58 protein-coding genes and 1 rRNA gene (1 of these 59 only partly in view) are annotated in these 54,693 nt (G+C 67.9%); 29 read left to right on the plus strand and 30 right to left on the minus strand.

Annotated features, from left to right (window positions below; translation table 11 throughout):
- Positions 1 to 332, minus strand: a 16S ribosomal RNA gene (locus ACFX59_RS10655); the annotation flags it as partial.
- Between the two features lie 537 nt (positions 333 to 869).
- On the opposite strand from ACFX59_RS10655, the gene ACFX59_RS10660 reads away from it, so the two are divergent.
- Genes ACFX59_RS10660 through ACFX59_RS10670 form a run of 3 tightly spaced genes read left to right on the plus strand, consistent with a single transcriptional unit; the run spans position 870 to position 3,694 of the window.
- Positions 870 to 1,886 (plus strand): glycosyltransferase family 2 protein, encoded by a 1,017-nt coding sequence (locus tag ACFX59_RS10660; protein WP_387432218.1) that lies wholly within the window; start codon positions 870 to 872, stop codon positions 1,884 to 1,886.
- The gene (locus ACFX59_RS10665; RefSeq protein ID WP_387432220.1) at positions 1,883 to 3,361 is read left to right on the plus strand and encodes an oligosaccharide flippase family protein; all 1,479 of its coding nucleotides are present in this window, start codon (positions 1,883 to 1,885) and stop codon (positions 3,359 to 3,361) included. The genes ACFX59_RS10660 and ACFX59_RS10665 overlap by 4 nt, the downstream gene beginning before the upstream one ends.
- Before the next feature lie 54 nt (positions 3,362 to 3,415).
- Positions 3,416 to 3,694, plus strand: a complete 279-nt coding sequence (locus tag ACFX59_RS10670; protein ID WP_309690837.1) for a hypothetical protein — start codon at positions 3,416 to 3,418, stop codon at positions 3,692 to 3,694.
- A gap of 83 nt (positions 3,695 to 3,777) precedes the next feature.
- On the opposite strand, the gene ACFX59_RS10675 is transcribed toward ACFX59_RS10670, so the two are convergent.
- The 5 genes from ACFX59_RS10675 to ACFX59_RS10695 form a co-directional block, all read right to left on the minus strand.
- Positions 3,778 to 4,599, minus strand: coding sequence for a DUF4167 domain-containing protein (locus tag ACFX59_RS10675; RefSeq protein ID WP_387432221.1), 822 nt, complete (start codon positions 4,597 to 4,599; stop codon positions 3,778 to 3,780).
- Between the two features lie 284 nt (positions 4,600 to 4,883).
- On the minus strand, positions 4,884 to 5,696 hold the full coding sequence (gene prmC / locus ACFX59_RS10680) for a peptide chain release factor N(5)-glutamine methyltransferase (RefSeq protein ID WP_387432222.1): 813 nt from the start codon (positions 5,694 to 5,696) through the stop codon (positions 4,884 to 4,886).
- Between the two features lie 201 nt (positions 5,697 to 5,897).
- Positions 5,898 to 6,971, minus strand: a complete 1,074-nt coding sequence (prfA, locus tag ACFX59_RS10685; protein ID WP_307101423.1) for a peptide chain release factor 1 — start codon at positions 6,969 to 6,971, stop codon at positions 5,898 to 5,900.
- Positions 6,968 to 8,290: a histidine--tRNA ligase gene (gene hisS / locus ACFX59_RS10690; protein WP_387432223.1), complete on the minus strand. Its 1,323-nt coding sequence runs from the start codon at positions 8,288 to 8,290 to the stop codon at positions 6,968 to 6,970. The genes prfA and hisS overlap by 4 nt, the downstream gene beginning before the upstream one ends.
- Positions 8,291 to 8,338: 48 nt before the next feature.
- The gene (locus ACFX59_RS10695; RefSeq protein ID WP_387432225.1) at positions 8,339 to 8,947 is read right to left on the minus strand and encodes a cysteine hydrolase family protein; all 609 of its coding nucleotides are present in this window, start codon (positions 8,945 to 8,947) and stop codon (positions 8,339 to 8,341) included.
- A 215-nt stretch (positions 8,948 to 9,162) separates the two neighbouring features.
- Here ACFX59_RS10695 and ACFX59_RS10700 point away from each other — a divergent pair, with 215 nt between their 5' ends.
- The 4 genes from ACFX59_RS10700 (at position 9,163) to ppa (ending at position 13,818) form a co-directional block, all read left to right on the plus strand.
- Positions 9,163 to 10,359: a GGDEF domain-containing protein gene (locus tag ACFX59_RS10700; RefSeq protein WP_387432227.1), complete on the plus strand. Its 1,197-nt coding sequence runs from the start codon at positions 9,163 to 9,165 to the stop codon at positions 10,357 to 10,359.
- A 101-nt stretch (positions 10,360 to 10,460) separates the two neighbouring features.
- Positions 10,461 to 11,120: a DUF1345 domain-containing protein gene (locus ACFX59_RS10705; protein WP_387432229.1), complete on the plus strand. Its 660-nt coding sequence runs from the start codon at positions 10,461 to 10,463 to the stop codon at positions 11,118 to 11,120.
- 79 nt (positions 11,121 to 11,199) lie between these two features.
- Positions 11,200 to 13,140: a M61 family metallopeptidase gene (locus ACFX59_RS10710; protein WP_387432230.1), complete on the plus strand. Its 1,941-nt coding sequence runs from the start codon at positions 11,200 to 11,202 to the stop codon at positions 13,138 to 13,140.
- Positions 13,141 to 13,239: 99 nt separating this feature from the next.
- The gene (gene ppa / locus ACFX59_RS10715) at positions 13,240 to 13,818 is read left to right on the plus strand and encodes an inorganic diphosphatase (protein WP_307101436.1); all 579 of its coding nucleotides are present in this window, start codon (positions 13,240 to 13,242) and stop codon (positions 13,816 to 13,818) included.
- A gap of 356 nt (positions 13,819 to 14,174) precedes the next feature.
- Here ppa and ACFX59_RS10720 read toward each other — a convergent pair whose 3' ends face one another.
- Positions 14,175 to 14,654, minus strand: coding sequence for a GNAT family N-acetyltransferase (locus ACFX59_RS10720; RefSeq protein WP_387432232.1), 480 nt, complete (start codon positions 14,652 to 14,654; stop codon positions 14,175 to 14,177).
- Positions 14,651 to 15,544 (minus strand): DMT family transporter, encoded by an 894-nt coding sequence (locus ACFX59_RS10725; protein ID WP_387432234.1) that lies wholly within the window; start codon positions 15,542 to 15,544, stop codon positions 14,651 to 14,653. The genes ACFX59_RS10720 and ACFX59_RS10725 overlap by 4 nt, the downstream gene beginning before the upstream one ends.
- Positions 15,545 to 15,697: 153 nt before the next feature.
- Here ACFX59_RS10725 and ACFX59_RS10730 point away from each other — a divergent pair, with 153 nt between their 5' ends.
- Positions 15,698 to 16,468, plus strand: a complete 771-nt coding sequence (locus tag ACFX59_RS10730; protein WP_354296831.1) for a transporter — start codon at positions 15,698 to 15,700, stop codon at positions 16,466 to 16,468.
- A 4-nt stretch (positions 16,469 to 16,472) separates the two neighbouring features.
- Here the strand turns inward: ACFX59_RS10730 and ACFX59_RS10735 are convergent, their stop codons facing one another.
- From ACFX59_RS10735 to ispG, 3 genes are read right to left on the minus strand one after another with little or no spacing between them, the layout of a single operon-like run.
- Entirely contained in the window at positions 16,473 to 16,778 is a 306-nt protein-coding gene (locus tag ACFX59_RS10735; protein ID WP_387432236.1) for a hypothetical protein, read from the minus strand.
- Between the two features lies 1 nt (position 16,779).
- Complete coding sequence (locus ACFX59_RS10740; protein ID WP_387432238.1) at positions 16,780 to 17,190, minus strand: NUDIX domain-containing protein; 411 nt, start codon at positions 17,188 to 17,190, stop codon at positions 16,780 to 16,782.
- 55 nt (positions 17,191 to 17,245) lie between these two features.
- Entirely contained in the window at positions 17,246 to 18,373 is a 1,128-nt protein-coding gene (ispG, locus tag ACFX59_RS10745) for a flavodoxin-dependent (E)-4-hydroxy-3-methylbut-2-enyl-diphosphate synthase (protein ID WP_387432239.1), read from the minus strand.
- 64 nt (positions 18,374 to 18,437) lie between these two features.
- On the opposite strand from ispG, the gene ACFX59_RS10750 reads away from it, so the two are divergent.
- The 3 genes from ACFX59_RS10750 to ACFX59_RS10760 are packed head-to-tail and all read left to right on the plus strand — an operon-like array spanning position 18,438 to position 21,451.
- Positions 18,438 to 19,604 (plus strand): acyltransferase, encoded by a 1,167-nt coding sequence (locus tag ACFX59_RS10750; protein WP_387432240.1) that lies wholly within the window; start codon positions 18,438 to 18,440, stop codon positions 19,602 to 19,604.
- 49 nt (positions 19,605 to 19,653) lie between these two features.
- Positions 19,654 to 20,580 carry an isoaspartyl peptidase/L-asparaginase family protein gene (locus ACFX59_RS10755; RefSeq protein ID WP_387432241.1) on the plus strand — a complete coding sequence of 309 codons (927 nt, stop codon included), beginning with the start codon at positions 19,654 to 19,656 and terminating at the stop codon, positions 20,578 to 20,580.
- Between the two features lie 10 nt (positions 20,581 to 20,590).
- A complete protein-coding gene (locus tag ACFX59_RS10760) occupies positions 20,591 to 21,451 on the plus strand; it encodes a S1/P1 nuclease (RefSeq protein ID WP_387432242.1) in 861 nt (286 codons plus the stop codon).
- Positions 21,452 to 21,611: 160 nt separating this feature from the next.
- Here ACFX59_RS10760 and pal read toward each other — a convergent pair whose 3' ends face one another.
- From pal to ACFX59_RS10790, 6 genes are all read right to left on the minus strand, one after another.
- Positions 21,612 to 22,136, minus strand: a complete 525-nt coding sequence (gene pal / locus ACFX59_RS10765) for a peptidoglycan-associated lipoprotein Pal (protein WP_307101455.1) — start codon at positions 22,134 to 22,136, stop codon at positions 21,612 to 21,614.
- 58 nt (positions 22,137 to 22,194) lie between these two features.
- Complete coding sequence (gene tolB, locus ACFX59_RS10770) at positions 22,195 to 23,610, minus strand: Tol-Pal system beta propeller repeat protein TolB (protein WP_387432244.1); 1,416 nt, start codon at positions 23,608 to 23,610, stop codon at positions 22,195 to 22,197.
- Between the two features lie 197 nt (positions 23,611 to 23,807).
- Entirely contained in the window at positions 23,808 to 24,845 is a 1,038-nt protein-coding gene (locus tag ACFX59_RS10775) for a cell envelope integrity protein TolA (RefSeq protein WP_387432245.1), read from the minus strand.
- Positions 24,845 to 25,303, minus strand: a complete 459-nt coding sequence (gene tolR / locus ACFX59_RS10780) for a protein TolR (protein ID WP_309690900.1) — start codon at positions 25,301 to 25,303, stop codon at positions 24,845 to 24,847. The genes ACFX59_RS10775 and tolR overlap by 1 nt, the downstream gene beginning before the upstream one ends.
- A gap of 13 nt (positions 25,304 to 25,316) precedes the next feature.
- Complete coding sequence (tolQ, locus tag ACFX59_RS10785; protein WP_307101463.1) at positions 25,317 to 26,009, minus strand: protein TolQ; 693 nt, start codon at positions 26,007 to 26,009, stop codon at positions 25,317 to 25,319.
- Complete coding sequence (locus ACFX59_RS10790) at positions 26,006 to 26,476, minus strand: YbgC/FadM family acyl-CoA thioesterase (protein ID WP_307101465.1); 471 nt, start codon at positions 26,474 to 26,476, stop codon at positions 26,006 to 26,008. Before ACFX59_RS10790 ends, tolQ begins: the two co-directional genes overlap by 4 nt.
- Positions 26,477 to 26,574: 98 nt before the next feature.
- Here ACFX59_RS10790 and ACFX59_RS10795 point away from each other — a divergent pair, with 98 nt between their 5' ends.
- Positions 26,575 to 26,997 (plus strand): hypothetical protein, encoded by a 423-nt coding sequence (locus ACFX59_RS10795; protein WP_387432247.1) that lies wholly within the window; start codon positions 26,575 to 26,577, stop codon positions 26,995 to 26,997.
- Positions 26,994 to 27,200, plus strand: a complete 207-nt coding sequence (locus ACFX59_RS10800; protein WP_387432248.1) for a helix-turn-helix transcriptional regulator — start codon at positions 26,994 to 26,996, stop codon at positions 27,198 to 27,200. Before ACFX59_RS10795 ends, ACFX59_RS10800 begins: the two co-directional genes overlap by 4 nt.
- 7 nt (positions 27,201 to 27,207) lie before the next feature.
- On the opposite strand, the gene ACFX59_RS10805 is transcribed toward ACFX59_RS10800, so the two are convergent.
- From ACFX59_RS10805 to ACFX59_RS10815, 3 genes are all read right to left on the minus strand, one after another.
- The gene (locus ACFX59_RS10805) at positions 27,208 to 28,002 is read right to left on the minus strand and encodes a hypothetical protein (protein ID WP_387432250.1); all 795 of its coding nucleotides are present in this window, start codon (positions 28,000 to 28,002) and stop codon (positions 27,208 to 27,210) included.
- 134 nt (positions 28,003 to 28,136) lie between these two features.
- A complete protein-coding gene (locus ACFX59_RS10810) occupies positions 28,137 to 29,174 on the minus strand; it encodes an NAD(P)H-dependent flavin oxidoreductase (protein ID WP_387432251.1) in 1,038 nt (345 codons plus the stop codon).
- A gap of 370 nt (positions 29,175 to 29,544) precedes the next feature.
- Positions 29,545 to 30,795: an aspartate kinase gene (locus ACFX59_RS10815; RefSeq protein WP_294233037.1), complete on the minus strand. Its 1,251-nt coding sequence runs from the start codon at positions 30,793 to 30,795 to the stop codon at positions 29,545 to 29,547.
- Positions 30,796 to 30,849: 54 nt separating this feature from the next.
- On the opposite strand from ACFX59_RS10815, the gene ubiG reads away from it, so the two are divergent.
- The 3 genes from ubiG (at position 30,850) to ACFX59_RS10830 (ending at position 33,923) form a co-directional block, all read left to right on the plus strand.
- Positions 30,850 to 31,587, plus strand: coding sequence for a bifunctional 2-polyprenyl-6-hydroxyphenol methylase/3-demethylubiquinol 3-O-methyltransferase UbiG (gene ubiG, locus ACFX59_RS10820; protein ID WP_387432253.1), 738 nt, complete (start codon positions 30,850 to 30,852; stop codon positions 31,585 to 31,587).
- A gap of 165 nt (positions 31,588 to 31,752) precedes the next feature.
- Positions 31,753 to 33,189 carry a hypothetical protein gene (locus tag ACFX59_RS10825; RefSeq protein WP_387432255.1) on the plus strand — a complete coding sequence of 479 codons (1,437 nt, stop codon included), beginning with the start codon at positions 31,753 to 31,755 and terminating at the stop codon, positions 33,187 to 33,189.
- Positions 33,186 to 33,923 carry a DUF2334 domain-containing protein gene (locus tag ACFX59_RS10830; protein WP_387432256.1) on the plus strand — a complete coding sequence of 246 codons (738 nt, stop codon included), beginning with the start codon at positions 33,186 to 33,188 and terminating at the stop codon, positions 33,921 to 33,923. The genes ACFX59_RS10825 and ACFX59_RS10830 overlap by 4 nt, the downstream gene beginning before the upstream one ends.
- On the opposite strand, the gene ACFX59_RS10835 is transcribed toward ACFX59_RS10830, so the two are convergent.
- From ACFX59_RS10835 to ACFX59_RS10855, 5 genes are all read right to left on the minus strand, one after another.
- Entirely contained in the window at positions 33,924 to 34,379 is a 456-nt protein-coding gene (locus tag ACFX59_RS10835) for a hypothetical protein (protein ID WP_387432258.1), read from the minus strand.
- Entirely contained in the window at positions 34,376 to 34,846 is a 471-nt protein-coding gene (locus tag ACFX59_RS10840; RefSeq protein ID WP_387432259.1) for a hypothetical protein, read from the minus strand. The genes ACFX59_RS10835 and ACFX59_RS10840 overlap by 4 nt, the downstream gene beginning before the upstream one ends.
- Positions 34,847 to 34,914: 68 nt before the next feature.
- Positions 34,915 to 36,099: a glycosyltransferase gene (locus ACFX59_RS10845; protein WP_387432260.1), complete on the minus strand. Its 1,185-nt coding sequence runs from the start codon at positions 36,097 to 36,099 to the stop codon at positions 34,915 to 34,917.
- Between the two features lie 10 nt (positions 36,100 to 36,109).
- Positions 36,110 to 36,637 (minus strand): DUF2141 domain-containing protein, encoded by a 528-nt coding sequence (locus ACFX59_RS10850; RefSeq protein WP_387432262.1) that lies wholly within the window; start codon positions 36,635 to 36,637, stop codon positions 36,110 to 36,112.
- Positions 36,634 to 37,569, minus strand: a complete 936-nt coding sequence (locus ACFX59_RS10855) for a hypothetical protein (protein ID WP_309690927.1) — start codon at positions 37,567 to 37,569, stop codon at positions 36,634 to 36,636. Before ACFX59_RS10855 ends, ACFX59_RS10850 begins: the two co-directional genes overlap by 4 nt.
- Positions 37,570 to 37,782: 213 nt before the next feature.
- Between ACFX59_RS10855 and ACFX59_RS10860 the strand changes: the two genes are divergently transcribed.
- Positions 37,783 to 38,931, plus strand: a complete 1,149-nt coding sequence (locus tag ACFX59_RS10860; RefSeq protein WP_387432263.1) for a glycosyltransferase — start codon at positions 37,783 to 37,785, stop codon at positions 38,929 to 38,931.
- Here ACFX59_RS10860 and ACFX59_RS10865 read toward each other — a convergent pair.
- From ACFX59_RS10865 to pyrE, 5 genes are all read right to left on the minus strand, one after another.
- Complete coding sequence (locus ACFX59_RS10865) at positions 38,860 to 39,945, minus strand: AI-2E family transporter (RefSeq protein WP_387432265.1); 1,086 nt, start codon at positions 39,943 to 39,945, stop codon at positions 38,860 to 38,862. The two genes, ACFX59_RS10860 and ACFX59_RS10865, sit on opposite strands and share 72 nt — an antisense overlap.
- A gap of 5 nt (positions 39,946 to 39,950) precedes the next feature.
- Positions 39,951 to 40,907 (minus strand): signal peptidase I, encoded by a 957-nt coding sequence (gene lepB / locus ACFX59_RS10870; RefSeq protein WP_309690930.1) that lies wholly within the window; start codon positions 40,905 to 40,907, stop codon positions 39,951 to 39,953.
- A complete protein-coding gene (acpS, locus tag ACFX59_RS10875; protein WP_387432267.1) occupies positions 40,904 to 41,314 on the minus strand; it encodes a holo-ACP synthase in 411 nt (136 codons plus the stop codon). Before acpS ends, lepB begins: the two co-directional genes overlap by 4 nt.
- Before the next feature lie 133 nt (positions 41,315 to 41,447).
- The gene (locus ACFX59_RS10880) at positions 41,448 to 42,176 is read right to left on the minus strand and encodes a pyridoxine 5'-phosphate synthase (protein WP_387432269.1); all 729 of its coding nucleotides are present in this window, start codon (positions 42,174 to 42,176) and stop codon (positions 41,448 to 41,450) included.
- Entirely contained in the window at positions 42,173 to 42,757 is a 585-nt protein-coding gene (gene pyrE / locus ACFX59_RS10885) for an orotate phosphoribosyltransferase (RefSeq protein ID WP_387432270.1), read from the minus strand. The genes ACFX59_RS10880 and pyrE overlap by 4 nt, the downstream gene beginning before the upstream one ends.
- 245 nt (positions 42,758 to 43,002) lie before the next feature.
- Here pyrE and coxB point away from each other — a divergent pair, with 245 nt between their 5' ends.
- From coxB to thrC, 12 genes are all read left to right on the plus strand, one after another.
- The gene (gene coxB, locus ACFX59_RS10890) at positions 43,003 to 44,175 is read left to right on the plus strand and encodes a cytochrome c oxidase subunit II (RefSeq protein WP_387432271.1); all 1,173 of its coding nucleotides are present in this window, start codon (positions 43,003 to 43,005) and stop codon (positions 44,173 to 44,175) included.
- 3 nt (positions 44,176 to 44,178) lie between these two features.
- Positions 44,179 to 45,852, plus strand: a complete 1,674-nt coding sequence (ctaD, locus tag ACFX59_RS10895) for a cytochrome c oxidase subunit I (protein ID WP_309690941.1) — start codon at positions 44,179 to 44,181, stop codon at positions 45,850 to 45,852.
- Between the two features lie 207 nt (positions 45,853 to 46,059).
- Positions 46,060 to 47,817, plus strand: a complete 1,758-nt coding sequence (locus tag ACFX59_RS10900; RefSeq protein WP_387432272.1) for a DUF1800 family protein — start codon at positions 46,060 to 46,062, stop codon at positions 47,815 to 47,817.
- Positions 47,818 to 47,822: 5 nt separating this feature from the next.
- Positions 47,823 to 49,205, plus strand: coding sequence for a DUF1501 domain-containing protein (locus tag ACFX59_RS10905; RefSeq protein WP_387432273.1), 1,383 nt, complete (start codon positions 47,823 to 47,825; stop codon positions 49,203 to 49,205).
- A 227-nt stretch (positions 49,206 to 49,432) separates the two neighbouring features.
- Positions 49,433 to 50,494, plus strand: a complete 1,062-nt coding sequence (locus ACFX59_RS10910; RefSeq protein ID WP_387432275.1) for an NAD(P)-dependent alcohol dehydrogenase — start codon at positions 49,433 to 49,435, stop codon at positions 50,492 to 50,494.
- Positions 50,495 to 50,772: 278 nt separating this feature from the next.
- Positions 50,773 to 51,672: a heme o synthase gene (locus ACFX59_RS10915; protein WP_307101514.1), complete on the plus strand. Its 900-nt coding sequence runs from the start codon at positions 50,773 to 50,775 to the stop codon at positions 51,670 to 51,672.
- Complete coding sequence (locus ACFX59_RS10920; protein WP_307101516.1) at positions 51,669 to 51,803, plus strand: hypothetical protein; 135 nt, start codon at positions 51,669 to 51,671, stop codon at positions 51,801 to 51,803. The genes ACFX59_RS10915 and ACFX59_RS10920 overlap by 4 nt, the downstream gene beginning before the upstream one ends.
- Positions 51,803 to 52,342, plus strand: a complete 540-nt coding sequence (locus ACFX59_RS10925) for a cytochrome c oxidase assembly protein (protein ID WP_307101518.1) — start codon at positions 51,803 to 51,805, stop codon at positions 52,340 to 52,342. Before ACFX59_RS10920 ends, ACFX59_RS10925 begins: the two co-directional genes overlap by 1 nt.
- 34 nt (positions 52,343 to 52,376) lie before the next feature.
- Entirely contained in the window at positions 52,377 to 53,288 is a 912-nt protein-coding gene (locus ACFX59_RS10930) for a cytochrome c oxidase subunit 3 (RefSeq protein WP_307101520.1), read from the plus strand.
- A complete protein-coding gene (locus ACFX59_RS10935; RefSeq protein ID WP_387432278.1) occupies positions 53,248 to 53,688 on the plus strand; it encodes a DUF983 domain-containing protein in 441 nt (146 codons plus the stop codon). The genes ACFX59_RS10930 and ACFX59_RS10935 overlap by 41 nt, the downstream gene beginning before the upstream one ends.
- Positions 53,685 to 54,305 carry an SURF1 family cytochrome oxidase biogenesis protein gene (locus ACFX59_RS10940; RefSeq protein WP_387432280.1) on the plus strand — a complete coding sequence of 207 codons (621 nt, stop codon included), beginning with the start codon at positions 53,685 to 53,687 and terminating at the stop codon, positions 54,303 to 54,305. Before ACFX59_RS10935 ends, ACFX59_RS10940 begins: the two co-directional genes overlap by 4 nt.
- Before the next feature lie 13 nt (positions 54,306 to 54,318).
- Positions 54,319 to 54,693, plus strand: partial view of a threonine synthase gene (thrC, locus tag ACFX59_RS10945; RefSeq protein ID WP_387432282.1) — the 5' end (the start) only. Its footprint extends 1,014 nt past the window's final position; the window shows 375 of its 1,389 coding nt (coding positions 1-375); it begins with the start codon at positions 54,319 to 54,321; its stop codon lies off the right edge, out of view.

The raw sequence follows: 54,693 nt of genomic DNA on the forward strand, positions 1-54,693 counted from the left end.
CCCCACTGCTGCCTCCCGTAGGAGTCTGGGCCGTGTCTCAGTCCCAGTGTGGCTGATCATCCTCTCAGACCAGCTATGGATCGTCGGCTTGGTAGGCCTTTACCCCACCAACTACCTAATCCAACGCGGGCTCATCCTCTGGCGATAAATCTTTGGACTTTCGTCATCATCCGGTATTAGCAGCCGTTTCCAGCTGTTATTCCGAACCAAAGGGCAGATTCCCACGCGTTACGCACCCGTGCGCCACTAAACCCCGAAGGGCCTCGTTCGACTTGCATGTGTTAGGCATGCCGCCAGCGTTCGTTCTGAGCCAGGATCAAACTCTCAAGTTTGATGCTCGATCCTCAACCAGGTGGAATAACCCAGCCAAGAACCGCTCACTTCAAGGAGCCAATTCCTGCACATCACATATTCAAGTGGATATGTAACGAGACATACGAACTGGCTTAAGCTTTTCACGATCCCCAACACACCTTGAATGTGTGAGTGACCGCCAAGCCGCCGCCCGCATGTCCCTTCATCTAACCTACAATGTCAAAGAGCCGACAACAAATACCGGCACCCCTTCCGCCCCTAAACCTTTCGGCCTAGAAACTTCCGTGCGCCAGCATCTCAATGCCAGTACCGCTGACCCCGAAGCCGCCGCAGCGGCCCGCTCCGTCGCGGTGAAACCCCTCTAGGCGGGGGCCGGGATTCGGTCAACACAAAAAGTGACACTTTTCTGCAAAATTTGCCGAAAGGCCGCTTTTCCAGTCCGTTAACGCCGCTAAAACAGCGTCACGCGGCGGAACCCCCGGTCGTGGCCCGATTTCACGAGGCTCTGAAGCCATTCTTTAGCCATCGTGCCCCTACAGACCGAGTCAACGATCATGACGCCGCCCCGTATCACCGTCGCTCTTAGCGTGCATAACAACGCCGCCTATCTGGCCGAGGCGCTGGACAGCATCCTCGCGCAGAGTTTCGGCGATTTCGAGCTGGTGATCGTGAATGACGGATCGAGCGACGCCTCCCCGGCGATCATCGACGCCTATGCCGCACGGGATGCGCGGATCCGGGCGGTGCACCGGCCCAATTCCGGGTTGATCGCCAGCCTCAATCACATTCTGGATTTGGCGCGGGGCGAGTATGTCGCGCGCATGGACGGCGACGACGTCGCGCTGCCCGAGCGTTTTGCCCGGCAGGTCGCCTTTCTCGATGCGCATCCCGATCATGGCGTCGTCGGCACCCGCGTCCTGCGGATCACCGAGACCGGCGAGCCCAAGCGCGGCGCGGCGATCGATCACCCCCTTTCCGCCGAATCGGTAACGGCGGCACTGGAATCGGGGCCGCTTCTTTGCCACCCCTCGGTCATGATGCGTCGCGACCTGTTGCGAGCCGTGGGCGGATATCGCCCGGCCTATCGCCATTGCGAGGATTACGACCTCTGGCTGCGCCTTGCCGAGCGGACGCGCATGGCCAACCTGCCCGATCGCCTGCTCCTCTATCGCTATTCGGGGACCCAGGTGTCCAATCGCCATGTCCTGGTGCAGCATTATGGCGCCGCCGTCGCGCGGCAGGTGCGGATCGAGCGGCTGGCCGGGCGGGCCGATCCCTCCGACGGCTGGCAGGAATTGCCGCCGATCGAGGCGCTGGATGCCGCCTTTGGTCGTGACGGCGTGGCGCGGGCGGTGCGCAGCGAGGTAGTCACCGGCATCCTGTTCGACCCCCCTTCGCTGGCGGGCGCCGGACTGCCGGTGATCGTCGCGCATCTGGCGGATACGCACGGGCATCCGGCCGGGCGGGTGCCGGGCCTGTGGCGCGCGGTGGCGCGGCTGGCGCGGACCGGGCGGCCGCTGGCGGCGGTGCGGCTGGCCCGCGCGCTGGCCCGCGACAGGATCCGCCGATGAGCGGGTCGTCGATCCGGGGCGCCGCGCTCTGGTCGATCGGGGCGCAATATATCGCCTTTGCGATTCAGTTCGTCGTCAGCGTCCTGATCTCGCGCTTCTTCCTGTCGCCGCCCGAAATGGGGCTCTATTCGATCGCGCTGTCCGCCGCGATGATGGTGTCGGTGGTGCAGGATTTCGGCATCAGCCGGTTCGTCGCAGGCGAACGCAACCTGACCGACGCCCAGGTGGAGACGTGCTTTTCGGTCTCGCTGATCTTCGCGCTGGGGATCGGGCTGCTGATCCTGATGCTCGCCTGGCCGCTCGCGCAATTCTACGACAATGCGCGGCTGACCCCGTTGCTGGCGATCATCGCGGGTTCCTATCTGGTCGTCCCCTTCGGCATCGTGCCCAGCGCCATGTTGCAGCGGCGCATGGACTATCACTCGCTGTTCCTGGTCAATGTCGGTGCCGCGATCGTCAATGCGGGCTTTTCGCTGGGGCTGGCCTGGGCGGGCTATTCGGCCTTTTCGCTCGCCTGGGCCGCCGTCGCGCAGCAAGCCACGCGCGCGCTGATCGGCCAGTGGCGCTCGGGCCTTCGTCCGCCCTTTCCACCCCGGCTGAAGGGCGTCGGGCCGATCCTGCGCTTCGGGTCGAACAGCTCGCTGCTGCATATCAGCGGGGGGATCGGGATGCGCAGCCCCGATCTGGTGATCGGCCGTGTCCTGACCCTGACCGCGGTCGGCCTGTTCGGTCGCGCCTCCAGCCTGGCCGCGCAGTTGCAGATGCTGGTCAGCGGCGCGGTCGACGGCGTCTTCTATCCCGCCTTTGCCCGCCTGCGCGATTCGGGCGCCGATCTGGCCGCGCCCTATCAGCGGGTGGTCGCCGCCTATAGCGCGGTGACCTGGCCCGCCATGGCGTTCCTGGCCGCCGCCGCGACGCCGATCGTGCTCATGCTCTATGGCCCGCGCTGGGCGGGGGTGGCGCCGCTCCTCGTTTGGATCGCGATCGGGCAGATCTTCATGGCGGCGCTGCCGCTGCATATCGAGCTGCCGATCGTGCTCGGGCGGATTCGCAAGCTGGTGGTGTTCAACATGCTCGATACCGCCGCGTCGATCGGGCTGCTGCTCCTGGGCGCGATGGCGGGGCTGGAGGCGGCGGCGGCCTCGCGCGTCGGCTATGGCATCGCCTGGTTCCTGATCTATGTCGGGCTGATGCGGCGGCTGACCGGCTTTGCCTGGCGCGCGATGCTGGTCATCTATGCGCAGAGCCTGGTCGGCGCGCTGGCCACCATCGTCCCGCTGCTGGCGCTGTACCATTGGGTCGCGGCGCCCGAGGCGATGGGGCTGGGCCTGCTGGGGCTGGCGGCGGCGGCGGGGGTGCTGGCATGGCTGGCGGTGGTCTATGCGCTGCGGCATCCGATCCGGCTGGAGATCAACGCCATTGCCGGCGGTGTCCTGGCGCGGTTGCCGGTGCGGCGGTCCGGGCTGGGCGTCTGACCGACGCGGCCGGAGCGGCTTGTCCGGGCGCGGCGCTGCACCCATAGTCGGGCCATGGCCCCTCCCCCATCCGGTCTGGACGATCCCGAACAGGCGGCCTTCGCCTGGGCGCGGTTCCGCGCGATCATGGCATGGATGACGCTGGCTGCCGCCGTGGCGGTCTGCTTCGCGCTGGTCGTGCTGGCAGAGGTCTATGGCCCGCTCAACCCCGTCACCATGCTGGGGGTGATCGGCGGGATCGGCGGCATGGTGATGCTGACCGGCGCGCTGATGGGGCTGGTCTTCCTCAGCTCGGGCACCGGGCATGACGAGGAGGTCGACCGGCGCGATTGAGCGCCCCGCGCCCGCCATTCCATGAAAAAGGCCGGCCGTCGCGGGGTGCGACGACCGGCCTTTTTCATTCCGTCCGGGCGGTATCAGCCCGCCGCGGCTTCCGGCTCGACCGGAGCGGCGGCGCGGACACGGCGACGGCGGGGCTTTTCCTCGACGGGAGCCTCGCTGTCGGCCACCGGGCTCAGCGCGGGCGGCAGGCGATCGGCGTCGAAGCCGGTCGCTTCCGCGCCGTCCTGCGCCTGCGCCTCGACCGGGCGTTCGCGACGCGGGCGACCGCGACGGCGGGGCGCTTCGGCCTCGGCGGTCGGCTCGGCGACCTCGACGCTCGCGGCGACGACGGGCTGCGCCTCTTCGGCCATCACCGGCTGTTCGGTGCGGGCCGGGCGGCGGTCGTCCCGACGCGGGCGATCCTCACGGTCGCGCCCCTCACGGTCACGGCTCTCACGATCGCGGCGGGGGCGATCGTCGCGGCTGCGCTCTTCGCGCGGCTGGCGTTCGCGACGCGGCTCCGCCTCGCCCTGCATCTCGCCGGGGCGGATGGGATCGCCCTCGTCGCCATAATCCTCGTCGCCGCCATCGAAGCCGTCGTCAAAGCCGTCGTCGCGCGATTCCTCGCGCTGGCGACGCTGATTCTGCTCCTCGAAGCGCGAGCGGCTTTCGCTCAACACCCGGAAATAGTGATCGGCGAACTGCCAATAATATTCGGTGTTGACCCGATCGCCCTGACGCTGCGCCTCGGCCGCCAGATTCTTGTACTTCTCGTACAGCTGGTTGGCGTTGCCGCGCGCGCGGTTGTCGATGCGATTGCCATTGTCGGGACGACCGGGATTGCCACCCGGGCGCTGCCCACCATTATTGCCGCCACCACGACCGCGACGGCGGCCGGCCTGCCGATTATTGATCAAGCTGTTCGTCCTTAGTCGTCAAACCAACAAGGTCCACTTTTCCCGGCACCGCGCGCGTCCCGCACGATGCGAAGCTCTGGCGCCCAACGGGCGCTTGCCACGGCCGCCGGACAGCAGCGACTGCATGACGAAGGGTACGGGCATCGGCCCGACATCGACGATGCCCAACCACGTCGTGTCCCGAAAACACGGTGCAAGCCGTCGATGTTCGCGTGCCCCTGTGCGCGCTGTAGCGGGTCGGGGGCCGGTCCTACAAGTGAAATATGGGGCATCGTCGGGAATGTTCAATGCGCCAGCAGCGCGCGCGGGCGGCCGCCCAGATCGCGGTGCAGCGCCACCCGGAATCCCTGCGCTTCCAGAAGCATGGTCACGGCGGGCGCCTGTTCGTGCCCGATCTCGACCACCGCCGCTCCGCCGGGGGCGAGCAGGCGGCGCAGTTCGGGGGCGAGCAGGCGATAGTCGTCCAGCCCCTCGGGCCCCGCGAACAGCGCCGAGCCGGGCTCGTAATCGCGCACCTCGGGCGAGAGGATCTCGTCGGTGCCGATATAGGGCGGATTGGTGACGATGCAGTCGAACGCGCCGGTCAGCGCCGCCGCCCAGTCGCCCCGCACGAACCGCGCGCGATCGGCCAGCCCGCAGGCGGCGGCATTGGCGAGCGCATAGTCCAGCGCCTGCGCGGAGCGATCCACGCCCAGCCCGACCGCGTCCCGCCACTCGTCGAGCAGCGCCAGCAGCAAAGTCCCCGGCCCGGTGCCCAGGTCCAGCACCGTGGCGGGCGGGTGCCCTTTGAAATGAGTCAGCGCCGCGTCGATCAGCGTTTCGCTGTCCACACGCGGCACCAGCGCGCCGGGGCCAACCGCCAGGTCCAGCGTCCAGAAGCCGCGCGTGCCGGTGATATAGGCGATGGGCTCCTGCGCGGCGCGGCGCTCGACCAGTGGCCAGAAGCTGTCGGGGACGGCGCGGCTCAGATCGAGCAGCAACGCGGTGCGCTCGATCCCCAGGGCATGGGCGAGCAGCAGTTCCGCATCCAGCCGCGCGGTGGGGGAGAAGGCGAAACGCTCGGCGGCCTGGGCGAGCGCGGTGCGGGCGTCCGTCACGCCGCCACCTCGCCCCGACGAATGCCGGGCCCCCGAAGAAATGGGTTCGCGCGGAGGCGCGGAGGCGCGGAGATGTCAGGTACGGGGCAAAGGTGCGGCGCTATCCACCGGCGAAGGTGGAGGGCCTGCGGCGCGGCAGGCTGGACCGCTCCGCGTCTCCGCGTCTCCGCGCGAACATCGTCTGTGGCCGCGCTTGCCCCCTCACCCATCGAGCGCGGCGAGCCGTTCGGCCTCATCCTCCGCCAGCAGCGCGCCGACCAGTTCGTCCAGCTCGCCCTCCAGGATTTCGGGCAGGCGGTGGAGGGTCAGGTTGATCCGGTGATCGGTCACGCGCCCTTGCGGGAAATTATAGGTGCGGATCCGCTCCGACCGGTCGCCCGATCCGACCATCGAGCGCCGCGTGCCCGCCCGCTCCGCCGCCAGCCGCTCGCGCTCCGCCTCGTAGAGTCGGGTCCGCAGCACCTTCATCGCCTTGGCGCGGTTCTTGTGCTGCGAGCGTTCGTCCTGCTGGATCACCACCAGCCCGCTCGGGATATGGGTGATGCGGATCGCCGAATCGGTCGTGTTGACGTGCTGCCCGCCCGCGCCCGACGAGCGGTAGATGTCGATGCGCAGATCCTTGTCGTCGATCTGGAGGTCGACCTCCTCCGCTTCCGGAAGCACCGCCACGGTCGCCGCCGAGGTGTGGATGCGCCCGCCCGATTCGGTGACCGGCACGCGCTGGACCCGGTGGACGCCCGATTCGAACTTCAGCTTGGCAAAGACGCCCGCGCCCGCGACCGAGGCGACGACTTCCTTGTAACCGCCCGTATCGGGGACCGAGGCGGAGATGACCTCGACCCGCCAGCCCTGCCGTTCGGCATAGCGCTGGTACATGCGGAACAGGTCGCCCGCGAACAGCGCAGCCTCGTCGCCGCCGGTCCCGGCGCGGATTTCCAGCATCGCCGCACGCTCGTCGGCGGCGTCGCGGGGCAGCAGCGCCAGCGCCAGGTGGCGATCCGCCTCGGCCAGCGCGGTGCGGTTGGCGTGGAGTTCCTCCGCCGCCAGCTCGCGCAATTCGTCGTCGCCGTCCTGCGTCATGAAGGTCAGGCTGTCGGCCTCCTGCCGCAACCGCCGCACTTCGGCGGCGGCGTTGGCGACCGGCTCCAGCTCGGCATATTCCTTCGACACCGCGACGAAACGGTCCGAGGGCAGGTCGCCGGTCGCCATCATCGCCTGCAATTCGTCGCGCCGCGCCTCGATCTGCGCGATGCGTTCGGCGGAGATGGTCTTCATGCGATGGTCAGACGCTGCGCCAATGGAGGGAGCGTCTCGCCATGAGCCTCGGCGATCTCGTCCTCGAACAACAGGTCGGACAGGCCCTGCACCGCTCCGTCGAGCGAGACGGTCGCCTGCTCGCCGGTCTTCAGCGCCTTCACCTGCACCTGGCCGTTCGCCAGCTCGTCATCGCCCAGGATCAGCGCATAGCGCGCGCCCTGGTCGTTCGCCTTGGCCATGCGGCGCTTCATATTGCCGCGAAACGCCATGTCGGTGGCGACGCCCGCGCGACGCAGTTCCGCGACCAGCCCCGTCGCGCGCAGCTCCGCCGCCGCGCCCATCGGCACAACGACCGCGTCGATGGTCGGCTTGGCGGGCTCGTCGAGCAGCATCGCCAGCCGCTCGACCCCCGCCGCCCAGCCCACGCCCGCCGTCGCGGGGCCGCCCAGCGACTCGATCAGCCCGTCATAGCGGCCACCCGCCAGCACGGTGCCCTGCGAGCCCAGCCGGTCGGTCACGAACTCGAAGGCGGTGTGGCGATAATAATCAAGCCCGCGCACCAGCCGCGCATTGCGCGTCCAGGCGACGCCCGCCGCGTCCAGCCCCGCCGTCACCGCCTCAAAGAAGGCGCGCGCCTCGGGCGTCAGATAGGCGTCGATGTCGGGCGCGGCATCGGCGATCGGCCGGTCGCGCGGGTCCTTCGAATCGAGGATGCGCAGCGGATTCTTCTCCAGCCGCACCAGGCTGTCCTCGGACAGCTGGTCGCGGTGCGCCTCGAAATGCGCGACCAGCGCGTCGCGCCAGGCATCGCGGGTCTCGGCATCGCCCAGCGTGTTGAGCTGGAGCGTCACGCCCTCGGCGATGCCCAGGTCGCGCAGCAGCTGGTCGGCCATCACCAGCAGCTCGACATCCGCCGCCGGTTCGGCCGCGCCGAGGATTTCGGCGTCGATCTGGTGGAACTGGCGATACCGCCCCTTTTGCGGGCGCTCATAGCGGAACACCGGGCCCGAGGTGACGAGCTTCAGCGGCGCATATTGCTGCCACCCCTCGGTCAGATAGGCGCGCGCGATCCCCGCGGTGAATTCGGGCCGCAGCGTCAGCAGGTCGCCGCCGCGATCGGGGAAGGTGTACATCTCCTTCGACACGACATCGGTCGTCTCGCCGATCGAGCGGGCAAAGACCTGCGTATCCTCGAACACCGGCAGGTCGAGTCGCTGGAAGGCGTAGAGGGTGTGGACCTGCTCGAACGTCTGCAGCACCTCCGCGAAGCGGCGCTGCTCGTCGCCGAAGATGTCCTGCGTGCCGCGCACGCGCTTGGGGGTTTCGATCCGTGCCATAGAGGTGGCGCTATCTAAGGTAGCGAAGCCCGGCGCGCTAGAGTGCGATCACGCCCCTTGGGATAGCCAGTCGCCCAGCGCCAGTTCGTCGGTCGGCCGGGTCTCCGCGCACATGCTGTGCCGCATGATCTCCAGCGCCCAGCGGCGATGCGCGTCGCTCTCGCTCGCCACCGTGTCGCCCGGCACCCACAGGTCGTACTCGCGCATATGCGCATCGGCGGCGGTGAACAGCACGCAGATGTCGGCGGCCACCCCGGTCAGGATGACGCGCGTGACGCCCAGTTGCGGCAGCAGGACGGGCAGGTTGGTCGCATAGAAGCCCGAAAATTGCGGCTTCACCACGAAATAGTCGCGGTCGCGCGGCCGGAGCGCGGCGATCAGCGCGCGGCCCGGACTGTCCTCTCGGTCGCAATGCGCGATGATCGAGGAGCGTTCGGAATGCCAATGGCCGAAATTGTCGTTGACGTAGATCACCGGCACCCCGGCCTCGTCCGCCGCATCGCGCAGCGCCACGATCCGCTGCGCCGCCGCCTCGGCCGGTTCGCGCAAATCCTCGCCGCCCTCGAAATCGAGATCGTTGATCATGTCGATGACGATCAGCGCGGCGGCATGGGGGGCGGACGTGCCGCTCGGCGAGGGGGTAGCGGGTTCGGACATGCCCCCTGCATGTCATACCGCCAGAGGCAAGGCGTTGATCTGGCCCAAGTTCCGACCCGAAAGCGCCGTGACCGGAAGCCGCCTCGAACAGAATGGCGGGTCGCCCGTTCGCCGCGGCCGGACAGGACGGGATTCACCGCCGCGAAAGCCAAATCTGTGTCTATAACCTATGGTTTACCGTCGTCCCCCTAGGACGCGGTCAGCCGGAGTGCCTGATGCCCGATCGACCCGCTTTGGAGGATGCGCTTTCCAGGCTGACGTCCTCGATCCGCCTGACCCCGCGCCTCGAGCGGGACTTCGACCGCTATCGCGCCGATAGCGTGCGCAGCCAGGTCGTCTATGTCCTCGCCACGCTTCTGGTCCTGACGCTGTTCGGTGTGATCGTGGACATGCGCGTGGGGGTGCTGGCGCTATCCCTCTACTGGAAGCTCAGCGTACAACTGCCGTCCATCGTGCTGGCGCTGATCCTTGTCGGGCAGCGGCGGATTCCGCCCCATCTGATATGGCTTGCCGGTGCCATCCCGTTCGTCATCACGGTCGGCCTCGTCACCCGGCTCTCGCTGGCGGTCCCGTCGCCCATGGCCGAGCAGCTGAGCACGACGGCACTGGCGACAGCCTTCACCGCCAATCTGATCCTGCCGATCAAGGTGCGTCCCGCGATCCTCGTCGCGCTCGCCAACATGGTCGTCTATCTCGGACTGCCCCTCGCCATCGCGCCACGGACGCTGCTTTTCCAGTCGGTCGACATCCTGGCCTTCCACGGCGCCATAATGCTGGCGACGCCGATCGGCGCCTATTTCAACGAGCGGGTGCAGAAGCAGAGTTTCCTGCTGACCCTGATCCAGCAGCGCCAGAGCAGCGAGCTGGAGGCGGCGGTCGAGGAACTGACCCGCATGTCGCATCGCGATCCGCTGACCGGCGCGGGCAACCGGCGCAGCATGGACATACGCTATGCCCGACTGCGGCAGACCGCCCGGATGCGCGGGGACGCGATCCGCCTGATCCTGATCGATGTCGATCATTTCAAGCTGTTCAACGACGCCGCCGGCCACGCCGCCGGCGACCGGTGCCTGCAGGCCGTGACCAAGGCCATTGCCCGCGGCGCGAGCTGTCCGATCGAGATGGTGACGCGGTTCGGCGGCGAGGAATTCGCGCTGCTGCTGCCATGGGAAGAGATCGATATCGCGGAGGGCATCCGCCGCCAGGTCGAGGCCATGGCCCTGCCGCATCCGGGCCTGCCCCCCGGCCGGGTCGTCACGGTCAGCATCGGGCAGGCCTGTCTCGACCCGGGGCGCAGCGACGCCACGCAGGACGACCTCTTCCGCCGGGCGGACGAAGCGCTCTATCGGGCCAAGCGCGACGGACGCAATCGGGTGGCGATCGCGGATGAGGGCGCGCGCGCGGCGGGTTGACGCCTGCCGCGCATCCGGGCTGTGCCGGGATTTCGGACGGCCGCGATAGGCGTCGCCATTGTCACTGGCCGACCCCGCCCGCGTCCGGGTAGATCGGTCCCATGACCATCACACGCTGGCAACGGCTGCAACGTCGTATCGGGGACCGGATCGCACCGCCGCGATTCGTGCTGTTCGGGTTCGTCCTGATCGTGGCGGCGGCGCTGCTGATTCCGCGGCTGGGTCTGACGCGGGGCATTCTTGCCGGGTTCGATGCCGCCGCGCTCCTGTTCATCGGTTCGCTGGTCCCGCTGCTGAAACAGGGACAGGCGGCCACGATGCGCCGCCGCGCCGCACGCAACGACGCCAATCGCGCGGTGCTGCTGGTGTTTTGCGGGATCGTGCTGTTCGTCGTCCTGGTCGCGGTCGGCGGCGAGTTGCGCGGGCGGAGCAGCCTCGTCACCATCGCGCTGGTCGTGGCCACGCTGATCCTGGCCTGGCTGTTCTCCAACATCGTCTATGCGCTGCATTATGCGCATCTCTTCTACAGCGCGGGCGACAAGGGCGATGCGGGCGGCCTGCAATTCCCCGACACCACCGAGCCGGATTACTGGGATTTCCTGTATTTCTCGGTGACGCTGGGCATGACCTTCCAGACCAGCGACGTGTCGATCGCCTCGCGCCGGATGCGCCGCGTGGTGACGGGACAGTGCCTGGCGGCGTTCGTCTTCAACCTCGGCGTCATCGCCTTCACGGTCAACGTGCTGGGCGGCGGGAGCTGAGCCGGGCAAAAGGGTCTGGACGACTGGCCTATCGGGTGCCTAACCTGCCGGTGTCTCTCTTCGCCGCAAAAGGCTCTCCATGATCCGTACCGCGTTTCGTTCGATTGTCGTCGCCTCGCTGCTCGCCTCGGCCGCTGCCGCCCCACTCTACGTGGCGAACGCCCAGGTGCCGCCGGGCAATTCCGCGCCCGCCGCGCAGGCCCCGTTCGTCAACACCATCCCCGACGCGGTCGACACCCCCTATCCGGGCACGATCAAGCTGGTGGTCGACGCCACCGATACCGAGCGCGGCATCTTCCGCGTGAAGGAGACGATCCCGGTCGCCAAGGCCGGGCCGATGGCGCTGCTCTTCCCGAAATGGCTGCCCGGCGCGCATTCCCCGCGCGGCGAGATCGAGAAGCTGGCGGGCCTGGTCATCCGCGCCAACGGGCAGATCCTGCCCTGGACCCGCGACCCGGTCGACGTCTTCGCCTTCCATATCGACGTGCCCGCGGGCGCGGCGCAGCTCGACCTGGAGTTCCAGTTCCTGTCGGCGACCAAGCCCGACCAGGGCCGCGTCGCGGTCACCCCGACGATGATCTCGCTGCAACCCAATTCGGTCAGCCTCTATCCGGCGGGCTATTATACCCGCCAGATCCCGATCCAGATGACCGCCACCTTCCCGACCGGCTGGACCGCCGCGGGCGCGGTGCCGTCCAAGGCGTCGGGTTCGACCTACACCTATGACACGACCAATTACGAGATCCTGGTCGATTCGCCGGTGCTGGCGGGCAAATATGGCAAGGTCTTCCCGCTGACCCCGCGCGTCAACCTGGACGTCTTCGCCGACAACCCCGCCGAACTGGCCGCCAAGCCCGATCAGATCGAGGCGCACCGGCGGCTGGTCGAACAGGCGGTCAAGACCTTCGGCGCGGAGCATTACGACCATTATGAATTCCTGCTGTCGATCAGCGACCAGCTGGGCGGCATCGGGCTGGAGCATCACCGCTCGTCCGAAAATGGCGTGACGCCGGGCTATTTCACCGAGTGGAATGCCGGGCCGGGCCGCCGCAACCTGCTGCCGCACGAATTCACCCATAGCTGGGACGGCAAGTTCCGGCGCGGCGCGGACCTGTGGACCCCCGATTATCGCGCGCCGATGCGCGACTCGCTGCTGTGGGTCTATGAGGGGCAGACCCAGTTCTGGGGCTATGTCCTCCAGGCGCGGTCGGGCATGGTGTCGAAGCAGGATACGCTGGACCAATATGCCTCGATCCTCGCCATCTACGACACCGCGCCCGCGCGTCAGTGGCGCAACCTGGTCGACACCACCAACGACCCGATCATCTCGGCGCGCAAGCCCAAGGGCTGGACCAGCTGGCAGCGGTCGGAGGATTATTACAACGAAGGGCTGATGGTCTGGATGGAGGTCGATGCGATGCTCCGCCAGAAGTCGAACGGCACCAAGTCGATCGACGATTTCGCCAAGGCCTTTTTCGGCATCCGCAACGGCGACTGGGGCGAGGTGACCTACACCTTCGACGATGTGGCGGCCACGCTGAACAAGATCGTCCCCTATGACTGGGCCGATTTCCTGCGCCGCCGCATCACCGAGACGGGCCAGCCCGCCCCGATCCAGGGCTTTGCGATGAACGGCTACAAGCTGGTCTATACGCCCGAGCCCACCGCGACCTTCAAGCAGGGCGAGAAGAACAGCACCAATGTCAGCTATTCGCTGGGCATGATCGTGTCGAACAGCGGCGAAGTGACCAGCTCGATTTGGGACAGCCCGGCGTTCAAGGCGGGAATCGATGTCGGCACGCAAATCCAGGCGGTCAACGGCGAGAGCTATTCGGGCGATCGACTGAAGGCCGCGATCCTGGCCGCCAAGGACCCGGCCAAGCCGGTCAAGTTGGTGATAAAGAACCAGGATGTCTTCCGCGACGTCACGCTCGCCTATACCGGCGGTCCGCGTTATCCGCGTCTGGAAAAGGTCGGCACCGGCGAAACCGGGCTCGATCGTCTTCTGAAGGCGCGCTGAGGACATCTATCGACAGGGCATGGCGGGTTGCGCTATCGCGCCCGCCATTGTTTTTGCACCGGAACTTGTATCCGGCCCCCTGGCAGAGAAAGACTGACCATGCGTATCGACCTCATTCCCGTCGGCAAGAGCCCGCCCGATGACCTCAATGTCGTGATCGAGGTGCCCACCGGCGGCGAGCCCGTGAAGTACGAGTTCGACAAGGCGAGCGGCGCCCTGTTCGTCGACCGCATCCTGCACACGCCGATGCGCTATCCGGCCAATTACGGCTTCGTACCGCACACCCTGTCGCCCGACGGCGATCCGCTCGACGCGCTGGTCGTGTCGCGCTCGCCCTTCATCCCGGGCTGCGTCGTGCGCGCGCGTCCGATCGCGGTGCTGAACCTGGAAGACGAAGCCGGCGGCGACGAGAAGCTGGTCTGCGTGCCGGTCGACTCGACCTTCCCCTATTACTCGAATGTCGGCGGTCGCGACGACCTGCCCGAGATCGTGTTCCAGCAGATCGAGCACTTCTTCACCCATTACAAGGACCTGGAGAAGAAGAAGTGGGTGCGCATCGGCACCTGGGGCGACCGCGACGAAGCGCGCCGCATCACCCTGGAAGCAATCGAGCGTTACGAGGCCGCCAAGGCCAAGGGCGAAGAGCCGCACGACCACGACGTGCCCGGCCGCGAATAATCCTTTTCGGATTTCGGTTTGAAGAACGCCCCGGTGCCACCCGCACCGGGGCTTTTTTTATCGTCGGCGGGTGAGGTCGGGACCTGGGACCGGCGTTCCGATTCTCCTCCTCCGTTCACGCTGAGCGAAGTCGAAGCGCACGCACCATGCGCGCGGCTTGGCGACGGCAATCCCTTGGCCTTGGCCTTGGCCTTCGACTTCGCTCAGGCTGAACGGAGCGGAGAGGGTGCGGCGGGCAGGAAGAATGGTTCGCGCGGAGGCGCGGAGAACGCGGAGGTGTCTTGCCTGCCGCACCTCCTATTTCCGAACAATCAGCCCGAGACGACATAGCGAGGCGCGCCTCCGCGGGAACCCGATCACCGCCCCGCCAGTTTCTCCAGCGCCTCGCCCGACACGCGCTGCACCGTCCATTCCGCCATCGGCTGCGCGCCCATCGCGCGGTAGAATTCGACCGCCGGCGTGTTCCAGTCGAGCACCGACCATTCGAACCGCGCCCAGCCCCGATCGCGCGCAATCCCTGCCAGATGGACCAGCAGCGCCTTGCCCACCCCGCCCCCGCGCGCGGTGGGCGTGACGTAGAGGTCCTCCAGATACAGGCCGCGCCGTCCGGTCCAGGTCGAGAAATTGGCGAAGAACAGCGCAAAGCCGATCGCTATGCCGTCACGCTCGGCGATCACCGCCTCGGCGGCGGGGCGTTCGCCGAACAGCGCCGCCGCCAGCATCGGCTCGGTGGCGTGGACGGCATCGGGCTCGCGCTCGAACGCCGCCAGTTCGCGCACGAAGCCCAGGATGGTCGCGGTATCGCTGGGCCGGGCGGCCCGGATGGTCGTCGTCATAGTCCCGCCTCGCTGTGCGGCCCCGGCCCGGGCCGCCGCACCGCGACGACGCAGCCCCCGATGATCGCCGCCGCCCCGACCAGCGTGAACGGCGACACGCGCTCGCCGAACACCGCATAGCCGAGCAGCGCGGCCCAGACGAAGGCGGTATATTCGACCGGCGCAAGGATCTGGGCCTCCGCCCGCGCATAGGCCCAGGCGAGCAGCAGCGCCGACAGGCTGCCCAGCGCCGCCGCGACGACGATGGCGGGCCATTGCGCCGTGGCGGGCCAGCCCGAGACGAAGGGCGCGGCGGGCAGCATCAGCACCGCGATCACCAGCATGGTGAACAGCGCGACCTCGACCGGCCCCGCCACCTGCGCCTGCCGCCGCAGCAGCACCAGGCTGACCGCATAGAGGATCGAGGCAGCGAGGATCGCCAGCGAGCCCAGCACCGTCTCGGTCGAGGCCTGCGCCTGCACCTCGCCCGCCGCGATCACCAGCACCCCGACGCCCGCGATCAGCGAACCCAGGATCGCCGCGCGCCGGATTCGCTCGCCCAGCGTGAAGGCCGCCAGGAACAGCGCGATCAGCGGCGCGAGAAAGGTCAGCGCGATGCTCTGCGCCATCGGCACCCGCGCCAGCCCCCAGAAGAACAGCAACACCGACGCCCCCCCGGTCGCACCGCGCGCGACATGCAGGGCCAGCGCCTGCCGCCCCGGCCAGCGCCCGCCCCGCGCCAGAAACAGCGCGCCGGTCAACACCACCCCGACCCAGGACCGCCACAGCACCGCGCTATAGGCGCCGCTGTCGATCGACAGCCGCTTCATCAGCGTGTCCATCACCGAATAGATGGCGATGCCCAGCGCCGCGGCGCCGAAGGCGATGACGGGGGACGTGCGCGCGCTCATGCCCGTGGCGATAACGGGGACGGCCCCGAAAGGCGAGAGGAGCCGATTGCCGCCTTCTCCCGACGGAAGGGTGAGGCTGCGCCGATGATCGGATGAAATCCCACCCCGCATCCGTTGCCCCCGCAAACACCGATGCAAAAAGGGATGACGGGCATGAAGACGGCATGGATGGCGACGGGTCTGGCCATGATGCTGGCGGCACCGGCGGGGGCGCAGGTCACCGCGACGGTCGGGGCGGACTATGCCTCGGGCCGCTATGGCACCGGACAGCGTGTGGATACCGCCAGCACGTCGCTGGGCCTGCGGGCCAAGCGCAAGCGGGTGACGGTGTTCGCCGCGCTGCCGGTTGTGCAGGTGGACGCGCCGGGCAATGTCGTCGCGCCCGGCGGGCCGCTGGGCCTGCCCATCTTCGTCGACCCCACCCGCCCGGCCACGCGCGTCCGGCGCAGCGGGCTGGGCGATGCGGTGGTGGGGGCGTCGGTCCAGCTGGTCGAGCCGCGCCCGCACCATCTGGCGCTGGCCCTGACCGGCAGCGCCAAGCTGCCCACCGCCTCGGCCTCGCGCGGCCTGGGGACGGGCAAGACCGATTATTCGATCGGGGCGGAAGCCGCGGTGCCCGGCAAGGTCACGCCCTTTGCCGCGATCGGCCACAGCTTTGTCGGGCAGCCCGACGGCTATGCCCTGCGCGACGTGACCAGCGCGCGGGGCGGCGTGGCGGTCCGCATGGGCAAGGCGAGCGAGGTCAGCGTCTCGTACAACTATGCCTCGCGCGCCAGCGACCAGAGCGCCGACCGGCAGGAGATCGGCGCGGGGCTGGACACCGCACTGTCGCAGCGCCTGTCGCTGGGCATCCAGGGCAGCGCCGGGGTCAGCCGGGGTGCCCCCGATGCCGGGGCGGGGGTTCGGCTGGGCCTGCGGCTATAGGCCCTCAATCCTCCGGCTCGGGCGGATCGGCAACGATTCCATAATGATCGTAACGATAGCGCTTCAGACCCCGGTCCATGCATTCGATACTGGGCGCGGCATGATCCTCGGTCGCTGCCGCCGCGTCATGATAGACCAGATCGACATAAGGCATACCGTTGCGCAATTTGCCGAAATGGGTCGGCGTCACACCGCAGGCTTTCGATAGGCGATAAAAGACCTTTTTGGTCAGCAACGGCTTCTCGGTCGTGGTCGTGACGCAACCCGACAGGATCAACGCGCTCGCCATCATCGCCACGCCCCGCCGCATGTCATTCCCCCCTGCCCGTGCCGCCCCGCCACCATGGCAGGATATGGTCACGAAGCAACGGTGCCAGCGGCAGGGTTTCGACCGAGCGGCCATCGACCCAGATCGCCTCCTCGATCTCGGCGGCGGGCACCGGGTCATGGTCGACGGTCAGGTGAAAGACCGTGGCGTCGACGCGGTGCCCCGGCTCATTGGCCGCCGCCGCCGAGAATCGCCCGATCGGGCGCAGCGCCGATTGGGCGACCGTCAGCCCGATCTCCTCGTCCAGTTCGCGGATCAGCGCGGCGGCGGCGTCCTCGCCGGGTTCGATCTTGCCGCCCGCCTGCATGAACCAGCGGGTGCCCGCCTTGCGCACCAGCAGGATGCGCCCGCCTCCGTCTTCGATCAGGGCGGCGGCGATACGGAGGACGGTCATGCCCGCATCGTAACGAAACCCATTCCCACCCCGCAAGGAGAGGAATGGGCCCGGATCATTCCGCCGCGATCGCCGTCTTGGCGACGTCCGCCGCTTCGAGTTCGGCGGCCTTCGCCTCGACCAGCTTGACGATATGATCGACCATGTCGGCGTCCTCGACCGTATGATCGGTCAGCCCCGACAGATAGACCATGTGCTTGCCATTGCCGCCGCCGGTCACGCCGATATCGGTCTCGCGCGCTTCGCCAGGACCGTTGACCACGCAGCCCAGCACCGACAGCGACATGGGCGTGCGGATGTGCTGGAGCCGTTCCTCCAGCACCTGCACGGTGCGGATCACGTCGAAGCCCTGGCGCGCGCAGGACGGGCAGGACACGACGCGCACGCCGCGATTGCGGATGCCCAGCGCCTTCAGGATCTCGAAGCCGACGCGCACCTCTTCCTCGGGCTCGGCCGAGAGCGAGACGCGGATCGTGTCGCCAATCCCGAACCAGAGGAGCGAACCGATGCCGATCGAGGACTTGACCGTCCCGCCGATCAGCCCGCCCGCCTCGGTGATGCCCAGATGCAGCGGGCAGTCGGTCGCCTCGGCCAGCCCCTGATAGGCCGCCACCGCCAGGAAGACGTCGGACGCCTTCACCGCGACCTTATATTCGTGGAAATCATGGTCCTGGAGCAGCTTGATATGGTCGAGCGCCGATTCGACCAGCGCCTCGGGACAGGGCTCGCCATATTTTTCGAGCAGGTCCTTCTCGAGGCTACCGGCATTCACGCCGATGCGGATGGCGCAGCCATTGGCCTTGGCCGCGCGGACGACCTCGGCGACGCGCTCGGACGATCCGATATTGCCCGGATTGATGCGCAGGCAGGCCGCGCCCGCATCGGCGGCTTCCAGCGCGCGCTTATAGTGGAAATGGATGTCGGCGACGATCGGCACGCGCGCCGCCTTGGTGATCTTGGCCAGCGCGGCGGTCGAATCGGTGTCGGGGCAGGAGACGCGGATGATGTCCGCCCCCGCCTCTTCGCAGCGCCGGATCTGGTTGATCGTGGCGACCGGATCGCTGGTCGGCGTGTTGGTCATGGTCTGCACGGTGACGGGGGCGTCGCCGCCCACGGGCACTTGGCCCACCATGATCTGACGGCTTTGGCGGCGGACGATGTCTCGCCAGGGACGAATGGACATGGGCCCTATATACGCGCAAGCGCGTTGCGGTTCAAAGTCAGTGCTGTACCAGACCGGGCAAAGAATGACCGTCGCCGCCCCCATCCCCCGCCATTACGGACTCGACTGGCTGCGCATCGGCGCCTTCGCCATCCTGATCCTCTATCATATCGGCATGGTCTTCGTGCCGTGGGGCTTCCATGTGCAGCTCGCCCGGCTGCCCTGGGTCGCGATCCCGATGCTGGCGAGCAATCCGTGGCGGCTGATGCTGCTGTTCGTCGTATCGGGCTATGCGACCCGCGCACTGGCGGTCCGGCATCCCTCGATCGCCAGCTTCGCGCGGGGGCGGAGCATCCGGCTGCTCGTCCCGCTGGCGTTCGGGATCGCGGTGCTGGTGCCGCCGCAGATCTGGGCCGAGCTGGTCAGCAAATATGGCTATCCGGGCTCCTATGCGACCTTCTGGCTGCACGACTGGCTGGGCTTCCGGCTGATCGGCGGGGTGGTGCCGACGCCCGCCTGGAACCATCTGTGGTTCGTCGCCTATCTGTGGGTCTATACCATGGCGGTGGCGATGCTGCTGGCGGTGGGCGGCCGGTTCGGCGGCAGGGCGCAGGCGCTGTTCGACCGGGTGTTCGGCGGATGGGGCGGCGCGGTGCTGCCGGTGCTGTGGCTGTTGCTGGTCGATATTCGCCTGTTCCCCGGCGGGCTGGAGACGCATGGCCTGATCGACGACTGGCTGGCGCATGCCATCTATTTCCCCGCGCTGCTCTTCGGCTTCGGCATGGCGGGATCGGAGCGAGTGCTGGACAGTTTCCGGCGCGGCTGGATCGTCGCGGCGGCCATCGCGCTGGCCAGCTATGCGGTTGCCGCCGCGCTGGAGTGGCGCTGGCCGGGGCTGGCGGGCGCACCCGCGGGGCTGGGCACCGTCTTTGCGGGCGCACGCGCGGTGCAGGGCTGGATGGCGGTCGTCGCGCTGATCGGGCTGGCCGAGCGTTTCTGGAACCGCGACCATCCGTGGCGCCGCACGCTGACCGAGGCGGTCTTCCCCTTCTATCTGATCCACCAGACGATCATCATCCTCGTCGCGCTGGGCCTGCGCAGGCTGGGCTGGCCGCTGGCGGTCGATGCCGCGATCCTGGTGGCGGCGACGGTGGCGGGCTGCTGGGCCTTTTATCTGGTCGGCCGCAAGCTGCGCTGGCTCCGCCCGCTGATCGGGCTGCGTCCGGGGGATGGCGGGAAAGCGACGATCTGATAGGGGCTCGGGCGCAAAGCCTGTCCCCTTCAAGTATCGGAGTTTCCCCATGTCCGCATCCTGGTCGCTGGTCATCCATGGCGGCGCGGGCCGGATCACCCGCGACGTCCTGACCCCCGAACAGGATGCCGGAGCACGCGCCGGGCTCGACGCCGCGCTGAGGGCCGGCTCGGCGGTGCTGGCGGAGGGCGGCAGCGCGCTGGACGCGGTCGAGGCGGCCGTGCGCGTCCTGGAGGACGATCCCCATTTCAACGCCGGGCGCGGTGCCTGCTTCACGCAGCACGGCACCAACGAACTCGACGCCGCGATCATGGACGGGCGCGACCGGCAGGCGGGCTCGGTCGCGGGGGTGACGCGGACCCGCAACCCGGTGACGCTGGCGCGCAAGATCATGGAGGCCAGCCCGCATGTCCTGCTGGCCGGGCAGGGCGCGGACCGATTCGCGGTCGACCAGGGGCTGGAGCAGGTCGACCCCGCCTGGTTCCACACCGACGAGCGTCGCCGCCAGCTCGACGAGCTGCTGTCGCGCGGCGCCGATGCGTTCGACAGCGACATGAAGTACGGCACGGTCGGCGCGGTCGCCTGCGACGCGCGGGGCCATGTCGCCGCCGCCACCTCGACCGGCGGGGTGACGGGCAAGCGCTGGGGCCGGATCGGCGATTCGCCGCTGATCGGCGCGGGCACCTATGCCGACGACCGCGCCTGTGCGGTGTCGTGCACCGGCTCGGGCGAGGTCTTCATCCGCGTCGGCGTGGGGCATGAGATCGCCGCGCGCCGCCGCTTCACCGGCGACAGCCTCCAGGCCGCCGCCGACACGGTGCTGGCCGAGGTGAAGGCACTGGGCGGCACCGGCGGCACCATCCTGGCCGGGCCCGATGGCGCGATCGCCTGGAGCATGACGACCGCGGGCATGTATCGCGGCCGTGCGACGAGTGGCGGCGAACACAGGGTGGCGATCTACGCCGACGAGGGATAAAACCCGCGTCATGAAGCACTTGCGCCTGTTCGTCGCGATGATCGCGGCGTCGTTCCTCGCCTCCCCCGCCGCCGCCTATTGGGACTATGGACATCAGACGGTGGCGGCCATCGCCTGGGCCAACATCACCCCGCATGCCCGCGCCGAAATCCGCCGGATCCTGCGCGCGCAAGGCGAGCTCGACACGCCGAGCTGCCCGGTCCGGACGATCGAGGAGGCCAGCGTCTGGCCCGATTGCGTCAAGCCGCTGAAGGACGAAAACGGCAAGTCGCGCTTCGGCTATGCCTATAGCTGGCATTATCAGAATGTGGACATCTGCCAGCCCTTTCGCCTGCCCCCCGCCTGCGACAGCGGGGACTGCGTATCGGCGCAGATCCCGCGCCAGCTCGCGATCCTGAAGGACAAGCGCGCCAGCGATAAGGACCGGGTGATGGCGCTGGCCTTCCTCGTCCACTTCGTCGGCGACCTGCACCAGCCGCTCCATGCCGGGGACAAGGGCGACAAGGGCGGCAACGACACCCATGTCGATTATGGCGACTATGCGACCGCGCGGCTGAACCTGCATTCGATCTGGGACGGGCTGCTCGCCGAGCGGGCGATCTCGACGCCCCCCAAATTGGTCCGCGCCTATCCGGCGGCCGAGCGGCGGCGCGAGGCGGCGGGCGGCGTGATGGCCTGGAGCCGCGAGAACTGGGCGGTCGCCAAGCGCGCCTATGCCGCCGCGATGGGCGGCAATCCCTGCCAGCCGACGCCGGCGCATATGACGATGGATGACGCCGCGATCCGGGCGATGGCCCCGGTCGAGCGCGAGCAGGTGAAGCGGGGCGGGTTGCGGCTGGCGAAGCTGCTGAACAGCGCGTTTCGCGGATAATCCCGCCAGCCGTTCGCACTGAGCGAAGTCGAAGTGCACGCCCGGACCATGCCGAGTCCCGTGGCCTTCGACTTCGCTCAGGCTGAACGGAGGTTTTGGGGTACGGCGCCGACCGCACCCCATTCCTCCCCAAGCTATGCTTGGGGAGGAATGACGATCGTCAGCTCAGGACCACGGTCACCGCGCGGCGGTTCTGCGCATAGCTCGCCTCGTCCGAGCCGAGCGCGATCGGGCGTTCCTTGCCATAGCTGATGACGTTCATCCGGTCGGGCGAGATGCCGCGCGCCGCCAGATAATTCTTGGCCGCGTTCGCACGACGATCGCCCAGCGCGAGATTATATTCGCGCGTGCCGCGCTCGTCGCAATGCCCCTCGATGGTGATGCGGACATTGGGATAGCGCTGAAGCCAGGCCGCCTGGCTGTCCAGGATCGCGCGCGACTCGGGGTCGATATCATATTGATCGAGCCCGAAATGGATGGTGTTCGACGTCACCGAACGCTTGAAGTCGGCGTCCGAGCCGGGGACGATCGCGCCGTCGGTCGGGGTGGTCTGGCCCGCATTGGGGTCGGTGGCCGCATTCTGGTCGACCGGCGCGGGCGGCAGGACGGCGGGCCGCTTCTTGGCGCAACCGGCGATGGCCAGCGCCATCGTGGCGACGAGCAGGGTGGTCTTGATCTTGGTCACTGGACTGTCACTCCCTTTTGGTTCGTTTCGCCCCCGAAACTGAAACCCCTATACCCCATTACGGCCGCAACGGCCCCCAGGCCGGGTCCGAGCCGTCGAGCGGCGTCGGAATGCGACGTTCGTTCACCCCGGTCAGGTCGACCATCCACACATCCGCCTTGCCCGACGCCCCCTGTGTCGAGCGCTGGAAGGTGATGACGCGGCCATTGGGGGACCAGCTCGGCCCCTCGTCCTGCCAACTGTTGGTCAGCAGCTTTTCGCCGCCGCCCGAGGGATTCATGATGCCGATGCGGAACGCGCCGCCCAGCTTGGTGAAGGCGATCAGGTCGCCGCGCGGGCTCCAGACCGGGGTCGCATAGCGGCCGCCGCCGAAGCTGATCCGCTGCTGGTTGGAACCGTCCGCGTTCATGACATAGATTTGCTGCCCGCCCGAACGATCGCTTTCGAACACGATCTTGGAGCCGTCGGGCGAATAGCTGCCGCCGGTATCGATGCCGGGCGCGTTGGTCAGCCGCTGCGGCGTGCCCCCTTGCGCCGAGACGCGGTAGATGTCGGTATTGCCGCCCTGCGCCATCGAGAACAGGATCCAGCGGCCATCGGGCGAGAAGCGCGGCGCGAAGGTCGTCGCGGCATTCTGCACCACCAGCCGCTGACGGCCCGAACCGATGTCATAGACATAGATGGCGGGCCGCTTGTCGACATAGGACATATAGACGATCGACTGCTGGTTCGGCGCGAAGCGCGGGGTCAGCACGATCGACTGGCCGTTGGTCAGGAAACGGTGATTGGCGCCGTCCTGGTCCATGATCGCCAGCCGCTTGATCCGCCGCGCCTTGGACCCCGTCTCGGAGACATAGACGATCCGGCTGTCGAAATAGGGGCCTTCGCCGGTCAGCTTGGTATAGATGGTGTCGGCGCATTTGTGCGCGGCCCGCCGCCAGTCGCCCGGCGACACGACGAAGCCCTGCCGCGCCAGCTCGCTCTTGGCCAGCACGTCATAGAGGTAGCAGCCGACCGTCAGCGTCCCGTCGCCATTGGCGCGGACATAGCCCTGGACCAGCGCCTGCGCGCCGGTGCCGTTCCAATAGTCGAAGGCGGGCGCGGTCACCTCCGGAAAGGACACGGTGCGCAGCTGCGCGGGCGGGACCGGCGTGAACAGCCCCGAATTGCGCAGGTCGTTGGTGATGATCTTGGACAGTTCCTGCCCGACGACATCGGTGGTGCCCGCCGCCGTCTGCACCACCGCGCTGGTCGGCATCGCCGGGATCGCGATCGGCATCGGCGCGGAGATGCCGCCCTCGACATCGACGACCAGCCCTTCCTGGCCATTGGCGGGCACGGCCGCAGGCTGCTGCCCGGCGGGCGCGGGGGCCGCAGGCTGTTCCTGGGGCGCGGGCGCGGGCACGTCCTGCGCGCCGACGGCACTGGCCGCCAGGGCCAGCGTGAGCGGCAGGGTCAGCAGGGAACGGGGCATAAACAGATCCTCAACCCGGGTAACTGAAACGGAAACGCGTGTCGCTCCAGCCGCCTTGCGCTCCATAAAGCGCGGACGGCCTGTCATCCAATGGACAGTTTCTGAAAACTGTCGTCATCATGCCAACGATCCCACGCCCCGTTTTTTCGGGGGCGCGGCCACCGCCGGACGTGGGCGAAAGGACGGACCGGCCATCCTCAACCCGGCAACTTGTAGCGCAGCGTGAAATTGCTCCACCCGCCCGGCACGTCGTACAGCTCGGCGGGAAGCCCGCGCAGCGGCGAGCATCCTTTGAAGGTGGCGATCGCCAGATCGTCGACCCGGTCGACATAGCGTTCGTTTTCGCCATCGACACCGCTATGCCCGACCACACGCGGGGCGGCGGCCAGGCTGCCGTCCTTGTTGAGGTGCAGGTTGATCGCGACGCGGATGCGCTCGGCGCCCGGCCCCGGCGTCACCTGACGGTTCGCACAGGGCTGGACCTGACGCAGGATCGCCGAGGCGATGTTCGCCAGTTGCTGCGCTCCGATCCGGGCGGCGGGTGCGGCCTGCGACTTGGAGGGCGACGGATCGGCCGACAGCCCCTTCAGGAAGTCGGCACCCAGATGCGAGCCGCGCGGGCGGGTCGTGGTCGCCGTCTCGCTCTTGCCGCTGCCGCGCGCCGGGGTGGTCGGCCGGGTCGCGGCGGGCTTGCCCTCCGACCGGCTGGGCCGCGCCGCCGGTGCGGGCTTGGCCGCTGGCGTCGGCTTGGCCGGAGCGGGCCTGGCGGGCGCAGGCTTGGCCGGTTGCGGCCTGGGGCGCGGCTCGGGCGGTTTGGGCTTGGGCTTTTCCGCCGGTCTGGGGGCGGGCTTGGGTTGCGGCTTGGGCTCGGGACGCGGCTCGGGCTTGGCCGGTTCGGGTTTCGGCTGTGGTCGGGGTTGAGGCTTGGGCTGCGGTTGCGGCTGGGGCGCGGGCGGTGGCGGCCCAGGCTGCGGCGCGGGCTTGGCCTCGACCGGCTCGGGGGGGGCCGCGTCTTCCGGCGCGCCCTCTTCGGGGGCGATCGACTGGGCGGCCTGCTGGTTGGGGGTGGGCGACGCCGCGTCCAGCGCGACATCCTTGACCAGCGAGATGTCGATCGGCGTGACCTTCAGCTTTTCCGGGTTCGGCGTCGCCAGAAAGCCGACCGACAACAGGCCGAACAGGACGAGATGCCCTGCGACCGCTATCGCCAATCCCGTCCGCTCGCCACGCTCCATCAGCGCTGGCCCGTTCCCTCGCCCGCGCCACCTTCCACGGTGACCAGCGACACGCGGTTCAGCCCGGCGCGGTTCAGCTCGCCCATGACGCGCATCACCCGGCCGTAATCCAGCGCCCGGTCGGCGCGCAGATAGATTTGCGGCGCCTGCCCATCGGCGCCTTTCCGCGCGGCGATCGCATCCAGCCGCGCGGGCAGGTCGGCATCGCTGATCTCATCGTCGTTCAGGAACAGCCGCCCCTGCTCGTCGATAGCGATCTGCTCGGGCTTCTGGTCCTGGTCCAGCGCCTTGGCCCGGCTGTCGGGCAGGTTGACCGGCACGCCCGTGGTCAGCAGCGGCGCGGTCACCATGAAGATGATCAGCAGCACCAGCATCACGTCGACCAGGGGCGTGACGTTGATGTCCGCCATCGGCGCGCGTCGCCCCCGGCCGGAGCGGGAGGGAAGGTTCATGGCCATCGCCCGTACCCCTTCAGCGTGCCGAGTCGAGCTGGCGGCTGAGCGTGGTGTGGAACCCGTCGGCAAAGCGGTTGAGCGACGCCTCCACCTTGTTCACCCCGTGGCTGAACCGGTTATAGGCGATCACCGCCGGGATGGCGGCGAACAGGCCGATGGCGGTGGCGAACAGCGCCTCCGAAATGCCGGGCGCCACGACCGCCAGCGAGGTGTTCTGCGCCTGCGCGATGCCGGTGAAGCTGCGCATGATGCCCCAGACGGTGCCGAACAGGCCGACGAACGGCGCGACCGAGCCGACCGTCGCCAGCACGTTCAGCCGGTCCGACAGCTTGTCGATCTCACCCGCGACCGCCGACCCCATCGCGGTGGCGAGCCGCTCGCGCGTGCCGTCGCGGTCGATATGCCCGCCCGCGGTCGAGCGACGCCATTCCTGCACGCCCGCCGAGAAGACCCGTGCGGAGGGCAGTTCGCTGTCCTGCTCCATCCGGTGAAAGGCGTCGATATCCTCCGCCTTCCAGAAATCGCGCTCGAACCGGGTCATGCCCTTCTTCGTGCGCGCCAGCTTGCGCGAAAAGGCGACGATGATCGTCCAGGTCCAGATGCTGGACAGCAAAAGTCCGATCATCACGAACTTCACCACCCAGTCGGCGTGGAGGAACAGCGCGACGGGCGACAAACTGGCGGCATCCATGTTGAAGACGGGATTCATGGGTGTTGGGTGTCCCCTTGCCAGACAAGGCGTTGGTAGATGGCGATCCAGTCGGCGGGCTGGCGTCGCGGGCGGCCGTTCGGGCCGACCCATGCGACGGTCACACGCGCGTCGGCCAGCATGACCGCGCCGCACCTGACTGTCTGATGAATGACGACGCGAACCGCACTGACCTGGATCAGCCGCGACGTGACGACCAGATCGTCGTCGAGCCGCGCGGAGGCGGCATAGCGGATGGCGATGTCGGTGACGGCATAGGCGCCCTGCCCCGCCTCATGCGCGGCGCGCTGGTCGATCCCCGCGACCCGCAGCATGTCGGAGCGCGCGCGCTCCATGTAGCGGAGATAGTTGGCGTGATAGACCACGCCCGACAGGTCGGTATCCTCGAAATAGACGCGCACCGCAAAGCGATGCTCGTGCCCCTCGAAGCGGCCGCCCCTCGGCTGGTCGTCGTCCGTCACCGTCATGGTGACCGCCCGTTAACCCATCCGTCCGGGGGAAGGAAGGCACTTGCTCGCCTGTTACCTACGGGTTACATGACACCTATAGGTTACAGGAGGTCGTCATGAATCTGGTGGAAAAGGCCGAGCGGAAGACCCGAGACCGGGCGATCGTCTTCTACCTTTTGGCGCTTTGCCTATTGATGTCGGCCATGACGTCTCCCCAGCATCTCGATGGCGCTTCCACCCGCCTCATTCCCTGGTTCGTCATGGTCGGTGCCGCCGCGCTCAACCTGACGAGCGCGCCCTTCCGGCTCTGGAAATGGAACGGCATGGCGGCCCTACTCAATGACGAGACGACCCGCGATCACCGACGGTCGAGCCTTGCCGCCGGTTTTTGGGCGATGCTGCTAGCCTCTGCCCTGACGATTACGGTGGCCACATTCCAGCCTGTCGACGCGATCATGACGGGCCGCATCGTCATCACCGCCGGGCTGATCGCCGCGCTGATATGCTTCTCCACGCTGGAGCTGCGTGCCAGCCGATGAACGAGACGCTTTGCAACGACCTGAAGGCCGCGCGCGAAGCCGCCGGGCTGACCCAGGGCGGCCTCGCCGAGGCGATCGGGGTCAGCCGCAAGACGATCAACACGGTGGAAAACGGGGTCTTCCAGCCATCGACCCTACTCGCGCTCAAACTGGCATGCGCCTTGGGTCGGCCGGTCGAGTCGCTCTTCTGGATCGCGGAGTGAGCCGCGCTTATTGCAGCGCGGCGGAATCGACCTTCAGCGAGGGCGGGTTGATGACCGGCGGCGCATAGGGCTTGGCGGCGGGGACCGGCTGGCTCGACAGCACGGGGCCGCTCGCCCCGGCCTGCGCGACCGGCGGATTGGCCTGTGCGGCGATGGCGAGCGGCGCGGTCGTGCGCTGCACCGGCACCATCGTCCCCGCGCGCCACGCATCATAGGCGCGGAAGAAGGCGATGAACGGCGCATCCAGCCGGTCCAGCCGCGCCGCCGCGCCGGTTTCGAAATCGTCGGTGGGCGCACTGCTGATATCGGCGAGCACCGCATCGGCGGCGGCGCAGAAGCCCTTGCGCACCGGAGTGGTCGAGAAGAAATTGTACAGCCGGGTCATCGCATCGTCATACCGGTCGCGCCAGTCGCCGCCCTGCGCCTGATATTCGGCCGAATAGCGTTTCTCGGCGGCGGCCAGCGCGATCTTCCGCGTGGTCAGCATGGTGTTGTAGCGGGTGACGATCAGCCCCTCGTCGGGCCCGCGACAGGCCAGCGCCGCGACGTTCAGCGCCGAGCGCAGATGCCAGATCGTCGCCGCGCTGGTCAGCGCACGGTTGGGCGTGGCGTAATTGCCGTCGGGCAGCAGCGCGGGGATCCGCATCCCCGGCGTGGCGCCGGGGGGCAGCGGGGCGCGCGCGACCTGCGGCGGGGCGGGCACCATCACCGGCGGCGGCGCGACCTTGGCGGTCTCGCGCGCGGTACATCCCGCCAGCGAGAGACCGATCGCGATACCCGATACAACACGCAAACTCGCCATGACCCTGATCCTCGGAAAACCCCGCCCCCGGCTGTTGGAGACATCATGCCGAATCAAGGTTAACGCGTCGTAACCCGTGCGATGAAGCGAGCCTTATGTCCGAGGGTTGGAAATCCTCCCCGCCGCGGGGAGGATCAGGCCGTGCGCGCGACCAGCGCGGCGGCGGCCTCGGCCATCAGTTGCGCCAGGATGTCGGCGATCGGCTCTTCCTTCGTGACCATGCCGACCGACTGGCCCGCCATCACGCTGCCATGCTCGACATCGCCCTCGATCACCGCGCGGCGCAGCGCACCCGCCCAGTAATGCTCGATCTGGAGCTGCGCCTCGGCCATCGCGACCTTGCCCTCGTCGAGCGACTGGGCGACTTCGCGCTGCTTGGCGGTGAACAGCTCGCCGCCCGCATTCTTGAGCGCGCGGACCGGGATGACCGGCAGGCGCGGATCGATCTGCACGCTCGCCACCGCGTCGCGGGCGGAGGCGCGGATGAACGCCTTCTTGAAATTGGGATGCGCGATCGATTCGGTCGCGCAGACGAAGCGCGTGCCGAGCTGGACGCCCGCCGCCCCCATGTCGAGATAGGCGGCGATCGCCTCGCCCCGGCCGATACCGCCCGCGACAAAGACGGGGACTTGGTCGGCGATCTCGGGCAGCATTTCCTGCGCCAGCACGCTGGTCGAGACGGGGCCGATATGGCCGCCGGCTTCCATCCCCTCGATCACCAGCGCATCGACGCCCGAGCGGATCAGCTTCTTGGCGAGGCTGAGCGCGGGGGCGAAGCAGATGACCTTCGCGCCCGTCTCCTTGATCGCCTCCAGCGCGCCCTTGGGGGGCAGGCCGCCGGCGAGCACGACATGGCCGACGCCGTGACGGCCGCACACCGCGATCAGGTCGAACAGCTGCGGGTGCATGGTGATCAGGTTCACGCCGAAGGGGCGCGTGGTCATCGCCTTGGTCGCGGCGATTTCGGTGTCGAGCAGTTCGGGCGTCATCGCGCCGCACGCGATCACGCCGAAGCCGCCCGCATTGGACATGGCGGAGACGAGGTTGCGCTCCGACACCCAGGACATGGCACCCGCCATGATCGCCATGTCGGCGCCGAGAAATTCCGCGCCGCGCGCCATGCGGGTGGCGAGACGCTGTTCGCCGGTGGTGGTGGTGAGGGTGTCGGTCATCGGCGCTCCATGCCGTGGAGCGCGGCGGACGGCAAGATTTGGTTCACGCGAAGCCGCGATGACGCGAAGAAGAAGAGGTTCGCGCAGAGGCGCAGAGGACGCAGAGAGGTTTCGCGCGCGGCAGCGCAATCGAATCTCCAACAGACCGTTGTTGGAGGACTTCAGTAGCGGCCGGATACGCCACCTCTGCGCCCTCCGCGCCTCTGCGCGAACCAACCTTCCTGAATACGCTTCGCGTCTTAGCGGCTTCGCGTGAACCCCATACCCCATAACCGTCATCCCAGCGAAGGCTGGGATCTTTGGCGGGCCGAATCATATCCGGGCCAGAGGCCCCAGCCTTCGCTGGGGCGACGGGGCATCGGTCGGGTCGTTACGCCGCCTCGGCGTCCAGACCATAAGCGGTGTGCAGCACGCGCACCGCCAGTTCGGTATAATCCTCTTCGATCAGCACGCTGACCTTGATCTCCGAAGTGGTGATGGCGAGGATGTTGATCCCGCGCGCACCCAGCGTCTGGAACATGGTCGACGCCACGCCCGCATGGCTGCGCATGCCGACGCCGACGACCGAGATCTTGGCGACTCGCGTGTCGTGGACCATCTTGGCATAACCGATGTCACCGCTCGCCTTTTCCAGCACGTCCAGCGTGCGGGCGAGGTCGGCCGAGGGGACCGTGAAGGTCACGTCGGTCGAGCCGGTCGAATGCGCGATGTTCTGGACGATCATGTCCACGTTGATGCCTGCATCCGCGAGCGGCGCGAAGATCGCGCCCACCGAACCGGGCCGATCCGGCACGGCGGTCAGGGTGATCTTGGCTTCGTTCTTGTCATGCGCGATGCCGGTGATGAGCTGGCGTTCCATATCGTCGATTTCCTCTTCGCCCACGATCAACGTGCCGCGATGTCCGTCTTCGTCCCGTGCGTCGTCGAACGAGCTGAGCACCCGCACGCGCACCTGTTCCTTCATCGCCAGACCCACCGAGCGGGTCTGGAGCACCTTGGCGCCGACGCTGGCGAGTTCCAGCATCTCCTCATAGGTGACCTTCGACAGTTTCCGCGCACGCGGCACGATGCGGGGGTCGGTGGTGTAGACGCCGTCGACATCGGTGTAGATGTCGCACCGCTCCGCCTTCATCGCCGCCGCCACCGCGACCGCGCTGGTGTCCGAACCGCCGCGGCCCAGCGTCGTGACCCGGTTGCCCTCGGCCACGCCCTGGAAGCCGGGAATCACCGCGACCACGCCCGCCGCCAGGCTCTCGTCGAGCGCGGTCGTGTCGATCTCGCCGATGCGCGCCTTCGCGAAGGCCGTGTCGGTATGGATCGGCAATTGCCAACCCAGCCACGAACGGGCGGGGACGCCCATCGCCTGGAGCGTGATCGCCAGCAGCCCGCTGGTGATCTGTTCGCCCGCCGAGACGACGACGTCATATTCCTGGGGATCGTAGAGCGACGAGGCCTCGCGGCAGAAACCGACCAGTCGGTCGGTCTCGCCCGCCATCGCGGAGACGACGACCGCGACCTGATGCCCAGCCTCCACCTCGCGTTTGACCCGCGCCGCCACGTTGCGGATGCGCTCGATTCCGGCCATCGAGGTGCCGCCGAACTTCATCACGATACGGGCCATGCGGTTTTTGCCAATCTCCTTGGGGTAAAACGGCGGTCCTGATAGGTAGCCCCCATGACGAACGCAAGCCATTTGAACGATTCTACCATTATAGGCGCCGAAGCCGCACATTTCGGAAAGATGGCGGCCGAGTGGTGGGACCCAAAAGGGTCGAGCGCGATGCTGCACCGGCTGAACCCGCCGCGCCTGCGCTATATCCGCGAGCAGATGGATCTGCATTGGGATGCCGATGGGCAGGGCTTCACCCCGCTTTCGGGCAAGCGCGCGCTCGACGTCGGCTGCGGCGCGGGGCTGCTGTGCGAGCCGCTGGCGCGCCTGGGCGCCGAGGTGACGGGGCTGGACGCGGCGGCCGAGAATGTCGCGGTCGCCGCCGCCCATGCCGCGCAATCGGGCCTGGCGATCCATTACCGCGCGGGCAGCGTCGAGGGGCTGGCGGGCGAGACGTTCGACCTCGTCACCTCGCTGGAGGTGATCGAGCATGTCGCCGATCCGGCGCGCTTCGTGCGCGGGCTGGCCGATGCGCTGGCACCCGGCGGGCTGATGATCCTGTCGACGCCCAACCGCACGCCGCTGTCGAAACTGGCGCTCATCACGCTGGCGGAGGGGACGGGCGCGATCCCCAAGGGCACGCATGACTGGTCGAAATTCCTGACGCCGGAGGAATTGTCCGCACTGCTGACCGATGCCGGATTGCAGGTGCGTGACGTGCGGGGGCTCAGCTTCTCGCCGACCAAGGGGTTCATGGTCAGCGACTGGACCGCGCTCGACTATTTCGTCACCGCGACGCGGTAATTCCCTTTCCTCCCCTGCAAGGGGAGGTGGCAGGCCGCAGGCCTGACGGAGGGGTGTCCCGGCCAGATAGGACAGGGATACCCTCGCCGCCGGGGACACCCCTCCACCATGCTTCGCATGGTCCCCCTCCCCTTGCAGGGGAGGAATGATTCTGGACCTATCCGAATGTCGAGACTGCCTAGCAATCGCCCCGCCACGGCGAACCACCGCCTCCTCATCCTGCTCGCCGTAGCGATCCTCGCCCGCATGGCGACCTTCGGCAATCCGGTGGTCCATGTGGACGAGGAATTCTACTTCTTCACCGGCCATGCGATGTGGCAGGGCGCGTGGCCCTTCGTCGATGTGTGGGACCGCAAGCCGATCGGGCTGTTCCTGCTCTATGCCGTGCCAGCCGCATTCGGGTTTCCGGCGGGCATCTGGGCCTATCAGGCGATGGCACTGGCCAGCGTGGTCGCGACCGGATGGCTGGTCGCGCGGATGGCGGAGCGACTCGGCTGGGGCGCGGGCGCGACGGCGGCGGGCATCGCCTATATCCTGTGGCTCGGCCTGCTCGGCGGACAGGGCGGGCAGGCGCCGGTCTTCTACAATCTGCTGATGATGGGCGCGGCCTGGGCGATCCTCGAATCGGATCGGCGGGGGGTGCGCAGCCTGGGGCTGGCCGCGATGGCGCTGGTCGGATTGGTCCTCCAGATCAAATATTCGGCGGTGTTCGAGGGGATGGTCTTCGGCCTCTGGCTGCTGGGCAGCGAGTGGCGGCGGAGCCGGAGCCCGGTCGCGCTGATCCTGTACGGCGTGGCGCTGGTCCTGGTGTCGCTGATCCCGACCGCGCTGGCGGCGGGCGTCTATGCCGCGATCGGCCAGTGGGACGCATTCCTCTACGCCAATTTCCTGTCGATCTTCCACCGCAACCCCGATCCCCTGCCCGAGCTGGCGGGCAATCTGGGGCAGATGGTCCTGATCCTGTCGCCGGTCGTGACGCTGGCGGTGCTGGGCCTCAAGCGCGCGACCCGCACTCGGGAGCATGGCTTCCTGGCGGTCTGGCTGGCCGCCGCCATCGTCGGCGTGCTGCTGTTCCGGCCCTGGTTCGACCATTATGGCCTGCCCATCCTGCTGCCCGCCTGCACCGCCGCCGCCGCGATGCTGGGGCGCGCGGACTGGCGGCGGCGCTATACGCCCGCGCTGCTGCTGACCGCCGCGCTGGCCGGGCAGATCGTGCTGGTCGCGCTGCGCCACGAGCGGGGCGGCCCCGCCGAGTTCGCTGCCTTGTCCCAGGCGGTCGGCAAGGGGCCGGGATGCCTCTATGTCTATTCGGGCAGCACGATGCTCTATGTCGCGACCGAGCGTTGCACCCTGTCGCGCTATATCGTGCCCGCGCATCTCAGCCGGGCGCGCGAAGCGGGCGCCACCGGCGTCGACCAGGATGCCGAGATCGCCCAAATCCTTGCCCGTCGCCCCGCCGTGGTCGTGATGCGCCCGCCCTATAATGGCGAGCGGCCCGCCGCCCATGCCCGCATCATGGCGGCGATGGCCAACGGATACCGGCTGACCGCGAAACTGCCGATGGGCAATGAGATGATCAGCGTCTATAAATCCACGCGATGAAACGCCTTCTCGCCTCGATCCATGACGTGTCCCCCCGGTTCGAGGGGGCGGTCGATGCGCTGTTCGACCGGCTGTCGGGGCATCTCGGCGGGCCGCGCCTGGCCATGCTGGTCATCCCCGACCATTGGAACAGCGCGCCGATCGCGCCGGGCACCCCCTTTGCCACCCGCCTGCGCGACTGGGCGGACATGGGGATCGAGATGTTCGTCCATGGCTGGTCGCACAAGGACGACATGGTCCACACCGACCAGAAGACCGCGCTGAAGGCCAAGCACATGACCGCGGGCGAAGGCGAGTTCGTCGGCTTGCCCCACGCCGAGGCGCTCCGCCGGATGAAGCGCGGCACCGCGCTGATCGAGGATATCATCGGCCGTCGCGCGACCGGCTTCATCGCGCCCGCCTGGCTCTATTCGGACGAGGCGCGGGCGGCGCTGGGCGATGCGGGCTTCGGTCTGGCCGAGGATCATTTCCGCGTCTGGACGCCCGCCGATGGCCGGATCGTCGCGCGCGGGCCGGTCGTGACCTGGGCGAGTCGCTCGCGCGGGCGGCAGTTGAGCTCGCTCGCCGCCGCCGCCGTGCTGCGCCACGGCCTGCGCCCGACGCCGGTGGCGCGGGTCGCGGTCCATCCGGGCGACAATGGCGTGCCCGCGCTGCTCGACAGCATCGACAAGACCTATTCGCGGCTGGCGAGGACCCATACGCCGTCGCGCTATGCGGATTTGCTCGCCGCCTGATCAGCGCGCGGCGAGGCTGTGAAGATATTGGCGCCGCGCTTCTGACCCGCGTGGATAGCGGGACAGTGTCTTCACCTCGGCGCGCGTCAGGGTGAAGCGGTGATAGCCCTTGCCGGTCAGGCATTGCTCGACATCGCCGACCTGAATCGCCTGAAGGTCACGCTTCTGCCGGTCGGGTTGCGTTCGCCGGACCGAATCGCCCCAGCTATCGCTTTCGGAAACGCTGGGGAAATTCAAAAGGCGATCCGCCGTCTCGAACCCCCGGATGAAACGCTTGGCCGGTTCGTCCTGCGACACGTCTCGGAAGTAACCGGTCTTGGCACATTCGATCGCGTCGGCACGGTATTGGGCAAAGCCGATGCCGGGCTTGCCCCAGCTTTCCACGGGCCCACGCGATGCCGCCGACGCCGAGACCGACGATATCGCCAGCATAACGGCGAAACATACCCGCTTCATGACGCCGCCACCTGACGCGCGGCCAGGGCATGGAGATATTGGCGCCGGGCCTCCGATCCTTTCGGGTATCGGCTCAGCGTCTTCTGCTCGCTTTTGGTCAGGCTGAACTTGCGATAGCCCTTGTCGACCAGACATTGTTCGACATCGCCAACTTGAATGGCGTGGAGCAGGCGCTTCTGCCGATCGGGTTGAGTCCGCAATATCGAATCGGTCCAGCCTCCCACTGCCCCGCCGCCGTTCAATGCATTATCGGCCGCCGTGAAACCGGCGATGAAACGCTTGGCCAGTTCGTCCTGCGAGACATCGCGGAAATAGCCGGCCTTGGCACATTCCACCGAGTCGGAGCGGTACTGGTCATAGCCGACGCCGGGCTTACCCCAGCTTTCGATCGGGGGACGGTCGGCAGCCTGGGCCGTGCCCGTGGACACCAGCATGACGCCGATCACGACTGCGAAGCCCCGACCCATCGACCATCTCCCATGACATTTTTGTCATGATGACAGACTCCCGAGCGGCACGAAAGGTCCGTTTCGGCTTAAGCGACCGCGCGCTGCTCCGCGCCCTCGTCGAGCAGCCGCTGATAGCGCGCGATCAGCGCATCGGCATGGTCGCGGTCGCTGAACACCTTGCCCGCCGCCACGCGCGCGGCGTTGCGCAGGACACGCTGGTCGCGGGACAGGAGCCGCTCGATCGCCTCGGCGCAGGCCGCGCCGTCGCGGGCGCGGAACGTCTCGGCGAACAGCGGATTGGCGACCTCGGCGCACCCGCCATAATCGGGCACCACCAGCGGCAATCCGGAGGCCAGCGCCTCCGACGCCACCAGGCCGAAGGTCTCGGTCTCGCACCCATGGACCAGCGCGTCGCAGCTCGCCATGATCCGCGCCAGGCGCGGGCGGTCATAGACCGGGCGGAACAGGCGGATATGCGGGCTGCCCGCGATCCGCTTCTCCAGCGCGCGGCTGGCGACGCCGCCGCCGATCAGGACCAGCCCGACCGGACGGCTGGAGGCCACCCGCTCGACCGCGTCGATCACCATCGTCCAGCGCTTTTCGGGGTGATGCCGCCCCAGCCCCAGCAGCAGATGCGCATCCTCGGGCAGCGCACACTGCGCCAGCAGCGCCGCACGCAGCCGTTCGTCGCGGTGGTCGGGCGAGAAGAAATGCCGCTCGATGCCCAGCGGAATCCCCTCGTCCACCCGCACGCCGCGCTTGCCCAGCCGCTTGACCAGCGCCGGGCCGTTGGACAGCACCAGGTCGTAATGGTCGAGGAAGCGGTTCATGTAGCGGCTGTACCAGCTGAACCAGTCCTCCACCCGCTCCTGCGCGACGATGCCGTCCAGCCAGCGGACCGGATAGGTGCCGACATTGTCGTTGTGCATGAAGAAGACCTTCTTCGCGCGCCCCTGCCAGTTGGCGACGAACCAGGCGGGCTTGGCGGGCGAGGACACCTCGACGATGTCGGGGTCCAGCTCGTCGAGTAGGCGACAGACGGGCGCGCCGTCCCAGAACATGCCGTAATTGGTGTCCAGGATCAGGCGCGGCGCCTTGATATAGATGATCTTGCCGCCGCCCGGACGCTCCTCGACCATGTCCTCGGTGCCGGGGGCCAGGACGATCAGCTCATGGCCCATCTCGGCCAGGATCGACATCTTGCGGTCGATATAGGTCCGCACCCCCCCGCCGGTGGGCGAGTAGAATTCGTTGACGTCGACGATACGCATCGTCTTCCCCTTATTCGACCGGGCCGAAGCCGCTCAGGCCCCGCAGATATTGGGCGCGGATGGTCACCGTCGCCACCCCCGACGGCACGTCGATCAGCGCCGATTCGAGCGGCGGCTTGCGGCGGCCCAGCTTGGTGTTGGCCGGGAAGCCCGCGCCGTCGCTCCAGAAGTTGAACTTGTTCTTGCCATCGCGGTCATGCGTGAACAACAGCGCATAGCGGCCCGGGCGCGGCACCCGGATGCACATCGCGATCGGCCCGCCGCCCGTCGGCGTCGGCACCTGGACGCGGCGGAACGTCTTGCCCGCGCGGACCAGCACGCCGTCGTCGGCCAGGAAATCCTCCTCGTTCGCCGGATAGAGTTCCAGCTTCAGATTGCCCTTGCGGTCCTTCAGCCCCTCGATCCGGGCCAGGATCGCCGGGCCGCCGCCGCCGGTGCAGGCCGCCGCATCGCTGCCCAATACCTGCGCGCCCGCCGCCTGCGGCACCACCGCCAGCGCGACCACCGCAACCGCCATCATCTTCATCACGCGAATCATGCGCGCACCTTCCGAACCAACGCCGTCAAACCGAACCCGGCGATCAGCACGACATGGACCAACAAAGTTAGCGCCGCGGTGAACGCGATCAGTTCGCTCAATTCCTGATCCTGCCCGATCAACAGGATCGCGAAATTGGCGAAAAGAAGGTCCTTGTTGGGCACCAGCGGCAGGCGCGAGACGAGCAGCCGCGCCGCCGACAGGAACAGCCACATGCCGAGCGACACGCTGGGCATCCCGTAATGCCAGGCGAGCGCCACCAGCAGCGAATTGGCGATCAGGCGGACGCAATGGACCATGAAGACCCACCAGAGCGTCCTGCGATCGAGCGAGAAGACCCGGCGCGAGAAGATCAGGAAGGGCAAGGAGGTCGCCATGACGATCGCGATCGATCCCCAGACCAGCCGCAACTGGTCGGCGGTCAGCAATTCGCGCCCGACCGGCAGCGCCAGCCCGATCATCAACAGGGTGATCGCATTGCCCGCGATCGCCGACAGGATGCCGACATCCTTGACCGCGCCGAAGGGCGCCGCGACCATCTTCGCATTGGCGCGCGCCCAGGCATAGAAATAGGCCTCGCCCGAATAGCTGAACGCGACCTCATTGGCGATCCGCTTGCGGATCAGCGCGGCCATGCCGCTGATCGGAATGCCCCACAGCCGCCGGAAGATGATGTAGTCGCCGATCGGCAGCGCCATGTAGAGGCCGAAGAAGACGATGTAGAACATCGGATTGGTCGGCACCGAATGGCTCAGCCCGACCAGTCCGCGCCCCAGCAGCTCATGCCCCAGCCCCACGATCATGGCGAGCGTCAGCGCCCCGCCGATAATGGCGGGCCAGCGGCTCTTCACGGTCTTCAGCGGCTCCAGCGCGGCCATGTCGCGCGCGACCGGTCCGCTCGTCGCAGACGGGATCGCCTGTTGCGGGGTCATGGGATCATCTCGTTCATTCTGCACGTTAGGGAGATTCCTCGGCGGCGGCGCGCCGGCGGCGCCCGCTAACCTCAACACTGCTTTCTCGCACCTGAATAAGAATTCATCTCTGTCCGCTGATTGTGTCCACCATAGGGCTGATCCTGACATAATTGAGCGACAAGCGCCGATTATCGCCGCATCCCATTGTCGCCATCGTCCCCGTGGGAGCCCATGCCAGCCGATCATATCCTGACTTACGCGCTGGCGATGCGCGGCGGCGTGGAAGCGGCGCTGGGCCGGATGTTCCAGGGCTGGCTGGACCGCGGCCGCCGGGTGACGCTGGTGCTGGGCGAGGAAAGCGGCCAGTTCCAGGCGGGCGTGCCGATGGGGGTGGAGACGGTGACGCTGGGGCATCAGAGCTATGCCGGGCTGTGCACCACCCTGCCCGCGATGATCGGGCGGATGCGGCCCGACATCATCTTCTGCCCCGGCAATCATTATACCAGCATGGCGGCATGGAGCCGGTTGCGGCTGGCCGGGGCCTGCCCGCCGATCGTCGCCAAGATGTCGAACGCGGTCGATCGCGGCGACCATCATCCCGTCCTCGCCTGGGGCCAGCGGCAATGGCTGGCGCGGCACCGGCTGTTCCTCGACGCGCTGGTGGCGATGACCCCCGCCACCGCCCGCGCGGCGCAGGATGCCACCGGGCTGTCGGTCGCGGTCATCCCCAACCCGCCCGCCGCGCTGCCCGACCTGGCGCTCGACCGGCCGCGCCCGCCCGGTCGCCGGATCCTAGGCGTCGGACGACTCGAGCCGCAGAAGCGCTGGGACCGGCTGATCACCGCGATGACGCATCTGCCGCCCGATATCGGGCTGACCATCCTGGGCGAAGGCAGCCTGCGCCCCGCGCTGACCGCGCAGATCGCCGCGCTGGGCCTCACCGGCCGCGTGACGTTGCCGGGACATAGCGCCGACGCCCCCGCCGCGATGGCGGCGGCGCAGGTGGTGGCGCTGGCGTCGGATTATGAAGGCGTGCCCGGCGTGCTGCGCGAGGCGCTGGCGGTCGGGACCCCGGTCGTCGCGACCGATTCGAGCCCGGCGGTGCGCGAGATCGTCCGCGACCCCGCGCTGGGCACGGTCGTCGCGCGCGAGGATCTGGCGGGGCTGGTCGCGGCGCTCCGCCACTGGCTGGACCCGGTCGCGCCACGCCCCGATCCCGTGCCGCAGCCGGGGCAGGATTCGCCCGACCGCTATCTGGCGCTGTTCGATTCGATCGTCACCGCCCGGCACAACCGCCAGACGCTGGCGTCAGGCAATGTCCGCTTCGGCGCGCGCGCTGTCGCCGTCGCGCGCCGCCTCGCGCTCCGACCGGCGCTGTAGCGCGGACTTGGCCATCGCGGTCATCGGGTCGGCCAGCGCCAGCCCCAGGATGCCGAACAGCGCGCTCGCCATGATCTGGGTCGACAGGGTCAGCGCGGGGGGCAGGTCGACCGTCCGCTTGGCGACCATCGGCACCACGACATATCCGTCGAAGGTCTGCACGACCAGATAGGTGCCGATCGCCCAGAAACCGGCATCGGTCCCCGCCGAAAAGCCGACCGCGATCATCAGCGTGCCGGTGATGATCGCCCCGATATTGGGGATGAAGGCCAGGATGCCCGCGATGATGCCCAGCAGCAGCGCCATCGGCACGCCCCCGATCATCAGCGCGATGCCGGTCAGCACCCCCTCCACCGCCATGCCCAGCAGCCGCCCGGCGAGCAGCTTGCGCAGCGTGCTCATGACGCGCGCCTGGGTGATCGCGAACTCGGCGCGCGCGGCGCGCGGGACCATCCATTGCAGGCCGCGCGCATAGCCTTCCGGGTCCATCGCCAGGAACAGCCCGATGATGAGGATCATGAACGCCGAGGTGATCGCCCCGACCGCCGTACCCACCCACGAGGTCAGCCGCCCGATCGATCCCAGCGACTGTTTCACCAGCCCGTTGATGTCCGAGGTGCCGGGCATCAGCCCCTGCGACGCCAGCCATTCGGTCAACCGCCCGACCTGGGTCTCCAGCGTGGAGCGAAGCTGCGTCACCTGCTGCGTCATCTCGACGCCGGTCAGGAAGAAGGTGCCGAGCAGGAACGCCGTCACCGCCAGCACGACGATCAACAGCCGCCAGCCGCGCCCGATCGGCAACACCCGCCCGAGCAGCCGCACGCCGCCGTCGAGCAGCGTGGCGAAGACCAGCCCGGCAAAGATCACCAGCAGCGGCTGGACCAGCAGCACCGCGATCGCCATGGCCGCGATCAGCCCCAGCCAGATCGCCGCGCGCGTCAGCTCCCGCCGGACGAAGCCCTCGCGAAACTCGATCGGTGCGGGGGCGTCGGTCAGCGGGGCCGGGTCGGTCATGGCGCTCAGTCCGCCTTGGCCGGATGCAGCGAAGTGCCCGCCCGGCCCGAGCGCAGCGATCCCCACCAGGTCAGCGGGTTCAGCGTCGCATCGCCGTCCAGGCTGAACGTCACGAACTCGGCCCGCCCGCCGATATTCTCATAGGGCACCGCGCCGCCCAGCCCCAGCTCGGCCAGCGAGAAGCGGCTGTCCGCCGAACGGTCGCGATTGTCGCCCATCAGGAAGACATGATTGGCCGGGATGGTGATCGGGCCGTAATTGTCGCCCGGGCTCCAGCCCAGCTCGACCGTGTCGTAGCGGCGGTTGTTGGGCAGCGTCTCGGTCACGATCGGCAGGTGGCAGACCCATTGGCCGCTCGCCAGCCGCACCTTCGCCCCGTCGCCATAGTCGGACGCGTTGCACGGGCTGTTGGTGTCGACCGGGATGTCGACATAATGGAGCGGCCCGCGCTTCACCGGCTGGCCGTTCAGGATGACGGTGCCGTCGCGCACCTCCAGCCGGTCGCCGGGCAGGCCGATGACCCGCTTGATATAGTCGTTATGCGTCCCCGGCGGGGTCACGATCACCACATCGCCGCGCGTCGGCAGCGAGCCGAAGAGGCGGCCATGGATGAAGGGCAGCTGGAAGCTCCAGCTGTCGGTCGGCTGGTGCAGCACGACCGATTTGAAGATCGCCACCGGATTGGGGATGGTCGGCGAGACGAAGGACCAGCCATAGGCGAATTTGCTGACGACCAGCCGGTCGCCGACGCGCAGGCCCGGCAGCATTGATTCGGACGGGATGTAGAAGGGCTTGGCGATGAAGCTGTGGAAGCCCAGCACGATCAGCAGCAGCCAGAACAGCCCCTTGACCTCGGACCACCAGTCGGTGCGCTTCCTGGGTCGGGGCGCGGAATCCGACGGCTGCGGCCCCGGCTGGTCCGTGGGCGAGCCCTGGTTGGTATCCAACACCGCGTCCTTCATGCGGAAACTTCCGGTCTTGCCTCGATCACCACAAAGGCCTGCGCCCAGGGGTGATCGTCGGTCATGGTCAAGTGAATATGCGCGACGTGGCCCGGCGGGGTCATCGCGTCAAGTCGTTCGCGCGCGCCGCCGGTCAGGACCAGCGTCGGTGCGCCGCCGGGCTGGTTGACGACGCCGATGTCGCGCATGAACACGCCTTGCGCAAAACCCGTGCCCACCGCCTTGGAAAAGGCCTCCTTGGCGGCGAAGCGCTTGGCGTAGGTTCCGGCGCGGGTGAAGGGGCGTTTCGCCGCCTTGGCCTGCTCCACATCCGTAAAGCAGCGCGCCTCGAACCGGCCGCCATGCCGGTCGAGCGCGGCCTGGATGCGCTCGATATTGCAGAGGTCGGAGCCCAGGCCGATGATCATGACATCCTCCCCGGTACGGGGAGGGGGACCGCCGCGGAGCGGTGGTGGAGGGGGTTCTCCACCACGCGAGTCATTTGGGGCGCTCCCCGTCCACCAGCCTGCGGCTGGTCCCCCTCCCCGTGCCGGGGAGGATTCACCGCGCCACGTCCATCGCGGCGCGCATCTTGCGGACCACTTCGGGCAGGCCGACGAACACCGCATCGGCGATCAGGAAATGGCCGATGTTCAGCTCGCGCACCTGCGGGATCGCCGCGATGGGGGCGACATTGTCATAGGTCAGGCCGTGACCGGCATGGACCTCGATCCCGTTCTTGGCGGCCAGCGCGGCGGCGTCCGACAGGCGACGGAGTTCCGCGGTGCGGTCCTCGCCGTCCAGTTCGGCATAGCGGCCGGTGTGAAGTTCGACCACCGGCACGCGCAGGGCCAGCGCCGCCTCGATCTGGCGGGGATCGGGTTCGATGAACAGCGAGACGCGGATGCCCGCCTCGCCCAGCTGCGCCACCATCGGGGCCAGCCATTCGCGTTGCCCGGCGGCGTCCAGCCCGCCCTCGGTCGTGCGCTCCTCGCGCTTTTCGGGGACGATGCAGGCGGCGTGCGGACGATGCTTCAGCGCGATGGCCAGCATCTCTTGCGTGGCCGCCATCTCCAGGTTGAGCGGCACGGTCAGTTCGGCCGACAGCCGCGCGATGTCGTCGTCGGTGATATGCCGCCGGTCCTCGCGCAGATGCGCGGTGATGCCGTCGGCCCCCGCCTCGGCCGCGAGCAGCGCCGCCTTGACCGGATCGGGATAGCCCGCCCCGCGCGCGTTGCGCACGGTCGCGACATGGTCGATATTGACCCCCAGCCGCAGATGCCCGCTCATGCCGCCGCGCGGCTCCCCGGCTTGATCGCAGGGATCGCGGCCAGTTCGGGCGGCAGATCGTCGAGGCTGTAGCTGGGCACGTCGAGGCGGATCAGCGGGAAGAAGGGAACGCCCAGATCGGCCGCGCCGTTGGAACGATCGACCAACGAGGCCGCCGCGATCGTCTGCCCCCCTTCGCGCGCGATGGCGGCGATCGCCTCCCGGCTCGACAGCCCGGTGGTGACCACGTCCTCCATCATCAGCACCTTCTGACCTGCATCAAGCCGGAAGCCGCGACGCAGGTGGAAGGTTCCCTCGGGCCGCTCCAGAAACATGCCCGGTACGCCCAGCGCGCGCGCCATTTCATGGCCGACGATCACGCCGCCCATGGCCGGGGCGACGACCGCGCTGATCTGCGCCCTGATCTCGGCCGGGATCTTGGCCGCCACCGCCTCGCACAGCCGCGCCGCGCGCGCCGGGTCCATCAGGACGCGCGCGCATTGCAGATAGCGGGGGCTGCGCAGGCCCGAGGACAGGATGAAATGCCCCTCGAGGAGCGCCTCGGCGGCGCGGAACTCGGCAAGGACGTCGTCATCGGTCATGCGGGGCAACTCCGGCAGGTCGTTATCAGATGACCCGGCCTCATAGGATCGCGCCTGCGCGGGCGCAATCATGGTCGCGACAGCTATGGGTTGAGGGGGCGCGGTCCCGTGCTATAGTCCATCTAACAAGAACGACATGACGCCCCGCCCGCGACCCGTCGGACCACGATGGGCGGGCGAGGGAGATGGGAGACGAGAGCGGGATGAGCGAGGCCAAGCGCATGTCCGGACCCCGGAGGATGAGGATGCCCAGACGGATGAAGGCGATCGCGATCGCCGCCGGGATGGGATGCGCCGCGCTGTCGGGAACCGCCCTTGCGACTCCGGCCGCGCCCGCCAGGCCCGTTCCCCAGGCCGCGGCCGAGGGTGCGGGCGTCGCCAACACCGCGCCGACCAGCGCCGCCGCGCCCGCCACCGCCGCCCCGACCAGCCCGCTGCTGGCGCAGGACGGCGCGCCCGCGACCACCATCGACCCGCAGGTCGGCCTGCCGATCGACGGCCGCATCGGGCTCCAGCCGCAGGTGACGAAGAACGGCGAGTTCGCGCACTGGATGCACAATGGCGTGCTGGTGCCGGTCATCACCGCCATCTGCGTCCTCGTCCTGCTGCTGCTGGCCTGGGTCGTCTTCCGCTATCGCCGGGCCGCCAATCCGGTGCCGTCCAAGACCAGCCACAACACGCTGGTCGAGGTGCTGTGGACGCTGGGCCCGGTCGTCGTCCTGGTCCTGATCGCCATCCCCTCGATCGGGCTGCTCCAGGCGCAGTTCAAGCCCGCGCCCGCCGGGGCCGTCACGCTGAAGGCGATCGGCAACCAATGGTATTGGACCTATCAATATCCGGATCATGGCGGGATCGAGATCACCGCCAACATGCTGAAGGAAAAGGATCAGGTGGCGCCGGGTGAGCGGGCGCGCACCGATGCCGACGGCCCGCGCCTGCTGGCGGTGGACAATCGCATCGTCCTGCCCGTGGGCGTGCCGATCCGCCTCATCACCACCTCCAACGACGTCATCCACAGCTGGGCGATCCCGGCCTTCTGGATGAAGCTGGACGCGGTGCCCGGCCGGTTGAACGAGACGAGCTTCACCATCGAGAAGCCGGGCCTGTATTTCGGGCAATGTTCGGAACTGTGCGGCGCGCGCCATGCCTTCATGCCGATCGCGGTGCAGGCGGTGCCCCCGGCGCAGTTCGCGGCATGGGTCGCGGCCAAGGGCGGCAAGATGCCGGGTTCGGCCGCCCCCTCCTCCTCGGTCATTCCGCAGCCCGGGGCCGAGGGTTCGGCCGCCGAAGCGGCGCAGGCCAATGCCGCCGACGCGGTGACGGGTCCGGCCGAAAACGCCTCCACGCCCGCCCAGTCCCCCTCTTCCGCGCAAGGCGCCACCGGCAATCCGGCGGGCCCCGGCAACGCTGGACAATAAGCCATGACCGACACCGCACTTCACCCCGGATCGGCTTTCGTCGGTCATGACGACCATCACCACGCGCACCATGACGCCGATCACAAGCCCGGCTTCTTCGCGCGCTGGTTCCTGTCGACCAACCACAAGGATATCGGCACCCTCTATCTGATCTTCGCGATCGTGGCGGGGATCATCGGCGGCGCGATCTCGGGCCTGATGCGTGCCGAGCTGCGCGAGCCGGGTATCCAGTATCTGGGCATCTGGGCGGGGATGCTGCACGGCGGCGCGCAGAGCCTGGACCAATCGCTGCACCTGTGGAACGTGCTGATCACCGCGCATGGCCTGATCATGGTGTTCTTCATGGTGATGCCCGCGATGATCGGCGGGTTCGGTAACTGGTTCGTGCCGATCATGATCGGCGCGCCCGACATGGCCTTCCCGCGCATGAACAACGTGTCCTTCTGGCTGCTGATCCCGGCCTTCACGCTGCTGCTCGCCTCGCCCTTTTTCGGGTCGGGCGCAGGCGTGGGCTGGACCGCATACGCCCCGCTATCGACCTTCGGCGAGCCGGGGCCGTCGGTCGACATGGCGATCCTGTCGCTCCATCTGGCGGGCGCCTCGTCGATCCTGGGGGCGATCAACTTCATCACCACCATCTTCAACATGCGCGCGCCGGGCATGACGCTGCACAAGATGCCGCTGTTCGTCTGGTCGGTGCTGGTCACCGCCTTCCTGCTGCTGCTGTCGCTGCCGGTGCTGGCCGCCGCGATCACCATGTTGCTGACCGACCGCAATTTCGGCACGACCTTCTTCGACCCCGCCGGGGGCGGCGACCCGATCCTGTACCAGCATCTCTTCTGGTTCTTCGGCCATCCCGAAGTGTACATCATGATCCTGCCGGGCTTCGGCATCGTCAGCCAGATCATCGCGACCTTCAGCCGCAAGCCCGTCTTCGGCTATCTCGGCATGGCCTATGCCATGGTCGCGATCGGCGTGGTCGGCTTCGTCGTGTGGGCGCACCATATGTTCGCCACCGGCCTGAGCGTGAACACCAAGATGTATTTCACCGCCGCGACGATGATCATCGCGGTGCCGACCGGCATCAAGATCTTCTCGTGGATCGCGACCATGTGGGGCGGTTCGCTGACCTTCAAGACGCCGATGGTCTGGGCGATCGGCTTCATCTTCATGTTCACCGTCGGCGGCGTGACCGGCGTGGTGCTCGCGAACGGCGGCATCGACGATTACATGCACGACACCTATTATGTCGTCGCGCATTTCCACTATGTCCTGTCGCTGGGCGCGGTCTTCGCGCTGTTCGCGGGCTTCTATTACTGGTTCCCGAAAATGTCGGGGAAGATGTATAGCGAGCTGCTCGGCCAGCTGCATTTCTGGGTCTTCTTCGCGGGCGTGAACCTGTTGTTCTTCCCGATGCACTTCCTGGGGCTCCAGGGCATGCCGCGCCGCTATCCCGACTATCCGGATGCCTTCGCGTTGTGGAACAAGGTCGCGACCCACGGCTATGAGATCATGGCGGCGGGCATGGCGATCTTCTTCATCAACCTGATCTGGTCGCTGATCGCGGGCAAGCCCGCGGGTGACAATCCGTGGGGCGAGGGCGCGACGACGCTGGAATGGACGCTGTCCAGCCCGCCGCCCTATCACCAGTTCGAGACGCTGCCGCGCATCGACTGACCGCCCGGCTCCACGCCGCCCTTGCAAGACCCCGGAGCATCGCCTCCGGGGTCTTTTGCATGTCCGCTATGCCGATATGGACCCCTTAATGCCGCCAGCCGCCCCTGGGCTGCGACGAACGGCGGAACCTTTCACCGATTGTTATCCACAGGTGCGGCACATATCGTCCTGCCGCGACGGGCGGCGGGTTGGCAGGATAGCGCGGCGATGCAGCGGGACGAACCTACGGTCAGCATCCGACCGGCGGAGGCGACCGGAGACAGGGACGCGGACTTCCTCTTGTCCGAACATCGGGCAGGCGGGCCGGGTCCGATCGCGCGACACGGCGCGAGCGCCGCGGCGATGCTGCCCCTGCTGGCGCTCGCGGCCTGTGGCGGCGGGGGCAGCGGAAGCGCGGGGGCCACCGGCACCGGCGCGGGCGGTTCGACCACCACGCCGGTCGTCGTCGTCACCCCCTCTCCCACCACCACCGAGGCGAGTCGATTCCTGGCACAGGCGACGATGGGCGCGACCCGCAGCGGGATCGATGCGGTCGTGTCGCGCGGCTATGACGGCTGGCTGACCGATCAATTCGCGATGGGGCGGGCGACCAGCCATTGGGACTGGCTGACCGCGAACGGCTATGACGCGGCGGCCAACCGCAATTCGCTCGCCGGGCTCGACCCGACGCTGTGGCGCCAGATGATCGTCGAGCCCGACCAGCTGCGCCAGCGGGTGGGCATGGCGCTGCTCGACATCCTCGTCGTCGGGGTGGACGGCATCAACGATGCGTGGCGCGCCTTCAGCATGGCCGCCTATGTCGACATCCTGCTCGACAACGCCTTCGGCAATTATCGCGACCTGCTGGGCGCGGTAACGACCAGCTTCGCGATGGGCAGCTATCTGACCTATCTGTCGAACCGCAAGGCCAATGCCGCGACCGGCGCGCAGCCCGACGAGAATTACGCGCGCGAGCTGATGCAGCTGTTCACGCTCGGCCTTTACCAACTCAACATGGACGGATCGCCCCGGCTGAACGGCGGGCAGCCGGTCGAGACCTATAACCAGGCCGATGTGTCGGGGCTGGCGCGCGTCTTCACCGGGCTGGTGCCCGCGACGAACGACAGCTCGACCCCGGCGCGCTATCGCCAGCCGCTGGTGATGAACGCCGCGCTGAACGAAACCGGCGCGTCCAGCTTTCTCGGCACGACCGTGTCGGGCGGCGGCATGGCGGGGATCAAGGCGGCGCTGGACACGATCTTCGCGCATCCCAACGTCGCGCCCTTCATCTCGAAGCAGCTGATCCAGCGGCTCGTCACCAGCAATCCCTCGCCCGCCTATGTCACCCGCGTCGCGACCGCGTTCGCCGACAATGGCCAGGGGGTGCGCGGCGACATGAAGGCGGTGATCCGCGCCATCCTGCTCGACAGCGAGGCCCGCACCCTGTCCAGCGCCACCACCGCGGGCAAGCTGCGCGAGCCGGTGCTGCGGCTGACCGGCTGGGCGCGCGCCTTCGGCGTCACCTCGCCGTCCAATGGCTGGGCGATCGGCGACACCTCCAATCCCGCCAACCGGCTGGGACAGAGCAAGGGCCGCAGCCCCTCGGTCTTCAACTTCTACCGCCCCGGCTACACCCCGGCGGGGACCAGCATCGCCAGCGCCGGGCTGGTCGCGCCCGAGTTCCAGATCACCAACGAACAAAGCGTCATGGGCTATGTGAACTATATGTACGGCCTGATCGCCAACGGCACCGGCGATGTGAAGGCGGACTATAGCGCGATCCTGACCAAGGCGGCCGATGCGCAGGCGCTGGTCGACGAGGTGAACCTGGTCCTCGCCGCCGGGCAGCTCTCCACCGCGACGCTGGCCGCGATCCGGGGCGCGGTCGACAGCGTGTCGGCCACTGCGACCAACGGCGCGATCAACCGGGTCGGCATCGCGATCCTGCTGACCATGGCCTCCCCCGACTATCTGACCCTGCGGTGATGAGCATGATCCACGATCAGTCCCGACGCGCCTTCCTGAAGCGCAGCGCGCTGCTCGGCCTGGCGGGCACCGCTACCCCCTTTGTCACCAGCCTGGCCGCGATCGGCGAGGCGGCGGCGGCCACCGCGTCGGATTACAAGGCGCTGGTCTGCGTGTTCCTGTACGGCGGCAACGACTATGCCAACACGCTCGTCCCCTATGACGAGACCAGCTTCGCGGCCTATCGCGCGGCGCGCGCCAATATCGGCTATCAGCGCGATGCGCTGGCGGGCAGCGTCCTGAATCCCGCCGTCGCGCTGCCGGGGGGCCGCGCCTATGCGCTGTCGCCATCGATGCCCGAGATGAGCCAGCTGTTCGCGGCGGGCAAGATGGCGGTGGCGCTGAACGTCGGCACGCTGGTCGAGCCGACGACCAAGACGCAATATGCCAACCGCACCGTCAGGCTGCCGCCCAAGCTGTTCAGCCACAACGACCAGCAGAGCTTCTTCCAGGCCTCGACCCCGGAGGGTGCGACGAGCGGCTGGGGCGGACGGATTGGCGACGTGTTCCAGAGCGGCAACGGCGCCGCCGCGCTGACCTGCATCAACACCAGCGGCAACGCCGTCTATCTGACCGGGCGCAGCGCGATCCAATATGCGGTGGGCACGGGCGGGCCGGTGGCGCTGCTCGGCGGCAGCCGGACGCTCTATGGCTCGTCAACGGCGCTCGACACGCTGCGCGGGTTGATGACCACCGAGCCGGGCTTTGCCATGGCGAGCGAACATGCCCGGATCAGCAAGCGCGCGCTCGACATCCAGGCGCAGTTGAGCAGCGCGCTGGCCGGGGCGCCCGCCGCCAATTTCCCGCTCTTCCCCTCCGGCAACACGCTGGCCGACCAGTTGAGGATGGTCGCGCGGATGATCGCGATCAGCCAGACGCTGGGGCTGAAGCGGCAGGTCTTCTTCGTCTCGATGGGCGGGTTCGACCTGCACGACAATCTGGTCGCGCAGCATCCGGGGCTGCTCGCCAAGGTGTCGGCGGCGATGAAGGCCTTTTACGACACCACCGCTGCGATGGGCGTCGCCAATCAGGTGACCAGCTTCACCGCCTCCGACTTCGGGCGGACGCTGCAATCCAATGACGACGGCTCCGACCATGGCTGGGGCGGCATGCATTTCGTCGTTGGCGGCGCGGTGCGGGGCCAGCGTTTCTATGGCAAGGCGCCGATCGTCGGCACGAACAGCAGCGACGATGTCGGGCAAGGCCGCCTGCTGCCCACCATGTCGGTCGATCAATATGCCGCGACGCTGGCCAGTTGGTTCGGGATCGACTCGGGCGGCTTGCGCACCGTGCTTCCCAATATCGGCAATTACGACGCCTCGACCTGGAACCAGGGATTCATGGGATAGGATCGGGGCCGGAATACCGCCTTTCCCGGCCGGCTCCGGACAATCTTTGCCCCCCAAAGCATGGCCGCGAATAGTATAGTGACAATATAACATCCTGCATTGCGGCGATTATCCGATCATCAACGATCGGAAAAACTTGCCCTTCTCTTGGCTGGCACGCGACTCCGCCCGCCCCATATGGGCGCCGCGATCCTTCGGTCGCGTCACAGATTTCCAGAGGAGCTTCCATGCCCACTCCCGCCAAGGGCTATGCCGCCCAGTCGGCCGAGACCCCGCTCGCGCCCTTTTCCTTCGAGCGTCGCGATCCGCAGGGCGACGATGTCGCGATCGACATCCTCTATTGCGGGGTCTGCCACTCCGACCTCCACACCGCACGGAGCGAATGGGCGGGCACCCAATATCCGTGCGTGCCGGGCCATGAGATCGTCGGGCGCGTGACCGCCGTCGGCGATGCCGTGACCAAGTACCGGGTCGGCGATCTGGTCGGCGTCGGCTGCATGGTCGACAGTTGCGGCCATTGCCCGTCCTGCCATGACGGCGAGGAGCAATATTGCGAGACGACCGGCTTCGTCGGCACCTATAACGGCCCCGACCCCGTGCTGGGCGGCCATACCTTCGGCGGCTATTCCGACCATATCGTGGTCAAGGAAGGCTTCGTCCTGAAGATCAACCATGACGATGCCGATCTGGCCGCCGTCGCACCTTTGCTCTGCGCCGGAATCACCACCTATTCCCCCTTGCGCCACTGGAAGGTCGGGCCGGGCCAGAAGGTCGGCATCGTCGGTCTGGGCGGCCTGGGCCATATGGGTGTGAAGATCGCCGCCGCGATGGGGGCCGAGGTCTATGTCTTCTCGACGTCACCGGGCAAGCGCGACGACGCCAAGCGGCTGGGCGCCAAGGACCTGATCGTGTCGAAGGACGAGGCGCAGATGGCGGAACACGCCAATAGCTTCGACTTCATCCTGAACACCGTGGCCGCGCCGCACGATCTCGACGCGTTCCTGATGCTGCTCAAGCGCGATGGGACGATGACGCTGGTCGGCGTGCCCGACTCGCCGCACCCGTCGCCTTCGGTCGGCAATCTCGTCTTCCGCCGTCGGTCGCTGGCGGGCTCGCTGATCGGCGGCATCGCCGAGACGCAGGAGATGCTGGACTTCTGCCACCAGCACGGCCTGACCGCCGATATCGAGATGATCGCGATGGACGAGGTCAACACCGCCTATGACCGGATGCAGAAGAGCGATGTGAAATATCGCTTCGTCATCGACATGGCGACGCTGAAGGGCTGAGGCCCATCGGTACTGGGCACGCCCCTCCCGCAGGCGGGAGGGGATGGGGGAGGGCAGGCCACGGGCGATGGTCTCGGTGAGACCTCTGGCCCTCCCCCCGTCCCCCTCCCGCTTGCGGGAGGGGGTGCGCTCTTGGCGGGCGGGGCCATATTCTTCTCCCCATCCCGCAGGCGGGGGAGGGGGTGCCCCAGGGGTTGACCTTGATGAGACTCCCCCCAGCCCCGGCACAGACGCTTCGATTGCCCCCCTCCCCGCCAAGCCCTATATGCGGGACTCCCATGTCCAGCATTCCCTCTTCCGTTTTCGTGCCCGCCGACTGGCGCGACTTCCTCGCCCTGACCAAGCCGCGGGTGATGACGCTGGTCGTGTTCACCGGCCTGTGCGGAATGCTGGCCGCGCCGGTGGGGGTCGATCCGGTGATCGGCTTCACTGCCATATTGTGCATCGCGCTGGGCGCCGGCGCGGCGGGGGCGCTCAACCAATGGTATGAGGCGGACCTGGATGCGCTGATGAAGCGCACCGCCAAGCGTCCCCTGCCCGCCGGTCGGATGACCCGCGAGTCGGCGCTGCATTTCGGGGTGGGGCTGGCCTGTTTCTCGGTGCTGCTGATGGGGCTGGCGGTGAATTACGTCGCCGCGGGGATCCTGACCGTCTCGATCCTGTTCTACGTCCTCGTCTATACCGTCTGGCTGAAGCGGCGGACGCCGCAGAATATCGTCATCGGCGGCGCGGCGGGGGCGTTTCCGCCGCTGATCGGCTGGGCCGCCGCGACCGGCGAAGTGGCGCTGCTGCCCTTCCTGCTGTTCAGCCTCGTCTTCCTGTGGACCCCGCCGCATTTCTGGGCGCTCGCGCTGTTCGTGAAGACCGATTACGCCAATGCGGGTGTGCCGATGCTGCCCGTCGTCGCGGGCGAGCGGGTGACGCGGGCGCAGATCGGGCTCTACACCATCCCGATGGCCATCGCCGCCGTCGCGCCCTGGCCGCTGGGCCTGACGGGTGCGATCTATGGCGCGATCGCCAGCGTCGGGACGGCGATCTTCGCCGCCTATGCCGCGGTGGTCGCCTTTCGCCACACCCGGCCCGATGACGCGATGAAGCCCGAAAAGCGGCTGTTCAAATATTCGATCCTCTATCTTTTCCTTCTCTTCGGCGCGCTGGTGGTGGATCGTTGGGCATGACGCCTGACGATTCGAATCGGATTCGCGCCAAGCAGCGCGCCCGTGCCATGGTGATGGCCCTGCTGCTCGGCTTCCTGGTCGTGCTGATCTTCTTCATCACCCTGTCGAAGATCCGGTCGGGGATGCACTGATGCGGCTGACGCGCCAGGCCCGGACGGTCGCGTTCGCGCTGTTCGGCGTGGTGTTCATGACCGGCCTCGCCTTTGCCAGCGTGCCGCTCTACCGCATGTTCTGCCAGGTTACGGGCTATCAGGGCACGACCCAGCGCGGGGCGGCCGCGCCGGGCAGCGTCCACCGCCAGATCCGCGTCGATTTCGACGCCAATGTCTCCTCGCGGCTGGCCTGGACCTTCAAGCCCGAAAACCCGCACGAGACGGTCGATATCGGCGCGCGCGACATGGTGTTCTTCACCGCGACCAACAATGCGAAGGTGCCCGTCACCGGCACCGCGACCTTCAACGTCACCCCCGACCAGGCGGGCCGCTATTTCACCAAGATCCAGTGCTTCTGCTTCACCCAGCAGACGCTGCAACCCGGTGAGACGGCGCGGATGCCGGTGATCTTCTTCATTGACCCCAAGATCCTGAACGACCCGGACGCGCGCGACATCGAGACCATCACCCTGTCCTACACATTTTACCCGGTGGATTCGGGGAAGAAAGCGGGTTAGCCTCCCCCCAAAAGAGAAACATAGGGACGGGATCATGGCTGGCGCGAAGAACCACGACTATCATATCCTGCCGCCGAGCCCCTGGCCGCTGGCCAGTTCGATGTCGGCGCTGCTCATGGCCTCGGGCGCGATCATGTGGATGCACAGCGCGCCCGGCGGCGGCTGGGCGTTCCTGGCGGGGCTGGCGGCGGTGCTGTTCTGCATGGGCAGCTGGTGGGCCGATGTCGTGCGCGAGGCGCATCATGGCGACCACACCCCCGTCGTCCAGCTGCATTTCCGATACGGCATGATCCTGTTCATCGCGTCGGAGGTGATGTTCTTCGTCGGCTGGTTCTGGGCCTTTTTCGACTTCGCGCTGTTCCCGACCGCGATGAGCTTCGTCGACGGCCAGGTGGAACGCGCGACCGAGGGCGCCGCCGCCATCGCCGCGACCTGGCCGCCCAAGGGGCTGGAGGTGATCGACGCCTTCAAGCTGCCCTTGCTCAACACGCTGATCCTGCTGACCAGCGGCACCACCGTGACCTGGGCGCACCATGCGCTGATCCACAACCAGCGCGGCGGCGAGAAGCGCGGCCTGTGGGGGGTGCTGGGCGTCGGCGACCGGGACGGCGTGCTGAAGGGCCTGTGGCTGACGGTCGTGCTGGGCCTGATCTTCAGTTCGATCCAGGCCTATGAATATGTCCACGCGCCCTTCCCTTTTAAGGGCATCAACTATGGCGCGGCCTTCTTCATGGCGACCGGGTTCCACGGTTTCCACGTCATCGTCGGCACCATCTTCCTGATCGTCTGCCTGATCCGCGCCTATCGCGGCGACTTCACCCCGCGCCAGCATTTCGGGTTCGAGGCGGCGGCCTGGTACTGGCATTTCGTCGACGTGGTGTGGCTGTTCCTGTTCGTCACCATCTATGTCTGGGGTGGCTGGGGCGCGCCGGTCCATAGTGGCTGAGCCTGCCCCGCCCACCATCGCGCAGGCCGCATTCGGGGGGCTGTGTCCGCGTTGCGGCCAGCCCCATTTGTTTGCCGGGCCGCTCTTCTCGAAACAGGTGACGACCTTCGCCGATACATGCGCGGCGTGCGGGCTGGATTTCACCCGCTTCAATGTCGGCGATGGGCCCGCCGCCTTCCTGACGCTGATCCTGGGCACGGTCGTCACCATCGCGGCGATCGCGGTCGAGCTGACGCTGCATCCGCCGCTCTGGCTGCACATGCTGATCTGGCTGCCGCTGACCGCCATCGGCGTCGTCTATACGCTGCGCGTCGCCAAGGGGGCGCTGATGGCCGCCGAATATCGCAACGAAGCGCGCGAGGGCGCGGTCGCCAGACCCGACGCGGACGACGACGCATGAAGCGGGTGCCGGTCCTGCCCACGCTGATCGTCGGGCTGGCGGTCGCGGCGATGATCGCGCTGGGGCTGTGGCAATTACTCGAACGGTTGCCGCAAAAGGAGGCCTATCTGGCGCAGCTGGCCGCCAACCCCGCCAGGCCGCCCATCGCCTTTCCACTGTTCCCCGACGACAGCCTGCTCTTCCGCCGCACCGTCGCCGAGTGCCGACCGCCCGTCACGGTGCGCCGCGCCGGGGCCGGGGCGGCGGGGTTTCGGCTGATCGCGACCTGTTCGATGCAGCGCGGCGCGATGCAGGTACAGCTGGGCACCACCCATGATCCGCGCAAGGCGATCGCCTGGCCCGGCGGCCGGGTGACGGGCTATGTCGCCCACGCCCCCGACGGCCGTTCGCTGATCCAGTCGGCCTTCGACCACCGGCCGCAAGCCATGCTGCTGGTCGCGGACAGCCCGGCCACCGGACTGGAGCCCAACCCCAGCCCCGATATTGACGCGGTGCCCAACAACCACCTGGCCTATGCCGTGCAATGGTTCCTGTTCGCCGCCATCGCCGCAATTATCTATGCTTTGGCGGTCGTTCGGCGCAATCGAATGGTTGTGATGACCGACACACACGGTTAAGCCGCACCGCATCATGCGCTATCACAGTACCCGCGGCTCCGCCCCCGTCCTCGATTTCCGGGGCGCGACCCTGGCCGGTCTCGCCAGCGATGGCGGGCTCTATGTTCCGGAAGCCTGGCCGACCCTCTCTACGGAAGAAATCGAGGGACTGGCGGGGCTGTCCTATGCGCAGACCGCCGCCAAGATCATGGCGCCGTTCGTCGGCGACAGCCTGACCGCCGAGGAGCTCCAGGACCTGTGCAACGCCGCCTATGGCCGCTTCTCGCACGCCGCCGTGACGCCCTTGGTCCAGCTCGACCATGACCAGTGGCTGCTGGAGCTGTTCCACGGGCCGACGCTGGCGTTCAAGGACGTCGCGCTCCAGATGTTGGGCCTGTTGTTCGAGCGG

This window comes from Sphingomonas sp. NCPPB 2930 (assembly GCF_042867205.1).
Taxonomy (GTDB): Bacteria; Pseudomonadota; Alphaproteobacteria; order Sphingomonadales; family Sphingomonadaceae; genus Sphingomonas.

Bases quoted from the DNA above. Each gene is read 5' to 3' on its own strand.
- ACFX59_RS10660 (WP_387432218.1), top strand. From the start codon at position 870: ATGACGCCGCCCCGTATCACCGTCGCTCTTAGCGTGCATAACAACGCC.
- ACFX59_RS10665 (WP_387432220.1), top strand. From the start codon at position 1,883: ATGAGCGGGTCGTCGATCCGGGGCGCCGCGCTCTGGTCGATCGGGGCG.
- ACFX59_RS10670 (WP_309690837.1), top strand. From the start codon at position 3,416: ATGGCCCCTCCCCCATCCGGTCTGGACGATCCCGAACAGGCGGCCTTC.
- prfA (WP_307101423.1), bottom strand. From the start codon at position 6,971: ATGAAGACCATCTCCGCCGAACGCATCGCGCAGATCGAGGCGCGGCGC.
- hisS (WP_387432223.1), bottom strand. From the start codon at position 8,290: ATGGCACGGATCGAAACCCCCAAGCGCGTGCGCGGCACGCAGGACATC.
- ACFX59_RS10695 (WP_387432225.1), bottom strand. From the start codon at position 8,947: ATGTCCGAACCCGCTACCCCCTCGCCGAGCGGCACGTCCGCCCCCCAT.
- ACFX59_RS10700 (WP_387432227.1), top strand. From the start codon at position 9,163: ATGCCCGATCGACCCGCTTTGGAGGATGCGCTTTCCAGGCTGACGTCC.
- ACFX59_RS10705 (WP_387432229.1), top strand. From the start codon at position 10,461: ATGACCATCACACGCTGGCAACGGCTGCAACGTCGTATCGGGGACCGG.
- ACFX59_RS10710 (WP_387432230.1), top strand. From the start codon at position 11,200: ATGATCCGTACCGCGTTTCGTTCGATTGTCGTCGCCTCGCTGCTCGCC.
- ppa (WP_307101436.1), top strand. From the start codon at position 13,240: ATGCGTATCGACCTCATTCCCGTCGGCAAGAGCCCGCCCGATGACCTC.
- ACFX59_RS10720 (WP_387432232.1), bottom strand. From the start codon at position 14,654: ATGACGACGACCATCCGGGCCGCCCGGCCCAGCGATACCGCGACCATC.
- ACFX59_RS10725 (WP_387432234.1), bottom strand. From the start codon at position 15,544: ATGAGCGCGCGCACGTCCCCCGTCATCGCCTTCGGCGCCGCGGCGCTG.
- ACFX59_RS10730 (WP_354296831.1), top strand. From the start codon at position 15,698: ATGAAGACGGCATGGATGGCGACGGGTCTGGCCATGATGCTGGCGGCA.
- ACFX59_RS10735 (WP_387432236.1), bottom strand. From the start codon at position 16,778: ATGCGGCGGGGCGTGGCGATGATGGCGAGCGCGTTGATCCTGTCGGGT.
- ACFX59_RS10740 (WP_387432238.1), bottom strand. From the start codon at position 17,190: ATGACCGTCCTCCGTATCGCCGCCGCCCTGATCGAAGACGGAGGCGGG.
- ispG (WP_387432239.1), bottom strand. From the start codon at position 18,373: ATGTCCATTCGTCCCTGGCGAGACATCGTCCGCCGCCAAAGCCGTCAG.
- ACFX59_RS10750 (WP_387432240.1), top strand. From the start codon at position 18,438: ATGACCGTCGCCGCCCCCATCCCCCGCCATTACGGACTCGACTGGCTG.
- ACFX59_RS10755 (WP_387432241.1), top strand. From the start codon at position 19,654: ATGTCCGCATCCTGGTCGCTGGTCATCCATGGCGGCGCGGGCCGGATC.
- ACFX59_RS10760 (WP_387432242.1), top strand. From the start codon at position 20,591: ATGAAGCACTTGCGCCTGTTCGTCGCGATGATCGCGGCGTCGTTCCTC.
- tolB (WP_387432244.1), bottom strand. From the start codon at position 23,610: ATGCCCCGTTCCCTGCTGACCCTGCCGCTCACGCTGGCCCTGGCGGCC.
- ACFX59_RS10775 (WP_387432245.1), bottom strand. From the start codon at position 24,845: ATGGAGCGTGGCGAGCGGACGGGATTGGCGATAGCGGTCGCAGGGCAT.
- tolR (WP_309690900.1), bottom strand. From the start codon at position 25,303: ATGGCCATGAACCTTCCCTCCCGCTCCGGCCGGGGGCGACGCGCGCCG.
- tolQ (WP_307101463.1), bottom strand. From the start codon at position 26,009: ATGAATCCCGTCTTCAACATGGATGCCGCCAGTTTGTCGCCCGTCGCG.
- ACFX59_RS10790 (WP_307101465.1), bottom strand. From the start codon at position 26,476: ATGACGGTGACGGACGACGACCAGCCGAGGGGCGGCCGCTTCGAGGGG.
- ACFX59_RS10795 (WP_387432247.1), top strand. From the start codon at position 26,575: ATGAATCTGGTGGAAAAGGCCGAGCGGAAGACCCGAGACCGGGCGATC.
- ACFX59_RS10800 (WP_387432248.1), top strand. From the start codon at position 26,994: ATGAACGAGACGCTTTGCAACGACCTGAAGGCCGCGCGCGAAGCCGCC.
- ACFX59_RS10805 (WP_387432250.1), bottom strand. From the start codon at position 28,002: ATGGCGAGTTTGCGTGTTGTATCGGGTATCGCGATCGGTCTCTCGCTG.
- ACFX59_RS10810 (WP_387432251.1), bottom strand. From the start codon at position 29,174: ATGACCGACACCCTCACCACCACCACCGGCGAACAGCGTCTCGCCACC.
- ACFX59_RS10815 (WP_294233037.1), bottom strand. From the start codon at position 30,795: ATGGCCCGTATCGTGATGAAGTTCGGCGGCACCTCGATGGCCGGAATC.
- ubiG (WP_387432253.1), top strand. From the start codon at position 30,850: ATGACGAACGCAAGCCATTTGAACGATTCTACCATTATAGGCGCCGAA.
- ACFX59_RS10825 (WP_387432255.1), top strand. From the start codon at position 31,753: ATGTCGAGACTGCCTAGCAATCGCCCCGCCACGGCGAACCACCGCCTC.
- ACFX59_RS10830 (WP_387432256.1), top strand. From the start codon at position 33,186: ATGAAACGCCTTCTCGCCTCGATCCATGACGTGTCCCCCCGGTTCGAG.
- ACFX59_RS10835 (WP_387432258.1), bottom strand. From the start codon at position 34,379: ATGAAGCGGGTATGTTTCGCCGTTATGCTGGCGATATCGTCGGTCTCG.
- ACFX59_RS10840 (WP_387432259.1), bottom strand. From the start codon at position 34,846: ATGGGTCGGGGCTTCGCAGTCGTGATCGGCGTCATGCTGGTGTCCACG.
- ACFX59_RS10845 (WP_387432260.1), bottom strand. From the start codon at position 36,099: ATGCGTATCGTCGACGTCAACGAATTCTACTCGCCCACCGGCGGGGGG.
- ACFX59_RS10850 (WP_387432262.1), bottom strand. From the start codon at position 36,637: ATGATTCGCGTGATGAAGATGATGGCGGTTGCGGTGGTCGCGCTGGCG.
- ACFX59_RS10855 (WP_309690927.1), bottom strand. From the start codon at position 37,569: ATGACCCCGCAACAGGCGATCCCGTCTGCGACGAGCGGACCGGTCGCG.
- ACFX59_RS10860 (WP_387432263.1), top strand. From the start codon at position 37,783: ATGCCAGCCGATCATATCCTGACTTACGCGCTGGCGATGCGCGGCGGC.
- ACFX59_RS10865 (WP_387432265.1), bottom strand. From the start codon at position 39,945: ATGACCGACCCGGCCCCGCTGACCGACGCCCCCGCACCGATCGAGTTT.
- lepB (WP_309690930.1), bottom strand. From the start codon at position 40,907: ATGAAGGACGCGGTGTTGGATACCAACCAGGGCTCGCCCACGGACCAG.
- acpS (WP_387432267.1), bottom strand. From the start codon at position 41,314: ATGATCATCGGCCTGGGCTCCGACCTCTGCAATATCGAGCGCATCCAG.
- ACFX59_RS10880 (WP_387432269.1), bottom strand. From the start codon at position 42,176: ATGAGCGGGCATCTGCGGCTGGGGGTCAATATCGACCATGTCGCGACC.
- pyrE (WP_387432270.1), bottom strand. From the start codon at position 42,757: ATGACCGATGACGACGTCCTTGCCGAGTTCCGCGCCGCCGAGGCGCTC.
- coxB (WP_387432271.1), top strand. From the start codon at position 43,003: ATGCCCAGACGGATGAAGGCGATCGCGATCGCCGCCGGGATGGGATGC.
- ctaD (WP_309690941.1), top strand. From the start codon at position 44,179: ATGACCGACACCGCACTTCACCCCGGATCGGCTTTCGTCGGTCATGAC.
- ACFX59_RS10900 (WP_387432272.1), top strand. From the start codon at position 46,060: ATGCAGCGGGACGAACCTACGGTCAGCATCCGACCGGCGGAGGCGACC.
- ACFX59_RS10905 (WP_387432273.1), top strand. From the start codon at position 47,823: ATGATCCACGATCAGTCCCGACGCGCCTTCCTGAAGCGCAGCGCGCTG.
- ACFX59_RS10910 (WP_387432275.1), top strand. From the start codon at position 49,433: ATGCCCACTCCCGCCAAGGGCTATGCCGCCCAGTCGGCCGAGACCCCG.
- ACFX59_RS10915 (WP_307101514.1), top strand. From the start codon at position 50,773: ATGTCCAGCATTCCCTCTTCCGTTTTCGTGCCCGCCGACTGGCGCGAC.
- ACFX59_RS10920 (WP_307101516.1), top strand. From the start codon at position 51,669: ATGACGCCTGACGATTCGAATCGGATTCGCGCCAAGCAGCGCGCCCGT.
- ACFX59_RS10925 (WP_307101518.1), top strand. From the start codon at position 51,803: ATGCGGCTGACGCGCCAGGCCCGGACGGTCGCGTTCGCGCTGTTCGGC.
- ACFX59_RS10930 (WP_307101520.1), top strand. From the start codon at position 52,377: ATGGCTGGCGCGAAGAACCACGACTATCATATCCTGCCGCCGAGCCCC.
- ACFX59_RS10935 (WP_387432278.1), top strand. From the start codon at position 53,248: ATGTCTGGGGTGGCTGGGGCGCGCCGGTCCATAGTGGCTGAGCCTGCC.
- ACFX59_RS10940 (WP_387432280.1), top strand. From the start codon at position 53,685: ATGAAGCGGGTGCCGGTCCTGCCCACGCTGATCGTCGGGCTGGCGGTC.